This is a genomic window from Kriegella aquimaris (genome assembly GCF_900103215.1).
In the GTDB taxonomy this organism is placed as follows: domain Bacteria; phylum Bacteroidota; class Bacteroidia; order Flavobacteriales; family Flavobacteriaceae; genus Kriegella; species Kriegella aquimaris.
In genome coordinates this window covers 115,344-173,014 of the sequence record NZ_FNGV01000002.1, presented here as the reverse complement: position 1 = coordinate 173,014, position 57,671 = coordinate 115,344, and the positions used below count along the sequence as shown (strand labels likewise).

General features: G+C 40.4%; 46 protein-coding genes, 1 tRNA gene and 1 pseudogene (2 of these 48 cut by a window edge). 18 read left to right on the top strand and 30 right to left on the bottom strand.

All coding sequences use genetic code 11. The annotated features are described in order from the left end of the window. The 9 genes and pseudogenes from BLS33_RS05875 to BLS33_RS05835 form a co-directional block, all read right to left on the bottom strand. Positions 1 to 919 (bottom strand): annotated as a pseudogene (locus BLS33_RS05875) (efflux RND transporter periplasmic adaptor subunit); its annotated part reaches 362 nt to the left of the window's first position; the annotation flags it as partial. A 48-nt stretch (positions 920 to 967) separates the two neighbouring features. After that, a complete protein-coding gene (locus BLS33_RS05870) occupies positions 968 to 1,459 on the bottom strand; it encodes a DUF305 domain-containing protein (protein ID WP_089886505.1) in 492 nt (163 codons plus the stop codon). A gap of 114 nt (positions 1,460 to 1,573) precedes the next feature. After that, the gene (locus BLS33_RS05865) at positions 1,574 to 2,137 is read right to left on the bottom strand and encodes a DUF3347 domain-containing protein (RefSeq protein ID WP_089886503.1); all 564 of its coding nucleotides are present in this window, start codon (positions 2,135 to 2,137) and stop codon (positions 1,574 to 1,576) included. A gap of 43 nt (positions 2,138 to 2,180) precedes the next feature. Then, on the bottom strand, positions 2,181 to 3,407 hold the full coding sequence (locus BLS33_RS05860) for a TolC family protein (RefSeq protein ID WP_089886501.1): 1,227 nt from the start codon (positions 3,405 to 3,407) through the stop codon (positions 2,181 to 2,183). Then, the gene (locus BLS33_RS05855) at positions 3,404 to 7,171 is read right to left on the bottom strand and encodes an efflux RND transporter permease subunit (protein ID WP_089886499.1); all 3,768 of its coding nucleotides are present in this window, start codon (positions 7,169 to 7,171) and stop codon (positions 3,404 to 3,406) included. The genes BLS33_RS05860 and BLS33_RS05855 overlap by 4 nt, the downstream gene beginning before the upstream one ends. A 106-nt stretch (positions 7,172 to 7,277) precedes the next feature. Then, positions 7,278 to 7,700 (bottom strand): HYC_CC_PP family protein, encoded by a 423-nt coding sequence (locus tag BLS33_RS05850; RefSeq protein ID WP_089887091.1) that lies wholly within the window; start codon positions 7,698 to 7,700, stop codon positions 7,278 to 7,280. Positions 7,701 to 8,011: 311 nt separating this feature from the next. Then, positions 8,012 to 9,649, bottom strand: coding sequence for an alpha-glucan family phosphorylase (gene glgP / locus BLS33_RS05845; protein WP_089886497.1), 1,638 nt, complete (start codon positions 9,647 to 9,649; stop codon positions 8,012 to 8,014). A 50-nt stretch (positions 9,650 to 9,699) separates the two neighbouring features. Continuing rightward, entirely contained in the window at positions 9,700 to 11,538 is a 1,839-nt protein-coding gene (locus BLS33_RS05840; RefSeq protein WP_089886496.1) for an SLC13 family permease, read from the bottom strand. A gap of 23 nt (positions 11,539 to 11,561) precedes the next feature. Then, the gene (locus BLS33_RS05835) at positions 11,562 to 12,341 is read right to left on the bottom strand and encodes a universal stress protein (protein WP_089886493.1); all 780 of its coding nucleotides are present in this window, start codon (positions 12,339 to 12,341) and stop codon (positions 11,562 to 11,564) included. 497 nt (positions 12,342 to 12,838) lie between these two features. Between BLS33_RS05835 and BLS33_RS05830 the strand changes: the two genes are divergently transcribed. Both BLS33_RS05830 and BLS33_RS05825 read left to right on the top strand, forming a co-directional pair. After that, on the top strand, positions 12,839 to 14,209 hold the full coding sequence (locus BLS33_RS05830; RefSeq protein WP_143017579.1) for a porin: 1,371 nt from the start codon (positions 12,839 to 12,841) through the stop codon (positions 14,207 to 14,209). Beyond that, positions 14,206 to 15,543 carry a hypothetical protein gene (locus BLS33_RS05825; RefSeq protein WP_089886489.1) on the top strand — a complete coding sequence of 446 codons (1,338 nt, stop codon included), beginning with the start codon at positions 14,206 to 14,208 and terminating at the stop codon, positions 15,541 to 15,543. Before BLS33_RS05830 ends, BLS33_RS05825 begins: the two co-directional genes overlap by 4 nt. A 135-nt stretch (positions 15,544 to 15,678) precedes the next feature. Here BLS33_RS05825 and BLS33_RS05820 read toward each other — a convergent pair. Further along, positions 15,679 to 15,752: transfer RNA gene (locus BLS33_RS05820), tRNA-Ala, on the bottom strand. Between the two features lie 51 nt (positions 15,753 to 15,803). Then, entirely contained in the window at positions 15,804 to 16,604 is an 801-nt protein-coding gene (locus BLS33_RS05815; RefSeq protein WP_089886487.1) for a universal stress protein, read from the bottom strand. A 210-nt stretch (positions 16,605 to 16,814) separates the two neighbouring features. On the opposite strand from BLS33_RS05815, the gene BLS33_RS05810 reads away from it, so the two are divergent. The 4 genes from BLS33_RS05810 (at position 16,815) to BLS33_RS05795 (ending at position 20,879) form a co-directional block, all read left to right on the top strand. Then, complete coding sequence (locus tag BLS33_RS05810) at positions 16,815 to 18,149, top strand: MATE family efflux transporter (protein ID WP_089886486.1); 1,335 nt, start codon at positions 16,815 to 16,817, stop codon at positions 18,147 to 18,149. A 21-nt stretch (positions 18,150 to 18,170) separates the two neighbouring features. Further along, a complete protein-coding gene (locus tag BLS33_RS05805; RefSeq protein WP_089886483.1) occupies positions 18,171 to 18,938 on the top strand; it encodes an enoyl-CoA hydratase/isomerase family protein in 768 nt (255 codons plus the stop codon). Between the two features lie 227 nt (positions 18,939 to 19,165). After that, positions 19,166 to 19,528, top strand: coding sequence for a DUF3592 domain-containing protein (locus tag BLS33_RS05800; protein WP_089886481.1), 363 nt, complete (start codon positions 19,166 to 19,168; stop codon positions 19,526 to 19,528). A gap of 142 nt (positions 19,529 to 19,670) precedes the next feature. After that, complete coding sequence (locus tag BLS33_RS05795; protein ID WP_089886479.1) at positions 19,671 to 20,879, top strand: PHP domain-containing protein; 1,209 nt, start codon at positions 19,671 to 19,673, stop codon at positions 20,877 to 20,879. A 9-nt stretch (positions 20,880 to 20,888) separates the two neighbouring features. On the opposite strand, the gene BLS33_RS05790 is transcribed toward BLS33_RS05795, so the two are convergent. Next, positions 20,889 to 22,724 carry an ABC transporter ATP-binding protein gene (locus BLS33_RS05790; RefSeq protein ID WP_089886477.1) on the bottom strand — a complete coding sequence of 612 codons (1,836 nt, stop codon included), beginning with the start codon at positions 22,722 to 22,724 and terminating at the stop codon, positions 20,889 to 20,891. 120 nt (positions 22,725 to 22,844) lie between these two features. On the opposite strand from BLS33_RS05790, the gene BLS33_RS05785 reads away from it, so the two are divergent. The 3 genes from BLS33_RS05785 to BLS33_RS05775 all read left to right on the top strand — a co-directional run bounded on the left by BLS33_RS05785 (position 22,845) and on the right by BLS33_RS05775 (position 24,809). Further along, entirely contained in the window at positions 22,845 to 23,294 is a 450-nt protein-coding gene (locus BLS33_RS05785) for a 6-pyruvoyl trahydropterin synthase family protein (RefSeq protein ID WP_089886475.1), read from the top strand. A 130-nt stretch (positions 23,295 to 23,424) separates the two neighbouring features. Beyond that, positions 23,425 to 23,940 carry a DUF5004 domain-containing protein gene (locus BLS33_RS05780; RefSeq protein ID WP_089886473.1) on the top strand — a complete coding sequence of 172 codons (516 nt, stop codon included), beginning with the start codon at positions 23,425 to 23,427 and terminating at the stop codon, positions 23,938 to 23,940. A 98-nt stretch (positions 23,941 to 24,038) separates the two neighbouring features. Beyond that, positions 24,039 to 24,809 carry a UDP-2,3-diacylglucosamine diphosphatase gene (locus BLS33_RS05775; protein ID WP_394330895.1) on the top strand — a complete coding sequence of 257 codons (771 nt, stop codon included), beginning with the start codon at positions 24,039 to 24,041 and terminating at the stop codon, positions 24,807 to 24,809. Positions 24,810 to 24,853: 44 nt separating this feature from the next. On the opposite strand, the gene BLS33_RS05770 is transcribed toward BLS33_RS05775, so the two are convergent. The 5 genes from BLS33_RS05770 to BLS33_RS05750 form a co-directional block, all read right to left on the bottom strand. Then, positions 24,854 to 25,366 carry a DinB family protein gene (locus BLS33_RS05770; RefSeq protein WP_089886472.1) on the bottom strand — a complete coding sequence of 171 codons (513 nt, stop codon included), beginning with the start codon at positions 25,364 to 25,366 and terminating at the stop codon, positions 24,854 to 24,856. Between the two features lie 34 nt (positions 25,367 to 25,400). Further along, the gene (locus BLS33_RS05765; RefSeq protein ID WP_089886470.1) at positions 25,401 to 25,757 is read right to left on the bottom strand and encodes a hypothetical protein; all 357 of its coding nucleotides are present in this window, start codon (positions 25,755 to 25,757) and stop codon (positions 25,401 to 25,403) included. A gap of 142 nt (positions 25,758 to 25,899) precedes the next feature. Then, complete coding sequence (locus BLS33_RS05760; RefSeq protein WP_089887086.1) at positions 25,900 to 28,284, bottom strand: TonB-dependent receptor; 2,385 nt, start codon at positions 28,282 to 28,284, stop codon at positions 25,900 to 25,902. 59 nt (positions 28,285 to 28,343) lie between these two features. After that, entirely contained in the window at positions 28,344 to 30,038 is a 1,695-nt protein-coding gene (gene recJ / locus BLS33_RS05755; protein ID WP_089886468.1) for a single-stranded-DNA-specific exonuclease RecJ, read from the bottom strand. A 95-nt stretch (positions 30,039 to 30,133) separates the two neighbouring features. Further along, entirely contained in the window at positions 30,134 to 30,562 is a 429-nt protein-coding gene (locus BLS33_RS05750) for an OsmC family protein (RefSeq protein ID WP_089886466.1), read from the bottom strand. Between the two features lie 154 nt (positions 30,563 to 30,716). Here BLS33_RS05750 and BLS33_RS05745 point away from each other — a divergent pair, with 154 nt between their 5' ends. Further along, entirely contained in the window at positions 30,717 to 31,307 is a 591-nt protein-coding gene (locus BLS33_RS05745) for a carboxymuconolactone decarboxylase family protein (RefSeq protein ID WP_089886464.1), read from the top strand. Between the two features lie 49 nt (positions 31,308 to 31,356). Here BLS33_RS05745 and BLS33_RS05740 read toward each other — a convergent pair whose 3' ends face one another. The 4 genes from BLS33_RS05740 to BLS33_RS05725 form a co-directional block, all read right to left on the bottom strand. Further along, positions 31,357 to 31,932 (bottom strand): uracil-DNA glycosylase family protein, encoded by a 576-nt coding sequence (locus BLS33_RS05740; protein ID WP_089886462.1) that lies wholly within the window; start codon positions 31,930 to 31,932, stop codon positions 31,357 to 31,359. Positions 31,933 to 31,941: 9 nt separating this feature from the next. After that, positions 31,942 to 32,286: a HopJ type III effector protein gene (locus BLS33_RS05735; protein ID WP_089886460.1), complete on the bottom strand. Its 345-nt coding sequence runs from the start codon at positions 32,284 to 32,286 to the stop codon at positions 31,942 to 31,944. Positions 32,287 to 32,291: 5 nt separating this feature from the next. After that, positions 32,292 to 32,963, bottom strand: a complete 672-nt coding sequence (gene rsmI, locus BLS33_RS05730; RefSeq protein WP_089886458.1) for a 16S rRNA (cytidine(1402)-2'-O)-methyltransferase — start codon at positions 32,961 to 32,963, stop codon at positions 32,292 to 32,294. Between the two features lie 77 nt (positions 32,964 to 33,040). Further along, a complete protein-coding gene (locus BLS33_RS05725; protein WP_089886457.1) occupies positions 33,041 to 33,730 on the bottom strand; it encodes a hypothetical protein in 690 nt (229 codons plus the stop codon). A 100-nt stretch (positions 33,731 to 33,830) separates the two neighbouring features. Between BLS33_RS05725 and BLS33_RS05720 the strand changes: the two genes are divergently transcribed. From BLS33_RS05720 to arfB, 7 genes are all read left to right on the top strand, one after another. Then, on the top strand, positions 33,831 to 34,481 hold the full coding sequence (locus BLS33_RS05720; protein WP_089886455.1) for a thymidine kinase: 651 nt from the start codon (positions 33,831 to 33,833) through the stop codon (positions 34,479 to 34,481). Further along, the gene (gene alr, locus BLS33_RS05715; RefSeq protein ID WP_089886453.1) at positions 34,468 to 35,577 is read left to right on the top strand and encodes an alanine racemase; all 1,110 of its coding nucleotides are present in this window, start codon (positions 34,468 to 34,470) and stop codon (positions 35,575 to 35,577) included. Before BLS33_RS05720 ends, alr begins: the two co-directional genes overlap by 14 nt. A gap of 71 nt (positions 35,578 to 35,648) precedes the next feature. Beyond that, a complete protein-coding gene (gene mscL / locus BLS33_RS05710) occupies positions 35,649 to 36,059 on the top strand; it encodes a large conductance mechanosensitive channel protein MscL (RefSeq protein WP_089886451.1) in 411 nt (136 codons plus the stop codon). A 203-nt stretch (positions 36,060 to 36,262) separates the two neighbouring features. Next, a complete protein-coding gene (locus tag BLS33_RS05705) occupies positions 36,263 to 37,252 on the top strand; it encodes an aspartate-semialdehyde dehydrogenase (protein WP_089886449.1) in 990 nt (329 codons plus the stop codon). Between the two features lie 93 nt (positions 37,253 to 37,345). Then, on the top strand, positions 37,346 to 39,529 hold the full coding sequence (locus BLS33_RS05700; protein ID WP_089887084.1) for a prolyl oligopeptidase family serine peptidase: 2,184 nt from the start codon (positions 37,346 to 37,348) through the stop codon (positions 39,527 to 39,529). A 117-nt stretch (positions 39,530 to 39,646) separates the two neighbouring features. After that, complete coding sequence (locus tag BLS33_RS05695; protein ID WP_089886447.1) at positions 39,647 to 40,621, top strand: ABC transporter ATP-binding protein; 975 nt, start codon at positions 39,647 to 39,649, stop codon at positions 40,619 to 40,621. Between the two features lie 6 nt (positions 40,622 to 40,627). Continuing rightward, on the top strand, positions 40,628 to 41,032 hold the full coding sequence (arfB, locus tag BLS33_RS05690) for an alternative ribosome rescue aminoacyl-tRNA hydrolase ArfB (protein WP_089886445.1): 405 nt from the start codon (positions 40,628 to 40,630) through the stop codon (positions 41,030 to 41,032). Positions 41,033 to 41,102: 70 nt separating this feature from the next. Here the strand turns inward: arfB and BLS33_RS05685 are convergent, their stop codons facing one another. Continuing rightward, positions 41,103 to 41,774, bottom strand: coding sequence for an ABC transporter ATP-binding protein (locus tag BLS33_RS05685; protein WP_089886442.1), 672 nt, complete (start codon positions 41,772 to 41,774; stop codon positions 41,103 to 41,105). A 484-nt stretch (positions 41,775 to 42,258) separates the two neighbouring features. On the opposite strand from BLS33_RS05685, the gene BLS33_RS05680 reads away from it, so the two are divergent. After that, positions 42,259 to 43,848, top strand: a complete 1,590-nt coding sequence (locus BLS33_RS05680) for a sensor histidine kinase (RefSeq protein ID WP_089886440.1) — start codon at positions 42,259 to 42,261, stop codon at positions 43,846 to 43,848. Positions 43,849 to 43,872: 24 nt separating this feature from the next. Here BLS33_RS05680 and BLS33_RS05675 read toward each other — a convergent pair whose 3' ends face one another. From BLS33_RS05675 to BLS33_RS05640, 8 genes are all read right to left on the bottom strand, one after another. Continuing rightward, complete coding sequence (locus tag BLS33_RS05675; RefSeq protein WP_089886438.1) at positions 43,873 to 46,290, bottom strand: ABC transporter permease; 2,418 nt, start codon at positions 46,288 to 46,290, stop codon at positions 43,873 to 43,875. A 46-nt stretch (positions 46,291 to 46,336) separates the two neighbouring features. Beyond that, the gene (locus tag BLS33_RS05670) at positions 46,337 to 47,701 is read right to left on the bottom strand and encodes an ABC transporter permease (RefSeq protein ID WP_176801342.1); all 1,365 of its coding nucleotides are present in this window, start codon (positions 47,699 to 47,701) and stop codon (positions 46,337 to 46,339) included. Then, positions 47,673 to 48,401: an ABC transporter permease gene (locus BLS33_RS05665; RefSeq protein ID WP_089886435.1), complete on the bottom strand. Its 729-nt coding sequence runs from the start codon at positions 48,399 to 48,401 to the stop codon at positions 47,673 to 47,675. Before BLS33_RS05665 ends, BLS33_RS05670 begins: the two co-directional genes overlap by 29 nt. Positions 48,402 to 48,404: 3 nt before the next feature. Next, on the bottom strand, positions 48,405 to 48,704 hold the full coding sequence (locus BLS33_RS05660) for a hypothetical protein (protein ID WP_089886433.1): 300 nt from the start codon (positions 48,702 to 48,704) through the stop codon (positions 48,405 to 48,407). 78 nt (positions 48,705 to 48,782) lie between these two features. Then, a complete protein-coding gene (locus tag BLS33_RS05655; RefSeq protein WP_089886432.1) occupies positions 48,783 to 51,197 on the bottom strand; it encodes an ABC transporter permease in 2,415 nt (804 codons plus the stop codon). 327 nt (positions 51,198 to 51,524) lie between these two features. Further along, positions 51,525 to 53,942 carry an ABC transporter permease gene (locus BLS33_RS05650; protein WP_089886430.1) on the bottom strand — a complete coding sequence of 806 codons (2,418 nt, stop codon included), beginning with the start codon at positions 53,940 to 53,942 and terminating at the stop codon, positions 51,525 to 51,527. A gap of 24 nt (positions 53,943 to 53,966) precedes the next feature. Next, entirely contained in the window at positions 53,967 to 56,483 is a 2,517-nt protein-coding gene (locus tag BLS33_RS05645; protein ID WP_089886428.1) for an ABC transporter permease, read from the bottom strand. A 177-nt stretch (positions 56,484 to 56,660) separates the two neighbouring features. Then, on the bottom strand, positions 56,661 to 57,671 hold the 3' portion of the coding sequence (locus tag BLS33_RS05640) for an ABC transporter permease (RefSeq protein ID WP_089887082.1). Its footprint extends 1,389 nt past the window's final position; 1,011 of the gene's 2,400 nt are visible here — the last part of the coding sequence; its start codon lies beyond the right edge, outside the window; its stop codon occupies positions 56,661 to 56,663.

The following is a 57,671-nucleotide window of genomic DNA, read 5'->3' as shown; positions in this document are numbered from 1 at the left end:
GTAGTACGGCCCGAACTTCAACTGTTCTAGTCGCTGAATTTAAAACGGGGTTTATAAAAGAAATCTTGGCATCGAATTTCTTGTCGGGATACGACTTGGCCACAATCGTGACATGCTGATTCTCCTTTAAAAGTGAAACTTGATTTTCATACACATCAAAGATGGCCCAGACACTACTCAAATTAGCTATTTTAAACAATGGGGCACCCTTTTTTATATAATCGCCGGCTTCTACCATAATTTCGGTAACCGTGCCGGAAACATTTGCATACACCGGAAAATTCTCGCGAACCTCGCCTGACATCTCTATCTGATCTATCTGTTTATCGGAGAGTTTCCACAATTTCAACTTGTTACGCACCGCCTTATATAAAGCAGGTTGGGACCCTTTAAGACCTGCTGCCGTTATCAATTCTTGTTGTGCCGAAACTAGTTCTGGGGCATAAATAGTTGCCAGTTGCTGCCCACTCTTGACTTCCTCACCCTCGAAGTTGATAAACAGTTTTTCAATTCGCCCGCCAAAATAAGCAGCCTGGGTAGCCGCGGCTTTTTCATTTTGCACTATGGTTCCCGATAGTTTTAGAATGTTGTCCTCAGTTGTACCAGAACTTACTTTCGTAGTCCTAATATCAGCCAAAGCCAACGCATTTTTGGTCATTCTAAATTGTTCCATGGCCAAACCATCGGCTCCGGATTCTGCAGGAATCAAATCCATACCACAGATGGGACAATCACCAGGTTCGGACTGTAAAATCTGTGGATGCATTGAGCATGTCCACATTTGTCCCGATTCGATTTCCTGGTTATGGTCATGCGTTGCTGCGTCTTTATTATTTTCAGCGTTCCCCGATGCAATAAGCCAACCGGCCACCATACCGAAAATGATTGCCACACCGATATATAGGATGTTCTTTTTCATAACTTGTTTAGTTTAATTAAATAGACCTGATGCCCCTTGCTCAAACTTTTATTTGCCTTCAAGGCGCTTAATCATCATCTTCATTTCTTCGATTTCCTTTTTTTGCGCTTTGATGATATCGTTTGCTAATTTTTTTACCTCAGGGTCTTCGATCGCCGCTCGTTCACTCGTCAGAATTGCTATGGAGTGGTGTGGAATCATGGCCTTCATCCACAACACATCACCAATTATGGGCTTCTGCGCACGTACCAACGCCAATGCCCCTACAAAGAGCACCAAACTACCTACAAGAATGGCGATGTTCTTTTTCTTGTCTTTATACATTTTCAACATAAAAAGTAGCATAATAACGGCCATAGTCGAAATACCCAAACACGTCATATAAAATCGGGTAAGACTAAAGTATACATGATCGATTTGATAGGTGTTTAGATACATGGTAATGTACATCGCCACAAAAGACGCTCCCAACATCAGGAAAAATTTAGTGTAGCTACTACTTTTCATGTTTTTATGATTCATTTCCTTGTTATTTTCCATTGTTTTTGGTTTTAGGATTACTGATTCATTTTCTTCAATATTCAGGGTATTGACAATGCCTGTAAAGGGAAAGGACTAACCATTATTCCCTTTCCCAAAACAGGACTTATATCATCAGATTTCTTCTACGACCTTGCCACATTTCAGCATTTTTTTGCCGTAATATGGATTCTGGATTTCTTTTACATTTGAAATCCAATAACCGCCCTTTCCGGAAAAAGCCATTGGGCAGAATTGCTTATAAATCGTCCCCTCCGAAATGGATTCCTTGATTAGAGGCTCAACTATTGCGTTCATTTCGGAAAATAGTTCTCGTTGCTCCTCAAGATTATCGGTAGCTGCCATGGCAAGGGCCATTGACCTCAAGCCTTCCTGTTCTTCCGTAAAATTTTCCACTAGTTTCTTAGCCACAGCTTGCACCTCACCAGCGCCAGAATCGACCAATGCCGCTCGTATCTTTTGATAATCGCTGAAAACCTTTTCTGCCATTGAATCTGAAAAAGAGGCTTTTGAGGTAGCTTCCGAATTCCCCTTTGTTTGTTCAAATTGAGTTCCAGTATCGCCCTTCACTTCTGGTTTTTCTTTCTTTTCTACACATGATGCCATAGAAATAATTGCGGCCATCATTAAAGCTAAATTTTTGTTTCCGTTCATAAGGTTTGTTTTTTGGATTTTCATATTTATAAAAATTTAAATTATGTTTTGATTTTCAATACATTAATCATTTTGGCTGTTCATCAACCAGATAATTGATGGTCGCCATTTGCGAATAGTAATTTTTAACCGCATCTATTTGATTTATTTGAAACTTTAATTGCAATTCTTGAATGTCGAGCACATCGTTAAAGTCAATGGTGCCTGTTTCGTAATTCTTGATAAGTATTTCTTCTGCATCTCTGGCATGTTTCAAATTTTCGAGCTGGATTTTGTATTTGATGCGAGAAGCATCACGATTGTTGATTGCCCTATTCAAAATCGATTCCAGTAGATTGCGGCGATTGGCTTTTTGCGCATTGATTTCTGCTTGTCGCAGTTCGTTCTGAATTGAACGTGATTTATATTTATTGTTGAAAATGGGAATGGAAAGCGAAACCATAGGCATGAAAATATCCTTTCCATTATCGGTAAAAGTCATTTCTGGCCTTTCTGCAACCGCAATATAATCTAGCCCAAAACCTAAATTTGGATCAGCCTCCTTTTGGTTCAGAACCTCGGACTGTTCAATAGATTGATATAACCTATCGTATTTTTCCAATTCAGGATGTACTCCAATTTCCGTTACGGTCTGTACATAGTCATTATCGATAAAAAGACTATCGACTACCTCAACATCCAACGACTCATCACGGTTCAACAGATTATTAAAAACACTTCTTTCCGATAGCAGCACTTGTTGCAATACTTCCTTTTGCTCCTTCAATTCATTTTGACGAATTTGCAAGCGAAGTACGTCTACGGCGGAGGCATTGCCCACCTCCACAGCGGTCAGCGCCAATTGCTCATACGTCTTTAGAAGTTTGCTGTTTTCCTCTAGAACCTCGGTCTTTCTCTTAATAGCATAGTATTTATAATATGATTGCGACACCGACAACCTTAGTTTTCTTTTTGTGATGGCAATGTCTAAGTAATCGACTTCAGCCAAAGAACTGGCATAATTCTCCCTAGCGGTTATGGTGCCGAACCATGGCAGCATCTGTTTTATAGAAAATTTTGCTTTTTGTGCCCCGGTTCGTGTTTCTGGTTCACTGACAAAAAACCCGGCACTCATCTCTGAATCAGACAAACTGTTGGCCTCAGCTACTTTTTCTTTCGAGATATTGTATCTTATTTCAAAAGCCTGCACCTCCGGGTTGTTTGTCTCCGCTACGTCAATATACGATTGCAAGGTCTGCCCTTGTGCCAAGCTGACGCCTAACAAACCTATAACTGTGACTAGTACTTTTTTCATCGATTATCTCTTTTAAGTTGCCACTCACTTTTCCAACTGTATAGCACAGGAACCACTAACAGTGTTATCAGTGCAATCAGCATTCCACCAAACGATGGAATGGCCATCGGAATCATAATATCACTTCCCCGGCCCGTGGAAGTCAACACAGGTAATAGTGCCAATAGGGTAGTGGCTGTAGTCATTAAACAGGGTCGTATTCGTTTTTCACCAGCCTCTACGACCGACGCCCGAATAGTTTCCAGACTTTTCGGCTTGTTTCGTTCAAAAGTCTGCGTTAAATATGTGGCCATGACCACCCCATCATCGGTGGCAATACCGAAAAGGGCAATAAAACCGACCCATACGGCTACGCTCAGGTTAATGGGATGCATCTGGAATAGATCCCGCAGATTTTCCCCGAAGAAATTGAAATTTAAAAACCAACTTTGGCCATAGCCCCATATCATCAAAAATCCTCCTGCAAAGGCTACGGCAATTCCTGTAAATACCATTAAGGAAGTGCTCACTGAGCGGAATTGAAAATACAGGATTAGAAAAATAATGCCCAGAGCCAAGGGTACGACCACTGAAAGCGTTTTTTCCGCCCTTAGCTGATTCTCATAGGTTCCTGTGAATTGATAACTGATACCCTTCGGCACGACGAGTTGCCCGTTGTCGATTCTTTGTTGGATAACTGCCTGGGCGTTTTCCACAACGTTCACCTCCGCATAACCATCAAGCTTATCAAAAAGCACATAGCCCACTAAAAAGGTGTCTTCGCTTTTGATGACCTGCGGTCCTTTCTCATAGCGTATGCTAACCAATTCGCTCAATGGAATAGGACTACCACTTGCTACGGGCACATGGATTTTTTTAATGTCCGTCGGATTTTCGCGAAGTTCTCTAGGGTATCTCACACGAACCCCATAACGTTCCCTTCCCTCAACGGTCTGGGTCAAAGTCATACCACCTACCGCAACTTCTAGAACGCGTTGCACATCATCTATTAGCAGGCCGTACCTTGCCAAGGCTTCTCTATCGATATCGATTAAGAGATAAGGCTTGCCCACAATTCGGTCGGCAAATACGGCCTCCTCTTTGACGCCTTCGGCCTCTTTAAGAATATTTTCCAGCTGTATCCCAAAGGCTTCGATTTGCCTTAAATCTTGTCCCTTCACCTTAATACCCATTGGGGCCCGCATTCCCGTTTGTAACATAACCAATCGTGTTTCGATTGGCTGTAGTTTGGGGGCCGATGTTACTCCAGGTAGCCGGGTTACCTTAACAATTTCGTTCCAAATATCATCGGGCGATTGAATTTCGGGCCGCCAATTGCGGAAGTATTCACCGCTTTCATCAGGAATCAGATTATCCCGGGTCACCTGAAGTTCCGTTGAAATGTCTCCTCGGTTACTCTCAACTTCACCTTCATCGACACTAGAATTTGGGTTCAAAAAGAGGTTTCCATCCTTCAGCATAAACAACCCATCGTCATCCACTCGATAACGCTGGCGTTCACCCCCTTCATTTCGCATATACTCGGTTTTGTACTGAATGATATTTTCGTACATGGACAAAGGTGCCGGATCAAGGGCAGATTCAGTTCTTCCCGCCTTGCCGACGACCGTTTCGATTTCGGGAATACTCGCCACGGCCATATCTAGCTGTTGCAAAACCCGCTTATTTTCCTCAACCCCCGAATGGGGAAGCGAAGTGGGCATCAATAGAAAGGAACCTTCGTTCAAAGAGGGCATAAACTCTTTACCTGTATGCTGCATAATCAGCACGCCAAAGGCAACTATAACCGTTGGAATAGAGAGAAACAACAACTTATTACGCAAGGCCCATCGTAATATTTGTGTATAATACTTTCTAAAAAGTATAAATACCACCAATAGCGCAAAGCATATCAAGGCTACAAAAATGAGATTCATGAATATGCTTCGGTCAAAACCTAATGGTCGCCAATAATTCGCCAAAAGAAATACAATTGCAGCAGCAGAAATAATGACATTCAAGAGGTTTGCCTGTTTTTCGGAAAGGGAAAACCCATTAAACAAGCGTGATATCAATTCAGAATTTTTCAACGGTTTGATTGTTCCAAAAGCCACCAAGACCAACCCTAGCCAATAACCATAAACAACCGCAACAAGCCCTGTAACTATAAGTACTCCGCTAATGAAATACCCCACAACGCTTCTGTCGCTTTTCTTTCTAAACAAAAAGGCGGCAAATGGGGGTATAAGAAATAAGGCCACAATTATCGATGCGGTTAACGCAAAAGTTTTGGTAAATGCCAAAGGACGAAACAATTTCCCCTCGGCTCCTATCATCGTAAAAACGGGGATAAAACTGATGATCGTAGTCATTACTGCCGTCACAATAGCACCAGAAACCTCTGCCGAAGCGTTATACACGACAGTATTTACGGGTAGTTTTTCGTTGTTTTCGTCGAGATGCCGAATGATATTCTCCGAAAGAATGACACCCACATCAACCATAGTTCCAATGGCAATAGCTATTCCTGAAAGTGCCACGATGTTGGCATCTACCCCAAAAAACTTCATGGCGACAAAAACCATGAGTACGGCGACGGGCAACAATCCGGAAATAAGAACGGAAGCTCGAAGGTTGAACACCATGATAACAATAACCAAAATGGTAATCAATATTTCCAAGGTCAGCGCTTCGTTGAGCGTTCCTAAGGTTTCTTGAATTAATTCGCTACGGTCATAGAATGGTACAATGGTCAGTTGGGAGGTACGCCCATCATCCAATACCTTGGAGGGAAGTCCTGAACTGACTTCCTTTATTTTATTCTTAACGTTATTAATAACCTCTAGAGGATTCGCTCCGTATCTAGCGACCACTACTCCCCCAACGACCTCTGCCCCTTCCTTATCGAGAATACCTCTTCGAACCGCTGGCCCAAGTGATACATTGGCAATATCTTTCACGCGGATAGAGGCATAATCTTCAACAGCGACTACGGCATTTTTAATATCCTCCAAAGATTTTATATAGCCCAAGCCCCTTACTAGATATTCCGCCTTGTTGATTTCCAGCGTTTGGGCGCCAATATCACGGTTGCTCTGTTTTACTGCATTGACCACTTGCTGTAGACTAATTCTGTACTGCTTCATCAGCTCGGGGTCTACATCAATTTGATATTCTTGAACATACCCACCAATGGAGGCTATTTCAGAAACGCCACTCGCAGCAGATAATCCATATTTCACGTAGTAATCTTGAATGCTACGTAACCCTTGCAAATCCCAGCCGCCGGTAACATTTCCGTCTCCATCACGCCCTTCAAGGGTATACCAGAAAATTTGGCCCAAACCCGTTGCGTCAGGACCCAAAGCTGGATTTACTCCCTCAGGAAGGAGATTACTTGGAAGGGAATTTAACTTTTCAATAATGCGACTGCGACTCCAATAGAATTCGACATCCTCATCAAAAATGATGTAGATGCTTGAGAAACCGAACATGGAAGAGCTCCGTATCGTCCGTACCCCCGGTATACCCAACAACGAAGTGGTCAATGGATAGGAAATCTGGTCTTCAATATCTTGCGGAGACCGCCCGGGCCATTTTGTAAAAACAATTTGTTGGTTCTCACCAATATCTGGAATCGCATCGACAGCTACGGGATTGCTCGGAAGAAAACCCGTATCCCATTTAAAAGGTGCATTGACCGTACCCCACCCCACGAATAGGAGGAGCATTAACAATGCGACCAATTTATTATCGATTAGAAATTTAATGCCTTTGTTCAGCATATAAAAAGATTATTAAACCGTTAAAAATCATGTTGGACAAAATCGCACAACAATTTTAGCCCAAGAACAGCGATGGCTGTTGGGCCTCATTTTAAAAGTTTAAAAATCAAATGATAAAAGTCTGATTTAGGACTTGAACATCCCGTATCAGTGGAGGAGGTGAATAATCTTTAAAGGGGACGACGTTCGCATCGAGCCCTTCAAAAAGGTTAATATAACTGTAAACAAAAGAAGCAACGAATAGCTGCTGATCAAAACTGAGCTTGTCAAATGAAATTTTTAAATCATCTTGCCCCTCAATAGTAACCACGACATCTGAACAGCAGTCCATATCCATTTCCACCTCCGCACATTCGTTGGAAGATTTAGACATTTCAGCCTCCATTATGCAAGTATCCAAGGTTTCAAAAAAACTAAAATCTACCAAATGGTCGCCACAATAATGCATATCCACCGAAAACGACGAAGTGGAGAATAGCACAATAAATGCCATTGAAATAGACGATATTTTACGTAAGACTTCTTTCACTGCTTGCAAAATTACAAAAATTCGAACTTACAGCGGTTTGTTTAACAGAAGTTTAGAAATCAAAGAGCCAATTTAGTATAATCTAGAAGCCGCCAGGATTTATGGAAAAATAGAGTTCAAATTGAGGTAATTACCTTCAAATACTCTTTTTCAATATATCAGGGCAAGAAACCAGAGATGTTCTTACTACCCCAAGAACATCTCTTGAATCTTCTTTTTCTGTAAAAGTGCCCTTCAAAAGTTACTTTACGAACGTATTAAAAGGCGTGTAAATTGAAACTGATAACAGTTTAGTTAGCTTTCTAGACCTATTAATACAGTTCCTGATAATACTGCTTTGCCATTCTTTCACTTGTAAATTCAGGTATGACGCCGTCAATAGCATTAAACACAATTTTGTTCCAAGCATCGGGATGGTCGTAAAAAGTAGGCAGCACTTTTTGCTCTAATATTTCATATAAATTTTTACAATCCATTTCATCTTGCTCTGCTTCGGGGAGGCTACTATCCATTTCTGGGAGCAGAAAACAGTTTTTATCATTTTTTCCGAATTCGGGCATCCATCCGTCGTTTGTGGATAGATTGATAGATCCGTTCATAGCTGCCGTCATACCACTTGTACCCGAGGCCTCATGTGTTATTCTCGGAACGTTCAACCAAATATCAGACCCCGTCTTGAGTTTTTTTGAAAGTTCAATTTCATATCCCGTCAGTACCGCAAGATTAGGATGGTTTTTGGTATGTTTTACCAAACGGTTGAATACTTCGATACCGTAAAAATCCATAGGGTACGGTTTACCGGCCCAAATGATTTGTACAGGATATTTTGTGTTGGTAACCAAACTTTCAAAACGAGCAATATCATACAATAATAAATCTGCTCTTTTGTATCCTGCAAAACGTCTGGCCCAAACGATGGTTACGACATCTGGATTGAAAATCTTACCCGTTTGATGTAATACTTCGGAAAAAAGCGATTTTTTTAGCGCTATTTTTCTTTCGACCATCGCTTTACTATCTTTATTTTGCCATGCTTTACGGATTTCTTTATCCTGCCAAAAATTTTGATCTTGGCTATTGGTTATCGGTAGTATTTCTGTGGTATTTTCGAAACCTTTCCACATTTCAGCCGAAACTTTGGCATGGAGTTTTGAAACTGCATTTGCCTTCTTTGCCATTCGAAGTGCAGATACCGTATAATTGATACCATCGCCATTTACCATCTCTTTTTGAAGCTCTTCAAATGAAAGTGTTTTTCCAAAAAATCCAAATCGATTCAAATGATGACCGTTTCTTTCTTCATTGCCGCCTTTTTCCGGTGTATGGGTCGTAAACGCTTTTTGGGCCTTTGAACCATTGTTCTGCAAATAATAAAAAGCAGGCAAGGCATGGCCCTCGTTCAAATGATACACATCGGCGCCACCCAGTGCTTCTACTATTTTTGCGCCGCCAATACCCAAAATAATACTTTGGGAAATACGTGTGTCTTCATTGGAATCATACAAACGATCTGTTATCGTTCTTGAGAGAAAGTCATTACCGGCTACGTCAGTAGTCAAAAAGTAAATGGGGGCCGTGTCAAATGTTTCCGGCTTCAATACATAGGCACGGACTTTGACCGATTCGTTGTCATGTATTTTTACTTCAACTTCCAACCCGGAATCTTCTAAAAAATTATAATTCTTTTCTATAAAATTCACTTGCAACGTTTGGTCTCTATTTCTGCCTTGATCGTAATATCCGTATTTCCATAACATACCGACCCCAATAAGGTTCTGTTTAAGATTATAGGCAGATCGCATATGCGAACCGGCCAAAAACCCTAAACCTCCAGAATAAGTCTTTAAGCCTTGATGAATACCAAACTCCATACTAAAATAGGCCGTTTTTTTATTGAATTCCTTTTCCGCCTTATACGGATGGTACCAACTTTTGTATTTGCTAGTCATATTTTTTTGGTTTTAAGGTTAATAATTAATTATAGTTAAAGGTTCATTTTTTAAAAAGGCCATATAAGCGGCACCAGTATTAGTGTAACAATAAAAAATAGGAGCAACAAGGGCGCACCCACTCTCATATAGTCCATAAATTTATAGCCCCCCGCGACCATGACCATGGCATTGGTAGTCGTACCGATCGGAGTCAAAAAGGCCGTCGAGGCACTAACGGCAACAGCGATTAAAAAGGGTTTTGGAGACACTCCCAATGATACCGCCGCCATATAAGCGATAGGTGCCATAAGTACGGCAGTTGCCGAATTATTAATGGTCTGACTGATGGTTGTGGTCAGTAAAAAAATTCCACCAAGAAGTGCAATTGGATGGATTTCTCCCAAATAGTCAACGAGACCATTGGAAACCATGGCCGCCGTACCTGTTTTCTGCAGTGCCACCCCCATGGGAATCATAGCGGCAATCATCACGACACTAGTCCAACTAATTCCTTTATATGCCTTTGATATTGGAACGCAGCCCGATAACATCATTATACCCGCACATACCAAAGCAGCAATAGCTCCTGGCCATATTTCGAATACCAACAAAAGAATCATTAGTAGCAGCGTACCTAGGGCAATATATGATTTCGTTGTAATCTCGTCCACATTTTTGGCCATCGCCTCCGGACTACCGGAAATAACCAAGTTTTCATAGACTGTTTGCAGAGATTCGATATTGCTCCACCTACCGCGTATAACAAACGCATCACCTGCCTGAACGGTAATTTCTTTTTGGGACAATGGCCTATTGTTTCGTGATGCACCCAATAGCTGAATGCCCGATTTTTCCAAATATTGCCCCATGGCTATGGTCTTTCCTACGAAAAAAGATTTTGGGGTTATCAGCATTTCGACCATACCTACTTCTTGGTTGATCAGTTCATTTTTTAGGTTGTTCTCTTCAGGTTTTGAGGAAATTATGCCCAAACTGAATTCCAATACTAACTTATCGACATCTTGGGATGTTCCCTTAACGGTGATGATATCGTGATAGCGCATTTCGGTATTGCGTTTGGGGAATTCAACGTATGGCGGGGTTCCCTTCAGTACTTTTGGGTGTCGGCGCCGTAAACGCACGATAGATACGTTATAGTTCTTTTCAAAATCCCAATCTTCAATCCGAGTATTAATGAGTTTTGACATTGAGCGAATGCGCAAACGGTACATATTGTCACCGATGCTATAATCCTCAATCCATTTATGCATTTCCGAATCGATGCTAATCGTGCGGTTATCGGTTTTATGGCTCGGTAGCAGTCGATACCCTATATACCTGAAATATAAAATTGCAATAATCAGAAGCGGAAGACCGATCAATCCAAATTCGAAAAATGAAAAACCATCCATACCCTTCTCGATCAAGGCATTGCTTACAATAATATTAGGAGGTGTTCCTGTCAAGGTCAACAATCCACCGGTATTCGAACCGAAGGCGACCGGCATTAATAGTTTGGAGGGTAAGGTGCCAGCATTCCAAGCCGCAGAAACAGTAACCGGCAGTAATGCGGCAACGGTACCGGTATTGCTTACGAATCCTGATAGAACACTGGATCCCAAGGTAACGATAACCAAGAGTTTAGGAATACTTTTCCCCGCCCAAGCGACAAATTTCTGCCCCGCCAAAGCTGTCCAACCTGTTCGTGAAAGCCCCTCTCCAATGATAAAAAGCGCAGCGATCATAATTACAGTAGGATTACTAAAGCCACTCAAGGTTTCCGTAAGATCTAAAATACCAAAAAGATATAGCGCCAACATCGAAATTAATGCGACCACATCGGGTGGAAACTTGCCCCAAATAAACAGGACAATAGTAATAGTTAGAATAATCGATACTTCTAGCATAGTTTGGTTGAAATTATTTCGGGTTAGTCAATGGCCAGTATGGGTATTTTTGAATGTAATGTCAATAACTGGGTAAGCTTCCCTTTTGATGGCTCACTTTTCTTACTGTGGTTACGGGGAAGAATCGCAATCATATCAATTGCCTTTTCCGAAGCATAACTTAGGATTCCCAGCAAAACATCGGGATTTTCGATAAATGTGTGGTCCGAATAAAAGTCCTCCAAATAATAGGCCAACGTATTTTCATTGCGTACTTCGATGTTTGAATAGCCATATAATTCAGGTTGGTTTTCAATGGTAACAACATGTACTTTGGCATTGAATTTACGCCCAATATCCAATAGAATACCCAACGTTTTCCGATTCTCGATTTCCTCTTTACCTAAGACCAATGCGATGTTTTTAATTCTGAAATCTTCACTACCATATGGCACTACCAATACGGGACAGTCTACGTGAAGAACGAGTTTGGAGGTATTTGTCACCCCTGATCCGTCATCGGCTATTGTGCCGAAAGTGCCCATAATGATCAAATCAATTTTTTCTTCCTTTTGTATTTTCACCAATGCATCTGTCAACGAGCCGGATGTCGCGAGCCATTCTATTTCGACTTTAATTTTATATTTCTCAATAACGGTGCTGAAGGCTTCTTGTAACATATCGACATTATGGTCATCAGTGATATAGCCTAGAATAATTTTCATGCTCTTGTTCTGCCCTATGAATTGTACGGCATACTCTAATGCTTTTTTCGAAGTTCTTGAAAAGTTAAATGGAACTAGAATCGTGGAAATTTTATCCATTATATAATCTTTAAATGATTTACAAGACAAAATTATAACCAAGAGCTACTTATCAATATGACAGTTGTCATATTTTGACAAAAAACGTAAAACTACTTTTGAAAACTAATAAATTAGATACCCCATAATAATTTTAAACATTTGATTATCAGTACTTTAATTGTAAGGTTAAGTTTTTGTTCCCAATAGGTTAAATCATTTAAGAACTTTCCACCTGCCTTTAAGGCTGAGGAATTTAACTCAGAAAGATATTACATGAAAGAATTTGAAAATCGCTATAAATAAATAATATATGAACGCAATATTCGATATCGCTATCGACACTACAAAGACAATCATAAGATCAATGAACAAGGTTAACGGGCCCTTCGAACAATTATACTTAAGGCCCCATGAATTCCCACATTGGGAAAAAATCAGGCACGGTAGATAAAAACCCCTATATCTATGGCGCTGATACCCATAGCGGTTAAAATCAGCGATAATTGCTTTAAAAAATGAAGAGAAACTCCAGATTCAACAGATTATTTATCAAAGTCACCAACTCCATTTTGTTTTGGATGCTCTTGTTACAACTATCAGTTTTGTGCGCGCAAGACCCGGCAGCCAATCAATGGGGTAACAAACCACTAAAATGGGATTTAAATGAAAATGGCTCCCATTGGTTGGCGTTGCATACTTATGCGCAATTCTGGATGCGCAACACGGAAAACAACCCTGGAAGCCTAATTTCCGATCAGCCCCAAAATACCACTTTTGATATTTCCATCCGTCGTTTTAGACTAGGTGTTCAAGCACAATTGACCGAAAAGTTATTTGTCTATTCCCAGTTGGGCATAAACAACCTGAATTATTTATCCTCCCGAGGAACATCCACGGACCTTTTAGATGCTTATGCGGAATATTCCTTTTCTGAAAAATTGGCAATAGGTGCAGGTAAGACCGCCTGGACAGGACTTTCACGTTATTCGGCCCCAAATACATCAAAATTACTTTCTTATGATATATTGTTGCTCGCCTTGCCAACCACAGACGAGACCAACGATCTTATTCGAAAATTGAGCATTTATACAAAGGGAAAGCTAGCGGGGCTAGATTATCGCATGGTATTTTCAAAACCCTTTTCACCAAGAAACAGCCCCAACTTTGATTCAGAGTTGATTGATGACAAAGCAAGGTTTACCGACAAAAGTAATGGAAATATATATTCAGGATACTTTAAATGGGAATTTCTAGATGCAGAGACCAATGCTATTCCATTTTCCGACGGAACGCATTTAGGTAAGAAAAAAGTTTTTAATCTAGGTATCGGCACTGAATTTCAAAAAGACGCACTCGCTTCCCTTCAAAATGGAGAAACGCGATTTCACGATATGATGCTTTGGGCCGCCGATTTGTTCTTGGACCTTCCCGTAAATCAACAAAGCAATAGTACATTGACCGCCTACCTCGGATATTTCAATTATGATTTCGGGCCGAACTACATTCGCAACACAGGGGTGAACAATCCAATATCAGCTGTAGATTTGATTCAAGGTTCGTTCAACGGTCCTGGTAATGCTTATCCCGTGGTCGGCACAGGAAATTCTGTGTACACTCAAATAGGATACTTATTTCCATATTTGGGCAAGACCCAAAAACACGGTCGACTGCAGCCCTATTTTTCGCTACAATATTCCGATTTCGAACTTCTCAAAGAGCCAATGACGACATTTGACTTCGGGGTCAATTGGTATTTAAAAGAACATCTTTCAAAGTTTTCTTTGAATTTGCAATCACGGCCCGTTTATCAAGAAACCTCCGAAGGTGTGCAATTCGACAACCGAAAATGGATGGCAGTTTTACAATATATCATACGATTGGAATGAAGCGATATGTACAGCATTTTTTAATTTCTTCCATCGTACTGTTCCATTTGGCAATAGAAAAAGGATATGCCCAAAACGAACTGGGCAATTCTAAACTACGCATATACCTTGATGAAGAAAAAGAACATTGGTTGCAATTCAGTTCGTTCGTGCAACTCTGGGGCAGGGTAACAGAAAACAATCCGGGTACGACCATAAACGATCGGCCGGAAGCCGTTACTACCGATATTTCCATACGTCGTTTTAGACTGGGTCTAGGGGCTCGACCTGCAGACGACTTGTACGTGTTTTTCCAATTGGGGGTAAATAACTTGAATTATCTCTCCCCGCGTGGCACTTCAATTGACCTGTTGGATGCTTACGTGCAATACGAATTCTCGCCGTTCATTGCAATTGGCGGCGGTAAATCTTTTTGGAACGGATTATCACGGTTTACTTCCCCCAGTACTTCGAAACTGATGGGTTACGACCTTAATTTTGTGGCAAGCCCCACACTCGATAGTACCGATGACTTGATACGAAGGCTTAGTGTCTATGCCAAAGGGAAAATTGGCCCGATTGATTATCGGCTTGTTCTTGCCAAACCATTATCCGTTCAGAATAGTAGTTCGTTCAACTCCGAACCTATTGAGTCTATCGCAAGATTTACCGACACTAGGCCTACTCTTCAATATTCGGGCTACGCAAAATATGAGTTCTGGGAACCGGAAAGCAATTTGTCCCCTGCTCAGGTCGGCACTTACTTAGGTGCCAAAAAAGTACTCAGCCTAGGTCTCGGTTTTACCAGACAAAATAATGCGCTATGGTCTTTAGAACAAGGTATGATACGGTATCATAATATGTCGCTTATTGGCCTTGATGTCTTTATGGATTTGCCGTTGGGTCAGGATAAAAAAACTGCCCTAACAGCCTATTTAGGGTATTTTAATTTTGATTTTGGCCCCAATTACATCCGATTATTAGGCGCGAACAATCCTGCGAATGGGTTCATCCCAGATGAAGGTTCCTTTAATGGTCGTGGAAATACATTTCCGATTTCGGGTACGGGAACATCAACTTTTGCGCAGTTGGGTTTTCTTTTTAAACCCATGGGAAAAGACAGAGATAAAGGTCGGTTACAACCTTATTCGGCCGCACAATATTCGAATTTCGATCGATTTGAAAATGCAATGTTCTACTATGATCTTGGTATAAATTGGTATATGAACGGGCATTTATCAAAATTTACCCTTAATGCCGAAAATCGCCCTATTTTTATGGAAACCAACGATGGAATACGCTCCGATGTGCGAAAATGGATGGTGGTTCTACAATATCAATTTCGGATAGATTGACATGCCTTAAAAAGTATCCCTAAAAGGAAAAGAAATTTATAGTCCTTTGATTTTAGATTATTCAAACCAAACTCGCCAAGAAATTTTAAAAGTCTGTAAAACAAAAAACCACCAACTTTTCAGTTGATGGTTTTGTGGAGAATACCGGAGTCGAACCGGTGACCTCTTGCCTGCCAGGCAAGCGCTCTAGCCAGCTGAGCTAATCCCCCAAATTTCAGCCCTCAAAGGAAATACTTTTTGGCAAAGTATCAAAATACAAATCAATCTTTCTTGACACTTAGCACCAAAACTGGTATACGAGACGAGAATTCAGATTTCGGAATCGTATTCTTTTCCCATAAATTCTTGAAAAAGCCCCTTTTTCTTCGAAATACACATAATAAATCTGGGTGCTGTGATTGAAAATGCTCTAAAACGCCCAAATAGGTTGTAGGAGCTTCAGCCAATGTCAGCTGAGAGCTTATATCCATTAACGCAGTATTTACTTTAAGGTCGTCATCACTATAACCCGGCGTTTTTACCATTAATAAATTCACCTTGGCATTAAACTTCGCTTTGATTTGTATTAAAGGGTCAAGAATGCGTTTTCTCTTTAACACGCCTGATTTAAAAGCGGTTAAAATGTTACGCATCGGCTTAAATTCAGTTCCTCGGGGAACAATCAAAGTCGGAATATCGGTTCGTTTGATAATTCTTCCCGAAGTATGCCCTAAATAAAGTTCTTCCGTAACATCATTACTTCTAGGCGCTATGATAATCAGATCAATGCCCAGTTCCTTATCAATTTCCTTTAATCCATCGATCAAATCACCATTGTATGTGGCAACTTTCACCTCAACTCCTTTCGAATCGATTTTATCGATTATCTCCTTTACATGTTCTTTACTACTTTCGGCAACCTTCTCTTCTACGTTCTTTAAACTTCTCCCCGCTCCAATAGATACATTGAAAACTTCCATCACATATATCTTCGAGGAAAACTCTGTAGCAAAATTAATGGCGTATTGTAACGTTTCGTGTGCATCAGGCGAAGTGCCTATAGGTACCAATATATTCTTCATGACGCTTATTTTATAGTAAATACCAACTTTACGAATAAAAAATGTACATTATTCGACGTGCAAAGATATTGGAAATTACTGACATTCTTAACTTTACTAAAACGTACATCACAAATTGACACAAAATCGAATTAACTAAGGAAACAATGAACACCTAGCCCTAGGTGTTTCTTTTGTTATGGCTATCGAATGCGCTAACTTGCGCGCCCATTGAAAACGAAAATCACCTTTAAGAGTATTAACAATTTGGCCATTCCGGCTACGGTTGCCGGTATTGCCGAACCTATTCTATCGATAACCGATACGGCCATTGTAGGCAACATTCCGGTAGACGGACTAGAATCATTGGCGGCCGCAGGTATCGTGGGATCCTTTTTATCTATGTTGATTTGGGTCTTGGGCCAGACACGAAGTGCCATTTCCGCCATTATTTCGCAATACTTGGGCGCCGGAAAACTGCAAGAAGTGAAAGATTTACCCGCACAGGCAATATTTTTCAATATCGGACTCAGTATCGTGGTGCTACTATCCACCGTTTTTGTGATAGAAGATATTTTTAAATTGTTCGAAGCTTCGGGTAAAATATTGGATTATTGTGTCTCATATTATGCCATACGTGTTTGGGGTTTTCCTCTGACTCTTTTTACTTTCGCGGTATTTGGTATTTTCCGTGGTCTTCAGAATACCTATTGGCCTATGTTTATTGCCCTTATCGGCGCCCTATTGAATATCGTACTCGATTTTATCTTCGTATATGGATGGGAAGGGGTAATCCCAGCAATGCATTTAGAAGGCGCAGCTTGGGCCAGTCTTATAGCTCAGGGGGTTATGGCAATTATAGCTTTTGCCCTTTTGATTATAAAAACCGATATCAGTCTAAAACTTCGTTTTCCCCTGAACAAAGAACTACCTCGATTGATAGCGATGAGCTTAAATCTTTTCGTTCGTGCCATCGCCTTGAACACCGCTTTAGTCTTGGCCGTGCGTGAGGCCACCATCTTGGGTGACAGCATTATAGGCGCCCATACCATCGCAATTAATATTTGGTTGTTCTCGGCCTTTTTTATCGACGGATACGGCGCTGCCGGTAATATAATGGGAGGAAAACTGCTTGGGGAAAAAGACTATAACGGACTCTGGGAGTTGGCAAAAAAAATCATGCAGTACGGTATGCTGGTAAGCCTCATATTAATGCTATTAGGCTTCGCTTTTTATCGGCCTATTGGCCAGCTGTTCTCCAATGAATCAGTTGTACTTGAAGCCTTTTATGCCATCTTTTTTATCATCATATTAGGGCTTCCCATAAACACCTTGGCCTTCGTTTTTGATGGATTGTTCAAAGGTTTGGGGGAAATGAAATACCTCCGCAATGTACTTCTTTCAGCCACTTTCTTAGGTTTTATTCCGGCATTATACTTTGGCAAATTCATGCATTGGGGGCTATACGGTATTTGGATTGCCTTTACCATTTGGATGATGATACGGGGCGGGGCATTGGTTTGGAAGTTCCGCCGAAAGTTTCGTCCGTTATTGCAAAAGGTTTAATTTTGATTTAAAACAACACCTATGGGAACCTCAAGAGAAAGCGGAAGTTTATATACCGCCATTGAAAATCGTATTGCTACGGTTGAATTCGGCCATCCGGCCAGTAATTCTTTTGTTCTCGAACTTTTGAATAGGTTGTCCGAAGAGCTTCATAAACTTTCGGAAAACCCCGAAATTGCTGTAATTTTATTAAAGTCAGAAGGTAATCGTGCCTTTTGTGCAGGTGCCTCTTTTGAAGAATTGACTGCCGTAGCGACTTTAGAAGAAGGTAAAGTTTTCTTCAGTGGCTTTGCCAACGTCATAAATGCCATGCGCCTTTGTAAAAAACCCATTATTGGACGTGTACAGGGAAAGGCCGTCGGTGGTGGGGTCGGGCTCATCTCCGCCTGTGATTATGTTTTTGCTACCGTAGATGCCGCCATCCGACTTTCTGAATTAAGTATTGGCGTAGCTCCCTTGGTCATTGCCCCTGCCGTAGAGCGAAAGCTGGGCAAAAGTGGTTTGGCGGAACTTTCATTGGCTCCAACCGAGTGGAAAAATGCCTATTGGGCTCAGGAGAAAGGCCTGTACGCCAAAGTTTTTGACCACAGTAAGGAAATGGACAAAGAAATTGATTTTTTTGTGGAAAAATTAGCTTCCTATAATCCCGAAGCAAGTGAAGAATGGAAAAAAGTGCTCTGGGAGGGCACCGATCATTGGGATACCTTGCTTGTCGAACGTGCCGCCATAACCGGAAAACTAGTGCTTTCTGAGTTTACAAGAAACGCGCTTTCAAAATTTAAGAAATAATAAAAATATCGTGGGAACGTTCTATTCTCAAAATCAATAAAATGAAATTTCTGAATTTTTTGAACGGCGACCTAATATTGCCGCTTCTAGCACTTTTTGTAGTTGTTATTTATTTTGTGAACCGCATTCGTATAAGAAGAAAGTTCAAACGATAATGAATCGTGTCTAGCAATAAAAATATGGGTTGGGCAATTTTCTACGGGTAATTATTTCTTCTAGGGACTTTTATTGCTTATAGTGCATATGTTCAATACCAGAAAACACAGCGTCTCTTAGACTATGGAATAAGAACTACCGCCAAGGTAATCGATTTGTTGGCTTCTCAAAGCGACGACGGAACTACGTATAGGCCCGTTTTTGAATATACTGACAGGACCCATACCATAAAAACATTTGAAAACCCGATAAGTTCCAGTCCTGCGCCATATGCCATTGGCGATACCATAAAAATAATCTATAACCCTAAGGAGAAAGAAGCTGTAAAAACCGTTTCCTTTTGGGGACTTTTTCGATGGAGCGTTATACTTTCTATGATAGCCGCACCACTCTTGATTATTGGGGGTAGCTACTTACTTTATCTTAGCAAATAACCAATCCCCTACGAGTAAAATTCTAATTACAATCTGCCATATTTTTTGTTGACAAGTAAGACTTCATTTCCATTTCATCAAAATGCAACAGTGGCTATAAACTTTTTTCTTAACTTTCGCTGAGAATTACAGCCATACATCCATGAGATTTTTAAAAATTATTCCCGTTCTACTTGTTGTTTCCGTTATTATCAATTGCCAGCCGAAGAAAAAAGATACCGCACAAAAGAATACCAAATGGTACAAAGGCAATCTTCATACCCATTCATACTGGAGCGATGGTGATGAATTCCCTGAAGTTATCTTAGACTGGTACAAAACACGAGGATACGAGTTTATGGCCTTATCCGATCATAATACCGTGGCGAGGGAAGAAAAATGGAAAACCATTTCTGAAGATTCCATTTATCAAACTGCTTTTCAAAACTATTTGAATACCTACGGTGAGGAATGGGTCACCCATAAAATTGATTCGGGCAAGACGCTGGTTAAGCTCAAAACCTTTGCAGAATATCGAGATCTTACCGAAGAGCCGGGCAAATTTTTAGTAATACCTTCTGAGGAGATTACCGATCGTTTTGAGGGCAAGCATATCCATATGAACGCAACCAACATTCAAGAAAAAATTGAACCACAAGGTGGATCCAGTGTTGCAGAAGTCATGCAAAACAACATAAATCAGGTACTCGATCAACGCGAGCGAACAGGTGTTCCTATCATGCCTCATATCAATCACCCCAACTTTTACTACAGTATCAGTCTTGAAGATATGATTTCATTAAAAGGCGAGCGTTTTTTCGAGGTTTACAATGGCCACCCGGTTGTACACAACATGGGCGATTCAACTCATATTTCTACAGAAAATATGTGGGACCTTATCAATATCTCTTACCTAGCCAGCAATAAGCCCTTGATGTATGGTCTCGCAACCGATGATTCGCATAGCTACCATAAAAAAGGGAAGAAATGGAGCAATGCCGGCAGGGGCTGGGTAATGGTACAATCCGACACCCTTTCTGCCAAGGCACTTATAGAATCTATGGAGGCCGGACAATTTTACGGCAGCACGGGGGTTACGCTGAAAGAAGTGAATTATCAAGATAATAAACTGTCAGTAGCCGTTGATGCAGAACAGGGAGTCACCTATACCATAGTTTTTATAGGATGCAAAAAAGGAGAATCGGAAACCAGTATATTTAAATCAATCGTTGGGAACGAGGCCAGTGTCGACTTGACCGATGACATTTTATTCATGAGATGCAAGATTACCTCTTCGAAATTGCAAGACAACCCCATTGAAGATATATTGTACGAAACTGCGTGGACACAGCCCGTGCTTCCCGCAAATTAATCGTTCGTTTTATTGGTAGCCGGCCGCCTGCAATTTAAAAAGTTCGGCATAAAGTTTAGGCTGGGCCATGAGCTCATCGTGCGTACCTATTTCCAATACTTTTCCGTCTTCGAGCACCAATACCCTGTCGGCCATACGCACCGTACTAAACCGGTGCGAGATGATAATACTTGTCTTTCCTTTGGTCAAGCCTATAAAACGTTCGAAAACTTCATATTCGGCACGGGCATCCAAAGCGGCAGTAGGTTCATCCAATATCATGATGGCCGCATCTTTCATATAAGCCCGCGCCAATGCGACTTTTTGCCACTGTCCGCCACTAAGTTCCTGCCCATTCTTAAAACGCCTACCCAGTTGCTGATCAAACCCATTTTTCATTTCGTCGATAACTTGATTTGCCAGACTCTTGTAGGCCGCATCCTGAATTTTTTCATGGTTCTGCAAAGCATCGATATTACCAACGGCAATGTTCTCCCTCAACGTAAACTCATACCTAAAGAAATCTTGAAATATTACCCCGAACAGTTTTCGATATTCGGCTTTGTCAAATTTTGAAATATTGATTCCGTCCATTAAAATCTCCCCTTGTGTAGGTTCATAAAACCGTAAGATCAATTTTATTAAAGTGGTCTTTCCTGCACCGTTCTGACCGACAAACGCCATTTTCTCCCCGGCACCCATTGTAAAAGAAACTCCCTTCAATATTGCCATTTCACTATCAGGGTACGAAAAAAACACGTTCCGAAATTCTAGGCCTTTTATCATCACTTTCGGAATGGGTACACTTTTATCGGCAATATCTTCAACTTCGAGGTCGATAAAATCAAAATAGTCTTGAAGATAAAGAGCGCTTTCCGAAATTCTTGTAAAGCGTGAAAAGAAGGTCTGCAAATTGCTCTGTAACCGATTAAAAGAGCCCGAAAGAAAAGTGAGCTCACCCAAAGTTATCAACCCATTCATCGTTCTATAAATAATGAGTACATAGGCGCCGTAGTACGAAACAATACCGATAAGATTGAATACTCCCCCAAACACACTTTGACGAATGGCCAGCTTTTTATTGAGCTTATAATAACTATCTGAGAGTCTTCTGAACCGCTTTGCAATAAAATCGGTCAACCCGAAAAGCTTTATCTCTTTAGCCGTTTGGCTATTCGCTCCGATGTAGCGCAGGTAATCGAGTTCTCGACGTTCACTGGTCCAACTACGGGCCAATGAATATCGGTCTGAACTAAATTTTATTTCATTGATAAAGGCAGGTATTACACTCAAAACCAACAAAATGATAAGGTAGGGCTCGAAATAAATGAGGCCGGCAATCAGCGAGGCTATTGAAATAACACTTTCCGCTTGGCTCAGCGCATTACTCATCAAGTTCACCCTACTGTTCGTTTGGGTACGTGCACGCTCCAATTTATCATAGAATTCAGGGTTTTCCAATTGCGCCAACGTCAGCTCATTCGTCTTTCGTATAATTTTTTCTGAGGATGCGTTAGAGTACAGGTCTCCCAATAGACCATCGGTCAAGTTTACCAAACGGCCCAATAGATCAGAAGTAATAGCGACGGCCAATTCCATGGCAACATATTGCCAGAGCAAATCAAAACTTTTTTCAGACTGACCGAGTTGCAGCACAATCTCGTCGATTATCAACTTTCCAATCCACAACAACGCTACCGGGGCAAAAGCCTTAATAATACGGGCGAATAGATTTACAATGAATAAGGTTCGGCCAGAACGATAAATTTCTCCAAAAAAACGGGGAATGGATTGCCATGCCTTAAAGGAATCCTTCAGTCCTACCTTATTTTTATCTTTAATCGATTTGAGCTGTTTTCTCGCCACGTTATTTTTTTTTGCAATATATTATAAAAAGCGGCAGATAGGCATTTTGTTTACCTCAGGCTTACGTCTAAATCAATTATAGAAATCATTCTTTTTAGCTTAAAACGCTATCTTTGCACTATGTCGAAAATAAGAATTACGAAACAATTCACCTTTGAAACGGGTCATGCTTTATACGGTTATGATGGCAAATGCAAGAACGTTCACGGCCATAGCTATAAATTGTCGGTAACCGTAATCGGAAAGCCCATAACCGACCCTGAAGCGGTCAAGCTTGGCATGGTCATCGATTTTGGAGATTTAAAGACCATAGTAAAGGAAGAAGTCATAAATCCGTTCGATCACGCCACCGTATTCAATAAAAATACACCGCATAAGGAGTTGGCCCAAGAGTTAATCGATCGCGGGCATAAAGTTATCTTGGCCGATTACCAACCCACAAGTGAAAACATGGTCATCGATTTCGCCGCAAAAATAAGGGCAAGAATACCAGCAGGCCTAAAACTACATTCGCTACGACTTCGAGAAACCGAAACCGCATATGCCGAATGGTTTGCTGAAGACAATTAAATTCATCCAAATATTGAAATGATTTCTTGTCTTGTGTGAATTTACATTACCTCTAAATGTGAGTCTAGAATTTATTTGCTTTTTGACGCAACCTTTCAGGCTTTTATGCATTATATAGATAAATCTAAAAATGAAAAAATTTCAGACGATTCTATTTTCTTTACTAATGGCCGTAACTCTTTTTGGATGTAATTCCGATAATGGCGACACTGATTGTGTCGAAGACTTTACAGGTGCTTTAAGCGCCGATGAGGAAGCGTTCGCCGGAACTTGGACATTGACCGCGATTACTGCCGACCAAGCGGTAGACATCACCGATGACAATGAAGATAATGCCTCCGAAGACATCTTTGGGCAATATGGGGCCTGTGAAAAAGACGCCGCATACAGTTTCGAATCTGACCGAGCCTACAATTTTGGTCAAGGACAAAATGCGTCAGGCTGTTCCAATAAAGTTGTTATATCGGGAAGCTGGAAGCTTTCAGGGCAGACATTGAGTCTTACCGGTTCGTGTACCGTTCAAAATTTAGCGCTGCAATTTGATTCTGAATTTTCTGAGTTTTCATCGACCAGTACGCTTAACATTATCGATATTACCGGCAATACGATACAGACCAACGTCACTTTTACCTACTCAAAAAACTAATGGCAAATTCACTTCAAAGATAATTAGTATCTAAAGAAGGAACTTGGTTTTCATTCCCTCTTTGGAGGCTACGAGGCTTTGCCTATCTTTGCCGCTAAATGAAAACCATTACACTTCAAGAAGGAAAGAAAGTATACTTTTCAAGCGACAATCACTTGGGAGCCCCGACGATGGAACAAAGTCGGCCGCGTGAAAAGAAGTTTGTAGCTTGGTTGGATGAAATAAAGCAAGATGCGGGTGCCATTTTTTTGTTGGGTGATCTATTTGACTTTTGGATGGAGTACAAATCGGTCATTCCAAAAGGATTTACTCGAACTTTTGGGAAACTGGCCGAACTTTCGGATGCCGGAATCCCCATCTACTATTTTGTAGGCAATCACGATCTATGGATGAATGGTTACTTCGAAGAAGAGCTCAACATTCCCGTTTTTCACGAACCCCAACAATTCACTTTTAATAAAACCTCTTTCTTTATTGGCCATGGCGATGGTCTCGGCCCTGGTGATAAAGGGTATAAACGCATGAAAAAGGTGTTTACCAACCCTGTTGCAAAGTGGTTTTATCGATGGGTACACCCCGATTGGGGTGTTCGGTTGGCCCAATACTTTTCGGTAAAAAATAAAATGATCTCGGGAGATGAGGACGTGAAATTTTTGGGTGAAGATAAAGAGTGGTTGGTACAATACGCCAAACGCAAACTCGAACAACAACATTACGATTACTTCGTATTCGGTCATCGTCACCTTCCTTTAGAAATAGACCTCGATGCAAATTCTACTTATGTCAACCTAGGCGACTGGATTTCGTATTATACCTATGGAGTTTTTGACGGTGAAAAATTACAGTTGAAACATTACGATAGCAATTAATTGTATGCCATTGGAGTATATGCCCTTTTAACCGTTAAAAAGCATTATTCCCACCACCCATTTTGCTTCCGTATATAAATAATTTGCCCAGTATGATAGGCGTTGTGGGTGCAAATGTTAGCAATAGACATGTGCCATTTCATCAATTGGTCATCTGTTGCTTTTTCTACCAGCTCTTCCCATTCATTTTGAATGCTATCCAATTTTTCTTTTTCGGCTATCCAACCGATTCCTTCGCATATTTCAAAAGTTGTGTCATTGTCATCATTAAATTCGGGTACGTTCTCTTCTTTAAAAGCGGTCAGAACCCTTTCGTTCCAAAATATTAAATGCGATACCAATTCTCCAATAGAATGATTGTTAGCCTCTTCTTTCCACTTTGATTGTTCAAGCGTAACACCTGCAATAGCCTTTTTTACGGGCACGAACCAATCTTGATCTGTATGTGTGTTTTTAAGTTGTTCTAGAAGCAACGATTTCACAGTCGGGATCTTTCTTTTTGCGGAACACCCCGAAATCAAAAAGAGAAACACCAGTACTGTTAGATTTACTTTCATTTATTTACGTTGAAATGGCACAATTACCGGAACTTTATAAAATTCCATCTAGAAAATTATCCAAATTCAATTGAAATAATGTTCCTTCAACCAAATCTTGAACGGCATAAAGTTCATTTTGACTCATCGACAAGGTAACCTGGGGGGCCGGAGTGTCTAACAGTAATGAGCGGCAAGAATCGTTGTGCTGGCAATCGCTACAGAGGTTTTGATGCCCATCTTTAAGGCTGCATTTTATATTTTGAGAGAACCGAGCCAGCTCCTCCATTGAAAGCAATAAGCCGGTATCGCGAAATACAATTTGAACTTTATTCTTAGCCTTTGAGGAATTTCTTTTCCATTGAAAGGCTACACCGAATTGATTGTGATAAATGGGGTTGATATCTTGCATAATAAATTATTAGTCTGTCACAAATGTAATTATTTTTATTTAGATTAAATATAAATAATATTTTACATTTATCAAATTATGCTCATAATCAACACCCCTAATAGCATCTATGTAGAGTTGTTTGGTAACCTATTGAAGTTTATTAAAATTGTTTTTGTCCTGAAAATTCCATGGCTTCTCCCTTACCGAATCCGAAACTAATTCCGAAGGTTACAAAACGGCCCTGTTGCCGACTATTACGCAAATAGAATTCAGATTGTTGTGTGATACTTTCAAGCTTCCTTGAGGCAAAGACATCACGAACGCTCAGGTTAAGAATGGCTTTACCCTTAAACACTTTTTTCCGCATACCAAAATCTGCAAAAAGGTTGTCACTAACTTCTTGTTGAAAAGTTTCATATCGAGATCGATAATCTCCAGAAATCTCAACGTCGATATCCGCCGGTAGTTTGAATTTTCCGGTCAGGCGAGTGGCCCAACGTTCCCCGTTAAAATCAAATGTGGTGGTTTCAAACGTACCTTCCCTTTTGAAATGACTGTAATTGAAATCACTGTTCAGGGTGAACCATTGCACGGGAATGTATTTTGCGTTGAACTCTATACCAAGGGAATTGTTCGTACCCACATTCTCAGGTCTAGAAGTACTAACATTGTCTTCAAAAACAATTACGCGATCAACAACATCTTGGGTATACCTATGAAATACAGCAAAATTTAATGATGCTTTCCCAATTTGATGAATACTGGTAATTTCATACGAGTCAGTATATTCTGGTTGAAGATTTGGATTTCCAGTACGTACGTTAAAACTGTTACGAATATTAAAGAAAGGGTTGAGGTCCCATAGACTGGGTCTAAATATTCTTTTTGAATACCCTGCCTGCAGGGAAAAATTATCAGATACTTTATAGGATGTATGCCCACTTGGAAAAAAGTTGGTATAGTTCTGATCGTGCTTTTCATTGGTATTTTTCAAGACCGTATTTAAATCAGTGTTCTCTAAACGTAGTCCAAGTTTAAGTCCCCATTTATCGCCTTCATAGGCCGCCGTACCATATAGACCCAAGACATTTTGTAAATACTCGAAAACATTGGTCAAATCATCATTCTCCATCCAACTTCCACCTATAAAGTCACTGACAGCATAATCATTGGCCACATCGTTAATTTCATACTGTGCCCCCGTTTCAATGGTATATTTTTCCAGAAAGGGATGTGTGTAATCTAGTTTAATGGTATAATCGGCTCGCTTGTAATCTGTTCGGGTCTGTTGCTGGCTATCTGAACCTGTACCTAAAGTAATAATATTATCGAACGCCGACGATTGGTCCTTACCAAAAAAATTGCCTAAAGCACTAAAAAGTAAGGTATGGTTTTCATCATCTTCAAAATCTTTTTTATACTGCAGTTCATATTGCCATTTGGGATTGGTCGCAGTTGTCAGTTCTTTTCGTCGAAATCCATCCGTTTGATTATTTGAGGCGTCTAAGCTCTCAAAATTGGAATTTGAATGTTCCGTTTCCCATTCATATGCAAAATGCCCTGAAAGGGTCAACACATTTAAATCATTAATGTGATAGTCGGTGCCAAGGATAATATTAAAGAAGGTCTCGTTTTTATCACTTTCCCCCGAACTTTTAATGATTGTATTGTTCAACAAATCTCGATTCTCGGTTTCATCTTTGCTTGGAAATGTTCTACGCCCAATACCTAATTGACTGAACAAATTGAATTTTTCAGTGCGTTTGTTCAGGCTTAGCCCCAAACTATGGTTATTGGGTGTGCCGGTATTTAATGTTACCGATCCGTTTAACCCCTCTTTTTCTTCTTTCTTCAAAACAATATTTATGATTCCCGAGGTACCTTGGGCATCATACTTAGCTGACGGATTGGTAATCACTTCAATCTTTTCAATCATATCAGCAGTAAGGGTACCCAACGCATTACCCTGTTCACTGGCAAGAACAGATGGTTTTCCATTTATAAGCATCTGTACCCCTTGGCTTCCTCGTAAACTTACCTGCCCTTCAATATTCACATTGACCGATGGTACGTTGTTCAATACTTCTAATGCGCTTGCCCCCGTACTACTCAAGTCTTTGCCGACATTGAACACACGCTTATCCAATTTGAATTCGGTCTGCGATACTTCTCCGGCCACAACCACCTCATCTAGCTGCTGCGAACTCTCGGAAAGCACAATGGAGCCTAAGTCTATGACTCCGTTTGTGGCAGTCCTGTCATCAAAAGTTTTGGTCGTAAAACCTATAAAGCTTACTTCGATATAAAAATTGGTAGCATCGGTCGCAAGTTCAAAGCTGCCGTCTGTTATCGTAGTAGTTCCCGATAGAGGTTTTTTAGTTGTCTTATCGCCAATAAGCACGGTAGCAAACTCAATAGGCTTTCCGCCCGCTTCTTCAACTACCACTCCCTTTATAAGTACCGGATTACCCTCCTGTGAAAATATAACAACTGGTATAAATAAAATAAGGACAATTAAATAACTATATGCAACTTTCAATTTCATGTTTGTTTGGTTTATTAAGAAGGTAGCTAATGGGTGGTACTGCGATAGGTTTACTTTCATTACGTATTTCGAATATCGCGCAATTTTAATTGAAGGCTTACATGGCCTTGCCACTCATTTTCATCCAAAGAAAACGCAGCGCTAAAGCGATTTCCATTTTTTACAAGGGATAATTTTTCACCAAGATTAAAGCCAATGCACCCTATGGGGCCAATACCGTTTTGATTCACGGAAAGTTTCAAGTGCTTTCCATCTTCCCCAACACCTTTGGCATAACCCGAGTCATTTAAATTTTCCGACATAAAAATAGGCGTCATGTTGCCCGGACCAAAAGGGGCGAGTTGCTTAATAATTCGCAATAATTTAGGGCTAATTTCACTCAGCTTTATTGGTGCATCGATCAGTATTTCAGGAATTAGGAGTTTCGGATCGATAGTTTCACCAACTACTTTTTCAAACTGTGCTTTAAAAGCCTCATATTGATTCTCCACTAATGTGAGTCCCGCCGCATATTTATGCCCCCCGAACTGTTCAATGCATTCAGAACATCCTTCTAGAGCATTATAGACATCAAAGCCCTTAACCGAACGAGCCGATGCAGCCAACTTATCACCACTTTTCGTAAAAACCAATGTGGGTCTATAATAAGTCTCGGTCAATCGTGAAGCCACAATACCAATAACCCCTTTATGCCAGGTTTCTTTGAATACCACTGAGGTATACCGTTCTTCTTCCTTATTCTCGACTATCTGAGACAGCGCCTCTTTTGTGATTTCTTGATCGAGATCACGTCTATCGCTATTGTATTTTTCAATGCCCGAAGCAAATTGTTCAGCTTGGATTAAATTGGTTTCGGTAAGCAAATCCACCGCATGTTGGCCATGCTTCATACGGCCAGCTGCATTAATTCGCGGCGCGATGATGAAAACTACATCGGTAATAGTCAGTTCGGTCTTTTTAATTTGATTTATGATAGCCCTAAAACCAACACGTGGATTTTCATTTATTACCCGCAGACCATAATACGCCAACACCCTGTTTTCCCCGGTGATAGGAACAATATCTGCGCCAATGGCCGTAGCGACCAAATCTAAATATGGAATCAAGTCGTCAATGGTCTCGTCACGTCGGGAGGCCAACGCCTGAACCAATTTAAACCCTACACCGCAACCACAAAGTTCATCATAAGGGTAATGGCAATCGTCGCGCTTAGGGTCAAGAACAGCAATTGCTTCGGGAAGCTCTTTACCAGGTCTGTGGTGGTCACAAATGATAAATTCAATATTTTTCGCTTTGGCGTAAGCCACTTTATCAATGGCCTTGACCCCACAATCTAAAGCAATTATCAATGAGAAACCATTGTCTTCCGCAAAATCGATTCCCTGAAAAGAAACTCCATACCCTTCGGTGTATCTGTCAGGAATATAAGTCGCCACATTCGGATAAAAGGTCAGCAAATAGGAAGATACCAATGCTACAGCTGTGGTTCCATCTACATCGTAATCACCGAACACCAGAATATTTTCATTGTTAACAATTGCCTTTTCAATCCGCTCGACCGCAATATTCATATCCTTCATTTGAAAGGGATCATGCAGTTGCGCCAGTTCAGGTCTAAAGAACTTCTTTGCTTCGTCGTAATTGGTAATATCTCTTTGAATTAATAGATGTGCCACCAAAGGATCTACGTTCAATGCCTTTGACAAGGCATCGATTTCATGTTGTTCCGGTTTTGGTTTTAAGGTCCAGCGCATTCAATTAATATATACATTTTTCACTAGATGCAAGGCTATCAATTGCTCATAGTTCTTAGCTACAAATTACTCTTTCTTCATCTGCGAAAACCTAATTATTTCTTGTGAAAGAAGGTCTTGATTTCCATTTTAGCGAAACGACGAAACATCTCCATCACCCCACAATATTTTTCTACGGAGAGGTCTACCGCCCGTTGCAATTTTTTCTCGTTGAGGTTATTGCCATGAAAATGGTATTCGACGACAACAGCATCATAATATTTTGGATGCTCATCTGTTAGATTGGCTATTGTTTCAATATGAAAATCGTCCACTTCCAACTTCATCTTTTTTATTAGCCCTGCGACATCTAGCCCCGAGCAACCGGCCAAAGCTGACAACATTAAAGCCTTTGGGCGTAAACCACTACCCTCGCCGCCATCATCAGGACTTGCATCGATTTTAAAGTTTAACCCTGAAGGGTTATTGCTTTCAAATGCCTTTTTTCCCAACCATTTGGTCGTTATATGATTTGTGGTACCCATAATTATATTTTTAATATTCAAAAATAAACAAAAGAAACAGCATCACATTCCCTAGCCCTATTAATTCAGAATGTTAACTGAATTAATTATCTTTAATTATAATTTGAAATGATCCCCTACTAAATGTTTAGTTTAAGAACGTAATAGAATCGATATGCCCCTAGTAAACCCTCTTGATTCGAAACACGATTCCGAAACCAAGGAACTGGCCGAGTTCTTTGATGAAACCTTGGGGTTTTGTCCTAATTCAGTCTTGACCATGCAGCATCGCCCTGCGATTTCAAAAGCCTTTATCAACCTCAACAAGGCCGTTATGGCCAATGAAGGTGGCGTAACTTCCGCCTTGAAACGAATGATTGCCTGGGTAAGCAGCAACGCCACTGGTTGTCGCTACTGCCAAGCCCATGCTATTCGAGCCGCAGAACGGTATGGGGCAAGCCAAGAGCAATTAGATAATATCTGGGAATACCGTACCCATCCGGCCTTTTCCGATGCAGAGCGCGTCGCTCTTGAATTTGCGCTCGCCGCTTCCCAAGTGCCCAATACCGTCACCGCTAAAATCAAAAACAACCTGTGTAAATATTGGAACGATGGAGAGATTGTGGAAATGCTCGGGGTTATTTCTCTGTTCGGGTTTCTCAACCGCTGGAACGATTCTATGGCCACTCCACTCGAAGATGGAGCCATGGAAAGCGGAAATCAATATTTAAAAAAATACGGATGGGAAAAAGGGAAACATGTTTAATGTTGGTTTGGGAAACGGCTTTGATGCTAAATCACCACAAACAAATTTGTTAATTACTTAGAATATTCAAAACTCTTTTCTGCAACTCCGGCACAACCTCTTCCTCAAACCATGGATTTTTACTTTGCCAAAATCGATTTCTTGGAGAGGGGTGTGGTAACGGGAAATAGCGGGGCAAATAGTTTTTATACATTTTAACGGTCCCCGTCAAATTCTTCTCCCGCTTTTCTTTCAAATAGTAGCCTTGGGCATAGCTCCCGATTACCACGATCAATTCTATACTTGGGATTTTACTGAACAAGGGCTCGTGCCAAAGTGGGGCACATTCGGGGCGGGGCGGCAAATCACCACTTTTGCCTTTTCCAGGATAACAAAACCCCATAGGGATAAGGGCGATTTTGGTTTCATCGTAAAATACCTCATCGGTAACGCCCAACCATTTTCTCAGTTGTCGCCCACTAGGATCGTCCCACGGAACACCCGTTTGGTGTACTTTCGTACCGGGTGCCTGACCGACAATGACAATCTTAGCTTCCTCGTGTGCCGCGACAATAGGTCTCGGCCCTAAAGGCAAATGAGCCTTACAAACTTCACAACTTCGTATTTCAGATAGTAGTTCTTGCATGCCTATAAGCTACCTTTCTTTCAACGGATTCTTCTCAAAAGTAAGTCCCTCAAAACCTGTTCTCATAAAATTTCTAATATTTTGATGGTCGGTACCAGTGCTGTTATTCAATACATCATCAAAATAATAGCCCCCAAAGCACACCAATGTTTCCTCTTTTGTAAATGCTTGTCTTTTCGCAAACGCTAATAATTTGCAGGAACCCGAGTTTTGTCCACTTTCATTTTGTAAGTTCCCATTCGTAAAGGCAGTAGGCTCAAATATGTAGTTTTCGTCAATAACGGCCATGGTTTCTGAGAATGTTACCAAAGCGGGCGTTTCCTTTATTTTTTTCTCAAATGTTTCCAGTTTCATTTAGATTATTTTTTTCCTGCGACTACAATTACAATTTCTCCTTTGGGCGGCTTTTCGGTGTAATACTCCAAAACTTCCTTTGCCGTGCCGCGAACAGTTTCCTCATATAATTTGGTCAGCTCCCTTGAAACGGATACCAATCTATCTTCCCCGAAGTATTCAATGAAATGACCTAATGTTTTAAGCAATTTGTGGGGCGATTCATAAAATACCATCGTTCGGACTTCTTCGGCCAAAGCCAATAATCTGGTTTGGCGCCCTTTTTTTGGCGGAAGAAAACCCTCGAAAATAAATCGGTCATTGGGTAGGCCACTGTTGACCAAAGCCGGAACAAAAGCGGTTGCTCCCGGGAGGCATTCAACGGCGACACCTTTTTCTACGCAAAGGCGTGTCAATAAAAATCCGGGGTCTGATATCGCCGGGGTACCTGCATCTGAAATAAGAGCCATTTCCTCACCAGCCTCCAGTCGTCTTACGAGACCCTCGACAGTCTTATGCTCGTTATGCATGTGATGCGATTGCATAGGTGTGCCAATATCATAATGTTGTAGCAGTTTACCGCTTGTTCGTGTATCCTCTGCCAAAATCACATCAACGGTTTTCAAAACCTTTATCGCCCGTAGGGTAATATCTTCTAAATTACCTATTGGGGTAGGTACTATAAACAATTTTCCCATTTGCTAAAAATAAGAAGTCGAAAGCTGATTTACCAACTTTCGACTTGTATGATTTAAGTGTATTGACTACTAATTGATTACGCGAACCTTCGTTCGATCAGTGCCATAAATCGATTTACATATTCTTCTTTGCCTACCCAATTATTATATTCTGGTCGCACTAAATTATTTATAAAGGCCACTGACCGCTCTTCCGATTCGATAGTGTTCAATTGCGAAAGCACACGATTATAGTCTTCCATGCTACCGTCGAATAGATGTTTTACAAACGCCAGTCTATTGTTAAGGTCTACTTTAATGTCTTTATTGGTCATGGCATCATTTACTGATTTTTGACCGGCTTCTTTCTTTTTACCGCTATCATTTGGCGGCATAAAAAGTTCCTTATCATTTTTCATATACTGTGGCTTGGCCAAAAATTCTGCCAATACCTCATCGACCGGTGTATCACTGGGCATTTCAGAAACAATATGCTTGATCGTATCCATTCCTGGCGTCATAATGTCTTCTTCATGCGGATTGGTTTCCGGAACGGATGAATTCGCATTGAGCACGGCATTTGCCATAACCTCAAATTTCGAGGCGATTACATTTTTTGAGACATCTACCTCCATCTCATTCAATTCTTCATCGATAAACTTTAGTACCGCCAATTTTTCATAAAGGTTTTTGGCACCCTCATATAACTCGGCCACATTGTTCATATCCCGGGAGGTGATAATGTCAGTGGACATCTTTATCAACTCTTCTTTCAACTTTCTTTTCATCGCTTGAATTTTATTCTCCTAAAACGGCTTTCTTTTAGTTAATTTTATGTTCGCTATAATAAGAACGAAAAAACACCTTATTTTCGTCTAAAATTACAAAATGTTTCTTGAAAATACCGTTAATAATCAGGAACAATTCGGTTGGATAGAGGTTATCTGCGGGTCTATGTTCTCCGGAAAGACCGAGGAACTCATACGTAGATTAAAGCGTGCACAGTTCGCCAAGCAAAAGGTGGAAATCTTTAAGCCTATCGTCGATACTCGATATCACGAAGATATGGTGGTTTCGCATGATGCCAATGAAATCAGATCGACTCCAGTTCCTGCGGCGGCCAATATTCGTATTTTGGGCGATACTTGTGATGTTATCGGAATCGACGAAGCGCAATTTTTTGATGATGAAATTGTTACGGTTTGCAATGATTTGGCCAACAAAGGTGTTCGTGTTATCGTTGCTGGCCTCGATATGGATTTTAAAGGAAATCCTTTTGGGCCTATGCCCGCTTTGATGGCCACTGCGGAATATGTAACCAAAGTACATGCCATATGCACCCGAACCGGAAACCTAGCCAATTACAGTTACAGAAAATCAAGCAATGATAATCTGGTGTTGTTAGGTGAAACAGGAGAATATGAGCCTTTGAGTAGGTCTGCCTATTACAAAGCCATGTTAAAAGAAAAAGTAAAACATATGAATGTTGCCGACGAAGAGGTTTTGGAAAACAAAAAGAATACCGATGCCCAAAGCTAACCAAACGATATTAGAGCTCAACTTAAACGCTCTAGAACACAATTACAACCATTTACGCTCAAGATTAGAACCGACCACAAAGTTTCTAGGGGTTGTAAAAGCTTTCGCGTATGGCAGTGATGCCGTAAAAATTTCATTAAAGTTACAGAGCATAGGGGTAGATTATTTTGCAGTTGCTTATGCCAGCGAAGGAGTTGTTCTTAGGGATGCAGGAATTAAATTGCCCATATTGGTACTGCATCCACAGGCGGCTAATTTTGATGTATTGCTCAAACACCGTCTTGAGCCAAGCTTGTATTCTACCAAGATTTTGAACGAATTTTTAAAACTTGTCCAAAACGAAGGTCTAAAAGACTATCCCGTGCATATCAAATTCAATACTGGCCTTAACAGATTGGGTTTTGGGGAAAACGAGGTGGATACTGTCCTAGAAGTACTGGAGAACAGTCGGGAAATAAAAATGGTCTCTATCTTTTCGCATTTGGCTGCTTCGGAAGATTTGAATGAAAAAGTCTTCACTTTGCAACAAATCGACACTTTTAAAAGGATTGCGACGGCAATGGAAAATAAATTGGGCCGTGTTGTATTTAAACATATTTTGAATACATCGGGCATTATTAACTATCCTAAAGCACAATTCGACATGGTCAGAAGCGGAATCGGCCTATACGGATTCGGCAACGACACCGAGATCGATAAACAGTTAAAGCCTGTAGCCACTTTAAAGACCGCCATTTCACAAATTCATAGAATTTTGCCTGAAGAAAGCGTAGGCTACAATCGGGCCTATATTTCTTCCAACGAAAGATTTACGGCAACCCTTCCCTTGGGACACGCTGATGGCATTGGCAGGCAATATGGAAATGGAAAAGCATTTGTTTCCGTTAATGGGAAGAAAGCCCCTATTATTGGTAACGTTTGTATGGATATGATTATGATCGACATCACCGGATTGAATTGCGAAGAAGGCGATGAAGTGGTGATTTTCGGGGAAGACCCTACCGCCGACGAGATGGCTACAGGAGCAAAAACGATTTCCTATGAACTGTTAACCGGAATTTCGCAACGCGTAAAGAGAGTGTGTATCGATCATTAAATAAATGTATCTCTTTGAACCAAAGACCTTTTTAACTACATTGCAGAGAATAACCATTAAAAATTTAAAACATGCTAAAAGAGTTTAAAGATTTTATTATGACCGGCAACGTCATCGAATTTGCCGTTGCAGTTATCATGGCAGGCGCAGTGGGCTTGGTCGTGAACGGATTTGTCGGTGACATCATTATGCCAATTGTTGGGCATTTTGCAGGTGGAGTCGATTTCGCCAATTTAAAGGTAATATTGACACCGGCTACAGGTGTAGCAGGAGAAGCTGGCTTTGTGGCCGAGAACGCCATCCGATGGGGTGCGTGGGTCAACACCATTGTTAACTTAATAATAGTTGGTTTTGTGATGTTTCTCATAATCAAAGCTTACAACAAGATGAAAAAACCTGCTGAAGTTGTCGAAGAAACTCCAGCTGGACCAACACAGGAGGATTTGTTGATAGAAATACGTGATTTATTGAAGAAAAAATAAATCCATTATTGGATTGAATATATCCGCTGCACCGCAGCTTTAATTTCAAAAGCCGCAGACCTAGTTTCGCTACTAGATCTGCGGTTATTTTTTGCAATAATGTTATTTATATAACATTTTGTTATATTTTTAATAAATCTTAATTATCGTGCTTGCAAGACAATACCTGTTGCAGTACATTTGTCGCTCATAAATAAAGTGATATGAAAGTAGCTGTTGTAGGCGCCACCGGAATGGTAGGTGAAGTAATGTTGAAAGTACTGGCCGAGCGCAATTTTCCGATAACGGAATTATTATTGGTCGCTTCGGAAAGGTCCGTAGGAAAAAAATTGCCTTTTAAGGGAAAAGAATACGCCATTATTGGTTTGGAAGATGCCGTTGCGGCTAAACCTGACATCGCCATTTTCTCAGCAGGCGGGGACACTTCATTGGAATGGGCCCCCAAATTCGCCGAGGTGGGAACTACAGTGGTAGACAATTCCTCAGCTTGGCGTATGGATCCCACAAAAAAATTGGTGGTTCCAGAAATTAATGCCAATGAATTGACCAAAGCCGACAAAATCATTGCCAACCCCAATTGCTCTACCATCCAAATGGTAATGGCATTGGCCCCATTACACAAGAAATATAAAATGAAACGCGTAGTAGTCTCCACATACCAATCGGTATCTGGTACGGGAGTCAAGGCGGTCCGCCAATTGGAGAATGAGATAGCAGGTATTTCAGGCGAAATGGCCTACCCTTACCCCATCGGAAGAAACGCATTGCCCCATTGCGATGTTTTTATGGAAAATGGTTATACCAAAGAAGAAATGAAACTGGCGCAAGAGCCGCAGAAGATATTTAATGATCGCAGTTTCTCTGTGACTGCTACAGCTGTTCGAATTCCTACAGCTGGCGGCCATTCAGAATCGGTCAACGTAGAATTTGAAAATGATTTTGACTTGAACGAGGTGAGGCGTCTGCTTAACGAAAGTTCTGGAGTAACGGTCCAAGACAATCCTGATACCAATACTTACCCCATGCCGATTTATGCGCATGATAAAGACGAAGTATTCGTCGGTCGTATTCGTCGTGATGAAACACAACGAAATACCTTGAATATGTGGATTGTTGCCGATAACCTAAGAAAAGGAGCCGCTACTAATGCCGTGCAGATTGCCGAGTACTTAGTGGCAAATGATCTGGTGTAAACCAATTTTCGATTTAAGAAAGTTAAAACCTTTGTAACGTAGATGTTCCAAAGGTTTTTTTGTGCTATTTTCGATGTTGTCAATTCTGAAATAATGAAGAATGTAATCTCTCTTTTTATTCTAATATTGCTTGCCGCTTGCGGTTCTTCGAAAAAGACCAAAGACCATCTCAATAATGTCAAAACGCAAAATACTTTAATCGTGCATTATCCCCCAACTAAAAAAGTTGATTCCATCGACACCTATTTCGGAACTGTTGTCAAAGACCCCTACCGTTGGCTAGAGGATGACCGAAGCGAAGAAACCGAAGCTTGGGTCAAAGAGCAGAATATTGTTACTTCGGAATACTTAAACCAAATTCCGTTTCGTGATGATCTAAAAAATAGACTTGAAAAACTCTGGAACTACGAAAAACTGGGAGCTCCCTTTAAAGAAGGTGAATACATTTACTTTTATAAGAACGATGGTTTGCAAAACCAGTATGTAATTTATCGCAAAAAGGAAAATGAAGAACCTACCGTTTTTTTAGACCCCAATACCTTTTCTAAAGAGGGAACCACGTCTTTGGCGAGTCTGAGCTTTACAAAAGATGGTTCTTTGGCGGCCTATTTGATTTCAGAAGGGGGCAGTGATTGGCGTAAGGGCATTGTAATCGATACCGAAACAATGCAAATTGTTGAAGACACATTAGTCGACATCAAATTTAGTGGCCTATCGTGGCTTGGTAATAAGGGATTTTATTATTCAAGTTATGACAAACCCAAGGGCAGCGAACTTTCTGCCAAGACAGACCAGCACAAGGTCTACTTTCATAAACTAGGCACTCCGCAAAAGGATGATGCGCTTATTTTTGGTGGCAAACCAGCAGAAAATCATCGATATATCGGCGCTAACGTCACTGAGGACCAAAAATACTTAACGATTTCAGCGGCTACCTCTACGTCTGGAAACAAACTTTTTATTCAAGACCTGAATAACCCAAGTGCCCATTTGACAACTATAGTCGATGATACCGAATCAGACAACTACCTCATCGAGAACGTAGGTTCGAAGCTCTTTATCGTAACCAATAGAAATGCCCCGAACAAAAAAATAGTGATGGTAGATGCTGCTGACCCAGCCCCAGATAATTGGGTCGATTTTATACCAGAAACCGAAAACGTACTCAGCCCAAATACGGGTGGCGGTTATTTTTTCGCGGAGTATCTGGTCGATGCGATCTCTAAAGTACTTCAATACGATTATGATGGAGAATTGATTCGCCAAGTAAAGCTTCCAGGTGTGGGAAGTGCTGCCGGATTTGGTGGAAAAAAGGAGGATACGGAATTCTATTTTTCCTTTACCAACTATATTATGCCGGGATCTTCTTACAAATTCAATGTAGAAACTGGGGAATATGAAACGTATTGGAAACCCGAAATAGATTTTAATCCTGAAGATTATGAGTCTTACCAAATATTCTATACTTCTAAGGACGGTACAAAGGTACCCATGATTATAACCCATAAAAAAGGGTTGGCCTTAAACGGAAAAAATCCGACTTTGCTTTACGGTTATGGTGGATTCAACATAAGCCTTACCCCTGCTTTTAATATTGTCAATGCAGTTTGGTTTGAACAAGGTGGTGTTTATGCCGTTCCCAACCTTCGTGGTGGTGGCGAATATGGAAAAGTATGGCATGATGCGGGGACAAAACTTAAAAAGCAAAATGTCTTCGACGACTTTATCGCTGCGGCGGAGTATCTAATTGACAAGAAGTATACCTCATCAGATTATTTAGCCATTCGCGGAGGTTCTAACGGTGGTCTGCTCGTCGGTGCTACGATGACACAGCGACCAGACCTAATGAAAGTAGCCCTTCCTGCCGTCGGCGTTTTAGACATGCTTCGATACCATACGTTTACCGCTGGTGCCGGGTGGGCCTATGATTATGGCACGGCAGAAGAAAGCCAAGCAATGTTCAATTATTTAAAAGGCTATTCTCCCGTTCACAATGTAAAAAAAGGCACTTCATACCCTGCCACATTGGTAACGACGGGTGATCATGACGACCGTGTGGTACCCGCACATAGTTTTAAGTTTGCCGCAGAGCTGCAAGAAAATCAGTCGGGAACCAACCCTACCCTTATTAGGATCGAAACCAATGCGGGTCATGGTGCGGGAACGCCTATAAGTAAAACTATTGAACAATATGCTGATATCTTTGCCTTTACCTTTTACAATATGGGGTTCAGAGAACTACCAAATAAAGTTTTACTGAGGGAAACCAAGAAGTAGTGCTTCGTATGAGAAAGCATTCAATATTTTAGATGAAAATACGTTTCTATTAATAGCCTGTTTTGAAATGTATCACCAAATATTTTACAGGCAAGTTTTGATGTAAAATAATACGATATGCTACAAGTAGACCACGTTTCCTTTTCCTATGATGATACTCCTGTTTTGGAGAACATCAATTTTAGGGTAAAAAAGGGAGAACACGTATCTATAATAGGAGAAAGCGGTTGTGGCAAAAGCACCCTGTTAAAAATCATCTACGGGCTTTTGGATATTGAGGTTGGTGAAGTCTACTGGGATGAAACCCAGATTTTAGGTCCGCTTTATAATTTGGTTCCCGGGGAATCATATATCAAATACCTGTCACAAGATTTCGATTTGATGCCCTACACTACGGTATTTGAAAATGTCAGCCAATATTTGTCAGTTTTTGAGCCAGAGGAATTGAACCGGCGGACCCAAGAACTTCTGCAACTTATTGGAATGACCGAAAAGGCACATGCCAAGGTCAAACATCTCAGCGGTGGACAACAACAGCGTGTTGCCCTTGCTAGAGTTCTAGCGCAACAACCAGAAATATTATTATTGGATGAGCCTTTCAGCAATATTGATAATTTCAAGAAAAATACTTTAAGATGCGATCTTTTTACCTTTCTAAAAAAAGAAGGGATTACCGTATTGACCGTAACACATGACCATAACGATATATTGCCCTTTGCCGACCGTGTATTTGTCTTAAAAGACCAGCAGATTATTGCAAAAGAAACCCCAAAGAATCTGTATGAACACCCTAAAGATCTTTATATAGCCTCATTGTTCGGTGAGGCCAACAAAATTCCTATCAATGTGGTAAAATCATATGCCGATACCAAACGGCGTATTATTGTTTATGCCCATGAATTTAGGGTTTCAGGAAAATCAGGCTTAGAAGTCACTGTAAATGCATCATATTATATGGGCGGTCATTATATGATAAGGGGCACTTATGAAGACCAGAATATTACTTTCCATCATCATAGAGCCCTAGAAATAGGGAAGACTGTTTTTCTAAATGTTTCTATCGAAACTATCAACCAACGGCTAAACCTCTAAGAAAATTTGGACAAACAACGCATCATAGAAGAGCTTCAATTTAAAGCGGTACGAAGCAGCGGTGCGGGCGGCCAACATGTGAATAAAGTTGCTACAAAAATCGAACTGTCTTTTGATGTCGCCAATTCTGAGGCACTCTCTGCCCTAGAAAAGAGTCGGATCCTCATAAAATTGAATAATAGAATAAACAAAGAACAGCTGTTATTGCTACAATGCGCAGAAACCCGTAGTCAACACAAAAACAAGGCCCTCGCCATACAACGTTTTTTGGAAACTATTGAGGGCGTTTTAAAGAGACCGAAAAAAAGGCGTAAAACAAAGCCCTCGAAATCATCAATCGAGAAACGATTAAAGCATAAAAAAATAGCTGCCCTTAAAAAAAGAAATCGCAGCAAACCCAATTTGGACTAAATGGTCGCCCTCTCAAGGCCTCTAACACAAAACAACACCATTGGTCATCACATTTGTTTTTTGGGCTATTTCATTCACTTGCTATTTTTCGCCCGTCGAGTAAATGAATCACTTTTGAGCCATAGGCAGCATTTTTTTCAGAATGAGTTACCTGAATAATAGTCACTCCTTCTTCGTTCAATTTTTTAAAGAGCTGCATAATTTCCTCACTTTGTTGCGAGTTCAGGTTGCCTGTAGGTTCATCGGCCAATATTAACTTAGGGTTAGTGATTAAAGCACGGGCTACGCCGACCAATTGTTGTTGCCCACCACTGAGTTGGGTCGGGAACAAGTCTTTTTTCCCTACAATATTAAAACGGTCTAACATATCGGCAACCATCGCCTTACGTTCCGACCCCTTTACTTTTTTATAAAGTAAGGGCATCTCTAAATTTTCATAGACCGTAAGTTCATCGAGCAAATGATACGATTGAAATACAAATCCAATATATTCCTTGTAAAGGTTGGCGCGATGTTTTTCTTTAAGTTGGTGTACCGATTCGTGTAAAAATTGATATTCCCCTTCATCAAAACCATCAAGCATACCAATAACATTAAGCAGTGTGGACTTTCCCGAACCTGAAGGGCCCATTACCGAGATGAATTCTCCCTCCTCGACACTAAGGTTGATGTCTTTTAAAAGAAATATTCGTTGCCCTCCTGAATTGACCCACTTAAAAATGTTTCCTAGTTCTAAAAGCATATAGTTATTCTTCAAGTTGATGGTACATTCCGTTCATGTTCTTAACAAAACATGTCAAACAAATGATGAGGTCTTCTGAAAACTGTTACAGCTCATACTCCCTAATAGTGGTCTACTTTCGTGCCAAAAAGATAATCATTTTATAATCAATAAGTTACTCAGGATTACCTTTTTAATTAGGCAATTTTTGTTAAATAGTTTTACAAATAGTGTCAAAATGTTTTACACTATTATATGATGTCATACCCGTCAGATTAAACAGAGATATATAGATTTCTCAGAACTACGATGACTTAAGGAAAATAACGGCAATACATAAATTAATCTTTTTCCTACAATTTTTGTAATTGACAACCGTTATAGAACCCCGTGACCTACGTATGACTTTAATTTTATACCTCTTTGCCACTTACCAAGGAAAGGATAGCTTCATTGTTGAAATCCTTTCAAATACAAAACTGTTAGTACCCCTTAGCCAAAAATAATGTATCAGAATAAAAATGCCCGAAAACTCTATTGGATAGCCGTCTTTACTATAATTTTAGGATTAGCGGTATCATTAGGCTGGGCATTCGATATCGCATTACTCAAGACAATAGTACCCCATTATGTTTCAATGAAACTAAACACTGCCCTGGGCTTTATTTTGACCGGCATTGTTTTATTACTTGTTATCAAAGAAAAGTGGCTTCAATTTGCGGCCATAACCTCGGTAGTTCTTGCGGTTTTAGGCTTCACATCTCTATTTCAAGACGTGTTTGGGTACAATCTGGGCATTGATCAGCTTTTGATAGACGATTTAGATGCCATTCGCATGGGTCAACCATCGCCAGGGCGTCCTTCACCCACTACTTCCCTATGTTTCGGTCTATTCGGATTGATTTTTCTTGCAATTCGTAGTACGAACAATCATATTAAAAATATACGGCAATATGCACTCCACCTAATAACCCTTATTTCTTTCATAGCCATAGTAGGATACTTGTTTCGCGTTCCAGCCTCATATAAACTATCATTTTTTACTTCAATGGCCATCCATACCTCGATTACGCTTTTTATACTATCTATAGCGGTATCTTATCTATATTCTGGGCTAGGTATTATTGGGTTGTTCACTGGAGGTCGTATCGGCAATATAATGGCGCGTAATCTTTTTAAAAGAAGCCTAATCGCCGTTCTAATACTTGGTTATGTTCAACTATCACTAGTAAGATTAGATTTGGTTTCAATAGAGTTCGGCATAGCCTTATTCGCTACTTCCTACCTGCTCATATCACTTCATTCTCTATGGTCAACTGCCCAATTATTAAATGGAACTGATATGAGTAGGAAAAAAGCGGAAAATGAACTTATAGCCACCAATAAAAACCTTGAAAAAATTGTACAAGAGCGCACTGGTTATTTAACCAAACAGAACAAACAATTAGAAGACTTTGCCCATATAGTCTCACACAATCTTCGGGGGCCTACCAGCAATCTGAAAGCACTTCTTTATTTTTACGAAAAGGAAAAATCAATTGAAGAGCGAGACATTATAATTGGAAAGTTTGAAAAAACCGTTGTAAATCTGGGTACGACCCTTGATGACCTTTTGGAGGTGGTGACCATACGTCACGAGTCAAAAAAGGAAAGAGGAAAGCTGAATTTCGAAGTTTTATTTTCAAAGCTGATAGACACATACCAAGGAAAAATAATGGAATCGAGCGCCAAGATTACAAGTGATTTCTCGGCAGCTCCGACTGTTGAATATTCTTCCGTTTATCTTGAAAGCATTCTGCACAACCTACTGAGCAATGCCATAAAATATCGTTCATCTGATCGAGAACCTTCCATTCATTTTGAGACCTATACACAAGGGGATAAAATCGGACTTATAGCTCGGGACAATGGTCTGGGTATCGACTTAGCCTTAAACGGAAGTCGCCTGTTCGGATTGCACAATACATTTCATCGTCACCCTGAGGCAAAGGGCGTCGGTCTTTTTATCACAAAAGCCCAAGTAGAGGGCATGGGTGGTGAAATCAAAGTTAAGAGTGAAGTGAATATAGGCACTACCTTTGAAGTTGTATTCTAAAAGACGACTTTTTTTCTCAGTTTTTCACTCATCCCTTAAAGCATCCACCGGGTTCGCTATGGCGGCCCTAAAGCTCTGCCAACTGACCGTTGCCATGGCAATAATAAGGGCAGCTATTCCCGCAAGAGCAAATACCCACCAGCTTATCGTGGTTTTATAGGCAAACCCTTCCAGCCATTTGCTCATAGCATACCATGCTATAGGTACGGCGATAATAAAAGCGAAACCTACCCATTTCACAAAGTCTATATTCAATAGCGAAAGAATCTGCGTAATCGTCGCACCATTTACCTTACGCACTCCAATTTCCTTTTTCCGTTTGATGCAGGTGTAGGACGTTAGACCAAAAAGCCCCATGGAAGCAATCAATATGGCCAACAATGTAAATATTTGAAAAGCTTTGGCAAATTTTCTATCCTCAATATATTGCCGTTGGAAATTTTGGTCTAAAAAAGTATAGCTATAAGTACTCTCTGGAAAAACTTTATGCCAGGTTTTATTTAATTGATTCATGGCAACTGCAGTGCCAGCCATTGTAGCGGTACTTTCATCTAACTTTACCAAAATGTTTCCAATGCTCTTATTATGTGTTATGATGAGCGGCTCAATCGATGATTTCAGTCCAAAATGATGATAATCTTTGACCACCCCTTTAATGGCCCAATCTTGATCCCAAAATTTTATGGTTTCATCGATTAGACCTTGCATATCTGAAATACCCATCAAACGGGCCATTTTTTCATTGATTACAATGTTATTACTTCTTTCCATTGTCGTTTGCGAAAAGGCTTTCCCTGCCACGAATTGCATACCCATCAGATCAAAGTAATTCGGCTGAACGGTATAGTTATACCATACTCGTTTTTCATCCGTCGTTCCATCGGGAAACATTACCCCAATATTTGAATTCATATTCGAAAAATCATCCCCAGGAAAAGTTTGCGCCAAAGCCACGTCTTTCACATAAGGGCTTTTTTTGAGCTCAGCTAACAATGTACTGAAATCTTGTTTCAAAAGTGAATCCGTTTTCCTGTTCAATACTTGTCCGTTTAGTGCAACCAGGTTACTAAGTTCGGCACCAATAGGCCGGTTTTGGAGAAAACGAATTTGCTTGTTGGTCAAAAACGCGCCTGTCAAAAGAACGATAGTTACTAAAAATTGGCCAATAATAAGTCCTCTCCGAAGATTGAGTCCTTTGGTGGAAGTTCGTAACGTTCCTTTTAGCACGGTCACCGACTTGTACTTGCTTAATATAAAAGCAGGATAGGAAGCAGACAGGATAATACCCGACAGTATAAAACTAAAATACGGCAGCAGCCCTTTTGTTTGCACATTATTTAAATTTAAGTCCAATCCCACAAACCGATTAAAGGCAGGAAGTAAAGCATATGCCGTAGCGATTGCCAAGACAATTGCCATAAAATTCAGGAGACCGGATTCTACCAGAAACTGTAAGATTAATTGTGACCTTCTTGCCCCGACCACCTTACGAATCCCTATTTCCTTGGCACGTTCCATTGATTTGCTAGTAGAGAGATTAATATAATTCATCCAGGAAAGCAGAATGGTTATGAATGCTATGATTGTCAAGAGTCGAATGTTATTAGCACTGCCATTGGTCTCTGCCTCATACGGCTTATTTGAATTCAGGTGAATATCTTCTATGGGTTCGAGATGATGCCTTTCGTTTTTAAGCCCTTCTGGTTCAAACGCCATTATTTTCTTATTTAACGAAGCAGGATCGGCATTTTGGTCTAATTTTAAATAGGTATAGTACTCATTTTGATTCCATGTATATTTCCAATCACGCTCAAATACCGGCCAAGTATAGAAGGTTTTGAAGGACACCAGAAAATCGTTATTGATATGCGAATTTTTAACTTCGCCGCTCATGACCCCGGTTACCTTAAAATTTGTGTTACCTCCAGCAGCTATCTTTACGGTTTCACCGATAGGATTTGCAGCACCAAAAATCTTTTCTGCCAACAAGGCCGAGAGCACTATGGAATACGGTTCGTTCAATGCAGTATGTGCGTCACCCTTTTCCAGGGTGCGGTCGAAGATTTCAAAGTAACTGGGATCTGCCAAGGCACCAGCGTTTTTATCAAAAACATTATTGTCATGTAACAACACCAATCCGGTCATACGGCGAAGCCGAACAAAGTCTATAATTTCGGGGAATTTTTCTTGTAAAGTTGGACCGCTTACAATGTAGGCATTGGCGTCGCCAGCAACATATTCGCCGCCCTCCAGATAGTCCATGTAGACCCGATGCACATATTCGGAACCTTCAAATTTATCATAGCTTCGCTCATGGTTTACATAGAGCATAATCAAAATAAACGAAGCCACACCAATTGCCAAACCAAAGATGTTAATAAACGAATACAGTTTGTTCTTTAACAAATAGCGCGTTGCGATTTTCAGAAATAGGTTGTTCATAATGTTCTATTTTTTATCATCCCTTGGCCTCCTCAAAGAAGAGGAGTTACTCATCCCGTAAAGCATCCACCGGGTTCGCTATGGCGGCCCTAAAGCTCTGCCAACTGACCGTTGCCATGGCAATAACAAGTGCTGCTATTCCTGCAAGGGCAAATATCCACCAGCTTATCGTGGTTTTATAGGCAAAACCTTCCAGCCATTTTGTAAATCCGTAATACGCCAACGGAACGGCAATCACAAAGGCCACAATAACCCATTTTAAAAAATCTTTATTGAGTAGGGCCAATATTTCGGAAACCTTGGCCCCATTGACTTTTCGAATACCAATTTCTTTTACCCGACGTGCCATTGTAAACTTTGACAGGGCAAAAAGACCCACACAGGAAAGCAGTATGGCCAAGATCGAAAACCATGCGATAAGTGTATTTACCTTAATATATTCTTTGTATTGTTCGTTAAGTTTTTCATTGGCAAAAAAATGAGTAAGAGGAAACCCTGGTAACCCCTCTTGCCATTTTTCCTTCAGCAAATCAATTACCTGAAAGCTAGCACCTGCTTTGGCCTTTACCAACAAATAATCCCAATCGGCAAAGTTTTCCTGTTCTGAAAAAAAGTGAGCCAAAGGCTGTATTTCCCTTTGTACGCCCTGATAGCTAAAATTATCGATTACACCAACTATACGGTATGGATTTCCTGTTCGAGAGCCTTCATGAAGAATCTGTCCTGTGGCTTCCGTGAAACCCAACTCTTCCATGGCCTTTTTATTTAAAACGACGCTATTTTTAACAGCTGTGATGGCTTGGTCAAAACCAGAGCCGTTTAAAAAATCTATTCCCATCGTTTTAAAATAGTTCTGGCCAACATACGCCTTTCTAAGAAACATACGCTCAGCCGTGCTTGAACCTTCTGGGTAAAAACCATTGTAATTCTCGTCGTAGTCCCCAGGAATGCTTCCAGAGAAACTAACCGATTCTACAAAAGGATTTGCCTCTAATTCTTCGGAGATTCTTTTTAAATTTCGGGAGGCCTCTTCAAGATTCTCATACTGCCAGCTATCCGTTTGCACAGCAATCACATTCTCATCATCAAATTTAGGATCCTTTTGAAGCATAAAATCAATCTGTTTCCGAATCATAAAAGTCCCGGAAATAAGTACAATCGCTATCACAAATTGTATAACAATCAACGAATGCCTGGAGACTGATTTTTTATTTACCGGAAATAAGTTGCCATGAAGACTTTGGATCAACTTACTTCGAGACCAGAATAAAGCGGGAATCAAACCGGAAAGTAGGCCGACAATACCCCAAATTATAACCAAAACCCACAATAACAAAGTATTCTGAATAGGGTTAAACTGTAAATCGGTCTCAAACAGGCGATTAAAAGTTGGAAGAAGTAAAACAACCATTACAATCCCAAAAATTAAGGCTATAAAACTTACCATTAGAGATTCGGTCATTTATTTGCTGGAATAAATTTTGCCGAGTAGCCCCATGCACTCTTTTAATGCCAATTTCCTTAATTCGCACCAAAGAATTGGTTATAGTGAGATTTATAAAATTGACAATTGCAATGCCAATAATCCCTAGAGCGATGATGGCTAAAATAATAATCAGAGTCTGGTTCGATTCTTCCGCCGCGTGGTATTCACTAAAAGGCAGTAGATTCAAATCGGTTTTATTCTCACCCACGGGAAGGAAATTTTCAATTACAATACGTTGTAGTTTATCTTTAACATCCTCAGCATTGGCGCCATCCTTCAACTGCACGTAGGTTATAGAAAAGGTATTGTACCAATCGTGAACATCTTTGATCCACGGAGAAATTTCTTCTCCCATTTCATAAGACGCAACAATGTCAAATTTTACGGAAGAGTTCTCAGGTATATCAACCACCCCTTTAACAGTGAGGAATATATCATCATATTTAATTCGAAGCTGTTTGTCAATGGCGGAATCGCTTCCAAAATATTTTTTCGCAAATGTCTTACTTATGACAACACCGTATTTGTCTTCTATCGCATTTTGGGCAGAGCCCTCTGTAAACGGAAAAGTAAATACCGAGAAAAATCCATCGTCTACGTAGTAGATGTTTTCAAGGAATGCCACGTCTTAATAGCTTATGCGAAACCCTTCCCAATCGAAAATGCGCGTTCCATTTTCTATTTCCGGAATTTCTTTTATCATTTGGGGCAGCAAAAGACCTTTGGTCATAGAACTTTCCCCTTCACGAACCCTATAGATATTGGAAATATTCTCATGAAAATGATTATAGGTGAGGTCGTTGTAAACATACAGTGCCAATACCAAGAAAGAAGCAATACCCACCCCCAGACCCATGGTATTAATCAGAAAAGTACTTTTGTTTTTTTTTATGTTCCTTAGAAAAAGGAAAATATTATGCTTTAACATGGCTCCCTGTTTTAATCATTTGTAATTCAACCTCCCTTAGCGAGAAAGTGGTTTGTATTCCTCCTTTTATACTCGTACTTAATCATCCTTTAAAGCATTAACGGGATTCATCGTAGCCGCCCTGAAACTTTTCCAGCCGATGGTTAAAAAGGCGATCATAATTGTAATCAATCCCGTTAAGAGAAAAAGCCACCATTGCATCTCGATCCGATAAGCAAAACCTTGTAGCCATTTCTCCATAAGATAATACCCTAAGGGGAAGGCCACTATAAAAGAGATACCTACTAATTTCAAGAAATCGGAAGAAAGCATGGCCACAATCTGTGGCACCGATGAGCCAAGCACTTTACGGATACCTATTTCCTTAAATCGCTGCTGGGTGGTAAAAGTTACTAGCCCGAAAAGCCCTAAGCAGGCCACGAAAATGGTCAAAAGTGCAAAAACGTAAAGCACGGTACCCATCTTTTGTTCCGACAAGTAGGTTTTTCTATATGATTCATCGAGCAAACTGTAATTAAAGGTTTCGTTGGTGTTAAAATCATTCCAAAGTGTTTCGGTATCGGCAATCAAACCAGCCATGTCTCCCGTATTTGCCCGTACAATTAATCCGCCGTAAGAACCATAAACCATAATCAAAGGCTCAATAGCCCGATGCAACGATTCGTGGTGAAAGTCTTTGACCACCCCGATTACGGTAAGTTTTTGATTCTCTGGGTCTCCCGCCCTTTCAAAAGTCTTTCCTATAGGATTGTCACCCAAACCAAAGGCCTTTGCAGCACTTTGATTGATGATGGTCTTCCCCTCCTCAGAACCAAATTCTTTCGAAAAATTACGACCCTCCAAGAGCTCTATGCCCATTACAGAAAGATAGCTTTCGTCTATATTGTAGAGTGAACTCCTTCGTTTGAACTTGCCGTCTTTATAAATTCCATATACACTGCGATCCGAGGGGCCTGCAGGCACAAAAGAAGACTGGCTAATACCTGCTACTTTCGGGTCTTTCAACAACTCATTTTTCAGAACCTCATTGTTGTTACCCAATAGATAGGAATCACGCAAAACAAGAATTTGATCTTTATCGTAGCCTAAGTTTTTATCCTGGATGTATGACATTTGTTGATTGACCACCAAAACGGCCAATATTAACCCAGCGGATATCACAAACTGGAATATGACCAGTCCGCTTCGAATACCTTTACTTTTACCGAAACCTGAAAATTTGCCTTTCAGGGCTGAAATGGGTTTAAAGGAAGAAAGGAAAAATGCCGGATACCCTCCTGCTAGAAGGCTAATAATTATAGCGCCAAAAAGAAATATTACCAAAAAAGAAGGTTTTAGAAGCTGCTGCGACTGTAACTCTTTCCCTGAAAGAGCGTTAAAGAAGGGTATGGAAACAATCACTATTAGAAAAGAAATTAGTACAGCTATAACAGTATCTATGGCCGATTCCATTAAAAATTGTTTGATCAACTGCTTTTTATTCGACCCCAATACTTTACGTATACCGACCTCTTTTGCCCTTTTAGCCGCAGCGGCCGTAGAAAGATTCATAAAATTGATACAGGCGATGAGTAGCATGAAAAGTGCTACGGCACTAAAGATATAAACGTATTTGATATCACCCCCTTGTTCTAAAGTAGAGGCCTTTGAAAACTCGGGATTCAGGTGAATGTCGGTCAAGGGCTGTAGGTAAAGCCCCAACGAATTCTCTTGGTTAAATTCGTCGTAGCTGATCCCTAATTCTTCCTGCAGTTGTGGTCCCATATGTTGTTTTAACACCTCTGGAAGTTTTGCCTGTAATAGCTCGTAGGGATATCCTTTGCGTAATACTAAAAAGGTAAAGAAATCAGAATTCATCCAAGTACCACTCTGTGCAAGTTCATGACCATTCATAGAGACAAACGCATCGAAGTGAAAGTGCGAATTTGTTGGAACTTCGTCTATAATGGCGGTAATCTTATAGTGTTGGTCGTATCCTTCTAATTCCAAATTTTTGCCAATTGCATTTTTTGAACTACCGAAATATCGCTGCGCTTCCTTTTGGGTAAGTACGACACTAAAAGGTTCGTCTAGGGGCGAAACTGCTTTTCCTTCAATAACCGGAAGCGTGAACACCTCAAGAAAATTAGGATCTACCCACGCATATTTACTGTTTTTAAAAGTCGTGTTATTGTATACTACAATGGGTTCGCCCATTCTTCTTAGGCGCGTAGCATCGTTCACTTCGGGAAATTCACGTTTGAGGGTTTCTGCTACCGGTGGCATGACAACTGCTTCCCGCACATCTTCACCTTCAATTTTTGCTTTGAACACCACACGCATGATTTCATCAGCTTTTTCATTGAACCTATCATAACTCAGTTCGTCGATTACAAAAAGCATAATAACCAAACAAGATGCAATGCCTAAGGACAGCCCTATTATATTCAGAAAGAATAATCCTTTGTTTCTTAAAATATTTCGCAATGCTATTTTAAAATTGTTCTTTAACATGATTTTATTTCTTGTGCCGAAATCAATTCAGCATTCTTTATTCTTTTGCGCGCCCTCTTTCTTTTAAAAGAGGGAAATGAATTCCGATTTGTGCCAAGCTTACACGGCATAATCGGAAGAAAGAGGGGAGTTTCATTATTCATATTTCCTAAAAAACCAAACCCCTTGATGCTATGTTTTATCTTTATTTCTTATTCAACCCATCCGTCTTCCCGCAGAAAAGTGCGGGAATCTACCTTTATTAAATTTTTATTTTCAAAACCTCCGATTTGATCTTCGATCGAACCACCTCCCTTTAAAAAAAAGTAGTAGCCTTAACTATTTCTATTATTCAGTACGTAAACTTTTTAGCGGTTTGATCAGTGCTGCACCGATAGACTGATAACTTATCGTCAGTAGTGCAATGGCCAATGCAATGCATCCTGCGCTCAGAAATACTTCCCAACCAATATTAACGCGATATGCAAAATCTTCGAGCCAACGCTGCATCATAAACCAACCAATGGGGACGGCCAAGACAATTGAGATCAAGACCAACCTCATAAAATCAAGTGTCAATAAGCTGTAGATACTTTTAAATGGTGCGCCAAGCACCAAGCGTATACTGATTTCCTTTTGTCGTTGTTCCACCATAAAAGCGGAGAGCGCAAATAGACCTAAACAGGCCACAAGAATAGCAAATAGGGCAAAACTGTTAAAGATTTTCCCCATGCGTTGGACGTCTTCGTGCATTTGGGCAAATTTCTGATCCAGAAAACTATAACTTAAAGATTGGTTCGGCACATTGCGGTTCCAAATTGCTGTGATGGCCGCCAAAGATTCCTTGATGTTCCCAGAACCGATTTTTACCGCAATCGTTCCTATATCGTTACCCAAACGTAAGGCAACAGGAGTGATATCTTCTTTCAAAGATTTGAAATGAAAATCATCGACAACACCCACGATCGTCCACTGTTTGTTGTTGTTATCAATTTGTTTTCCCACGGGGTTTTTAAGCCCAAGGTCATAAGCCATTTTTTGATTGATAATAATGGAATTGATAGAATCGGAAGCAAACTCCCTTGAAAAATCGCGGCCTTTTACAATTTGCATACCCAAGGTTTTTATGTAATCATAGTCTATCTGCCAAGTTTGGCTCAAGATGCCACCATTTTGGCTTCCTTCGCCTACAATAGTGAACGTAGTCTGATTGCGTTTGGAACCGTCCACGGGTAGATAATCGCTTTGGGATACCTGTTGTACCTGGGGCAATTGTAAGAGTTGTTGTTTGAAATTCTCAGACTTGCTTCCCAAGACATTGGCACCGTCCAAAATCATGACTTGTTCTTTGTCGTAACCCAGTTCCTTTTTTAGTATAAAGTCCATCTGTTTGTAGATAATCAGCGTTCCAATAATCAAGACAACGGAAGTTGCAAACTGAAAAATGACCAATCCACTTCGTAATTTTCCACTTTTACCGCCTCTACTCAAACTTCCTTTTAAAACATTTACGGGTCGGAAGGCGGAGAGATAAAAGGCAGGATATAAACCCGCAATAATTCCAATAATCAGGGCCGAGATAAATAAAACAGGCATAAAAGACCATGCCGTCCAAGGTATTTCTATCGTCTTTTCGGCAATGGAATTGAATGTGGGAAGTAAAAGCCATGCCATTACCACTCCGATTATAAACGATATAAAGCTAAATAAAACCGACTCTGTAAGGAACTGAGCCACAAGGTTACTCTTGAAAGCACCGACCGTTTTTCGCAAACCAACTTCTTTTGCCCTGTTCGCAGATTTTGCCGTTGATAAGTTGATGAAATTAATGCAGGCTAAAATTAAAATAAACCCAGCAATAGCTGCGAAGAGCCAAACGAAACGGAGGTCTCCATGCCTTAATCCATCGGCCATTTCAATATCCGATTTTAGGTGAATGTCGCCAATAGGCTGCAATTTGTATTCTATACTTTTTAAAATTTCTATAAAAGATGCATCCCTACCTCTTTTGATTTGGGCTGGAATCACATAGTTCTCTATTATAGAACGCATTTTATGCTGCAGTTCCCCGACGTTACTTTTTTCATCCAAAAGGACATAGGTAAAGTAGTTTTGTGATGTCCAACTTAGATTGGTATCATCAATGGGCAATAGAAAATCGAAATCGAGATGTGAATTACTCGGAAAATCAGGCATCACACCTGTTATGGTATACGGCTTTGAAGCATTATCGTCTAAAATCAACGTTTGCCCCAGAGCGCTTCCATTGGGGAAATATTTTGCCGCTTTCGACTTTGAGATAACAATGTTATCTGGCCCTGTCAACGCTTCCTTAGAGTTGCCTTGTACCAGTGGTATTTCAAGTATCTCGAATATGTTCTGGTCACCATACAGGAATCCCCCCTCAAAAATGTTCTGGGTCTCTCCACCCGAACGGAATGCTCTTTTTCCGCCGGAAGAAAGTGCAGAACCGAATATTTTACCCGCCTTTTTAATTTCAGGAAAATCTGCTTCGATTGTCTGTGCCATGGGCAATGGGAAATGGGTGCTTTTTTTCATTTCCCCATCTATTTCTGCCTGCAGTACTACCCTATAAATTTGATCCGAATTGGCATAATGTCGATCATAGTTCAATTCATCCGATATGAACAATGCAATTAACAAGCAAGCAGCAATGCCCACTGCAAAGCCCCCTATTTTTATAAAGGTGAACAGTTTTTCGCTTTTGATGCTTCGCCAAGCGATTTTTAAATAATTTTTAAACATGTTTGTCGATTTTCTGATTGATGATTATTCGTTTCTTAACGATTCTGCCGGATTGACCATTGCCGTTTTAAAGGATTGTGATAATATCGACAGTGCGGCGACCACTAAAACCAACAACAAGGGAATTAAGAACATCGAAACACTAAGGTCAATTTTAAAAGCATATTTTTCCAACCACTTTTTGGTGACAAAGTAAATGATGGGCAAGGCTATCGCTCCCGATAATAGTACCAGGCTTAACAACTTTCTTGGAATTATCGCCAAAGCCTGTGCCACTGTGGCACCCATAACTTTTCGTATACTTATCTCTTTGGTCTTTTGCATGGCCATATGTGACCCTAAACCGAAAAGACCCAATGCCGCTATAAAAATCGCCAACATAGAGAATACCAAACAAATAGTTCCGAACTTCGATTCGGCCCGGTATTGGCGATTAAAGTAGTCATCAATAAAAAAGGAGTTGAATAAGTCGTTCGGGAAAAACTCTTTGAACTTGGCCTCGATTTGGCCCATTGTCCCACGAATATTGTCGCCCGTAATATTTACGGTTACAAACGAGGCACCATAGCTCTCGAAATGCATGAAGACAATAGGGTCATAACCTTTTTGTAATGATTGTTGATGATGGTCTTCTACCACTCCTATTATTTGTGCTGTTCTATCTATGGGGCCAAACTTGAATATCATCTTTTGGTCTATAGCGGCCTCAGGGTCGGAAAATCCTAAATTTTTTGCAGCCGAACGATTGATTACGACGCGATGACCTGATGGAACTGCCCCCTCACGGGTATACAATGAGCTTGCGTCTTCTTTTACAAAATCTCGTCCTGCTAAGCGTTTGATGCCGTAGGTTTTTATAAAATCTTGATCGATAATTACGAAATTGGCATTGACCCCCAATTCTCTTCGTTCGTGCACCTGACGTATCGTATTCCCTTGTATGATGGGTTTGCCGGGGATTTCATCGGACAAGGCAACATTATTGATTTTTGGGTTTTGAATTAGTTCACGTTTAAAAGATTCTATTTTTTGTTGTGTGGTAGAATCGGCATATGTTGGTGCAGAAAAAACGAGATTTTGCTCCGCATTGAAACCAAGATCTTGATTCTGCATGTAGGAGAATTGATTATAAACAATATACGTGCCCGCTATTAGGGCAATTGAAATAACAAATTGAGCAACTACCAAAGTCTTCTGAAGTATATTGCCTTTTGTTGTTTTATGAAACTTACCTCGAAGGACTTCAATGGGTACAAAACTGGACAATACAAAGGCAGGGTAGAGGCCTGCTAAAATTCCTCCTATAAGAAATATGCCCAGCATGGCCAACCATACTTGCCATTTACCCCACATTCCAAAGTTTAGAACGTCTATGCCAACCAATGAATTAAAGGAAGGAATCAACAAATTAATTAAGACAAATGATATGATAACTGCAAAGAAATTAATGATAAGCGATTCAAATAGAAATTGATGTATGAGTACAGACCGAGGAGCACCGACTACCTTTTTAAGCCCTACCTCTTTGGCACGCTCCATTGATTTGGCCGTGGATAGATTGATGAAATTAATCATGGCAATGGCTATAATAAAACCGGCTACGATTAATAAAAAATACAGCGTACCTTCACTGTTATTGGGAGAGATTTCTTTTAATAAATGAGATTTTAAATGAATGTCTTTAACCGGTTGTAAAGCAAATTTTGCCTCAAATCCATGCTCATTCATGATATTTCCCAAATATTTTTTTACGAATGCCGGAAACTTAGCCTCGACTACCTTCGGATCTGTACCTGGTTTAAGTTTCACATAATTGTAAAACTCTGGCCATACCCAACTATTCGCGTGATCACCATCTTGTCCGAAGATATTATATGAAACAATCATACCCATAGGTAAGTGCGTATTCTCTGGTCGATCTTTAAAAACACCGGTTACTTTGAGTTTGAAATTGTCATTGATTTCAATCATTTTGTTAATAGGGTCTTCGTTTCCGAAAAATCGATGTGCTATTTTCTCGGTCAGAATTACCGTAATAGGCTCGTCGAGGGCAGTTGCTGCATCGCCTTGAATAAATTGTATATCAAACATGTCGATAATGGCATTATCAGCAAAATAGATATAATCATCAATTGCATCTGATTTTATTTCGTCACCAAGCGTATTGGTGTATGAAATATTCATAGTGCCAGAAAATGCCATTGGTTTATCAGCGATTCGGGTATAACTTTCAACTTCCGGAAAATCTGATAGCATTGCAGGCCCGGCCATTGGGTGATTGGTTGCAGATGTAGCAAAACCATTACCCCCAAGATTTGTGGTCAATGTTACCCTATATAGATTATCGACATTGGGAATAAAGCTATCATAGCTCTTTTCGAACCCAATGTAACTTATCAACAGAATAAATGCCGTTATCCCAATTGAAAGTCCTAAGACATTAATGCCTGTAAACAGTTTGTTCCTCAAAAAGAAGCGTAAGGCGATTTTCAGATGGTTTTTTAGCATAATCCTCATGTTTTGGCCGAATACTTTCGGCATTTATAGATTTTTTGTCTTCCTTCTGAAAGTGTAGAAATCCACTACTTTTTATATTATTTCAAATCCTTCGTCCTGACTGAAACGTCAGGACACCTTCCTTTGAGTTGTTTATAAACCCTCCGATTCGATCTTCAATCGAACCAACTCCCTTTGAAAAAAAGGGAGGAGCCTAAACTCTTATTCGGTCCGTAAGCTTTTTACAGGGTTTGCATTGGCCGCTTTAATGGCCTGAAAACTCACGGTTAGAATAGTGATCGCTAATGCTCCAATAACCGCCAGGGCAAAGATCCACCACTCTAAGATCACATGGTATGGATAGTCTTGCAACCACCCGTTCATGACATAATACGATATGGGAATAGCAATAAAACAGGAAATGACCACTAGCTTTAAAAAATCTTTGGAAAGCATATTCCAGACATTGAATACGGTAGCTCCCAGCACTTTACGAACACCTATTTCCTTGGTACGCTGTTCCGCCACAAATGATGTAAGTCCGAACAGCCCAAGACAGCTTATCAAAATGGCCAAGGCCGTAAAAACCCCCGATAAGGTTCCGATGCGTTCTTCGGCAGCGAATTTTTCGCCGTATTTATCATCGACAAAATCGTATTGGAACGGAAGGTTGGGGAAATGTTCTTTGAACACACTTTCAATAATCGCCATGTTCTGACTTGCACTCTGATTTGGATTCAAACGCATATTGTAAAAACTGGAATTGCCGTGTTTGTCAAAAACATAGACGCCCTGCTTTACAGGTTCATAAGGTGATTGCGTAATCATATCTTCGACCACCCCAATAATTTTTAATGGAGGTTCAGGGTCTTCTTCATCATCATCTTTTAAAAATTTACCAATGGGATCAACTAACCCCATATACTTTAAGGCCGTTTGGTTGATGAGAATAGCATTGGAATCTGAAGCGAATTCACGGGAAAAGTCCCTGCCCTCTACTATTTTTAGGTTCAGCGATTTGGCATACTCGGGAGTGACCTCCGTCCAAGCCAGATCTTCTTGAAAGCCTTCGGGTTTACCCTCCCACTCAAAACCCCCTCGATTGGACCATATTTGAGTAGTGGGACTACTAGAAGCCGACATTTCAATCACCGCACCTGAATTCAAAAATTCGCTACGCATCAGATCATACTTACCAGCAAAGTCTTCACTAAAAGTAGGTATTTGTACCAA

Coding starts and splice junctions, on each gene's coding strand:
- BLS33_RS05870 (WP_089886505.1), bottom strand. CDS start 1,459: ATGGAAAATAACAAGGAAATGAATCATAAAAACATGAAAAGTAGTAGC.
- BLS33_RS05865 (WP_089886503.1), bottom strand. CDS start 2,137: ATGAAAATCCAAAAAACAAACCTTATGAACGGAAACAAAAATTTAGCT.
- BLS33_RS05860 (WP_089886501.1), bottom strand. CDS start 3,407: ATGAAAAAAGTACTAGTCACAGTTATAGGTTTGTTAGGCGTCAGCTTG.
- BLS33_RS05855 (WP_089886499.1), bottom strand. CDS start 7,171: ATGCTGAACAAAGGCATTAAATTTCTAATCGATAATAAATTGGTCGCA.
- glgP (WP_089886497.1), bottom strand. CDS start 9,649: ATGACTAGCAAATACAAAAGTTGGTACCATCCGTATAAGGCGGAAAAG.
- BLS33_RS05840 (WP_089886496.1), bottom strand. CDS start 11,538: ATGCTAGAAGTATCGATTATTCTAACTATTACTATTGTCCTGTTTATT.
- BLS33_RS05835 (WP_089886493.1), bottom strand. CDS start 12,341: ATGGATAAAATTTCCACGATTCTAGTTCCATTTAACTTTTCAAGAACT.
- BLS33_RS05830 (WP_143017579.1), top strand. CDS start 12,839: ATGAAGAGAAACTCCAGATTCAACAGATTATTTATCAAAGTCACCAAC.
- BLS33_RS05825 (WP_089886489.1), top strand. CDS start 14,206: ATGAAGCGATATGTACAGCATTTTTTAATTTCTTCCATCGTACTGTTC.
- BLS33_RS05815 (WP_089886487.1), bottom strand. CDS start 16,604: ATGAAGAATATATTGGTACCTATAGGCACTTCGCCTGATGCACACGAA.
- BLS33_RS05805 (WP_089886483.1), top strand. CDS start 18,171: ATGGGAACCTCAAGAGAAAGCGGAAGTTTATATACCGCCATTGAAAAT.
- BLS33_RS05795 (WP_089886479.1), top strand. CDS start 19,671: ATGAGATTTTTAAAAATTATTCCCGTTCTACTTGTTGTTTCCGTTATT.
- BLS33_RS05785 (WP_089886475.1), top strand. CDS start 22,845: ATGTCGAAAATAAGAATTACGAAACAATTCACCTTTGAAACGGGTCAT.
- BLS33_RS05780 (WP_089886473.1), top strand. CDS start 23,425: ATGAAAAAATTTCAGACGATTCTATTTTCTTTACTAATGGCCGTAACT.
- BLS33_RS05775 (WP_394330895.1), top strand. CDS start 24,039: ATGAAAACCATTACACTTCAAGAAGGAAAGAAAGTATACTTTTCAAGC.
- BLS33_RS05770 (WP_089886472.1), bottom strand. CDS start 25,366: ATGAAAGTAAATCTAACAGTACTGGTGTTTCTCTTTTTGATTTCGGGG.
- BLS33_RS05765 (WP_089886470.1), bottom strand. CDS start 25,757: ATGCAAGATATCAACCCCATTTATCACAATCAATTCGGTGTAGCCTTT.
- BLS33_RS05760 (WP_089887086.1), bottom strand. CDS start 28,284: ATGAAATTGAAAGTTGCATATAGTTATTTAATTGTCCTTATTTTATTT.
- recJ (WP_089886468.1), bottom strand. CDS start 30,038: ATGCGCTGGACCTTAAAACCAAAACCGGAACAACATGAAATCGATGCC.
- BLS33_RS05750 (WP_089886466.1), bottom strand. CDS start 30,562: ATGGGTACCACAAATCATATAACGACCAAATGGTTGGGAAAAAAGGCA.
- BLS33_RS05745 (WP_089886464.1), top strand. CDS start 30,717: ATGCCCCTAGTAAACCCTCTTGATTCGAAACACGATTCCGAAACCAAG.
- BLS33_RS05740 (WP_089886462.1), bottom strand. CDS start 31,932: ATGCAAGAACTACTATCTGAAATACGAAGTTGTGAAGTTTGTAAGGCT.
- BLS33_RS05735 (WP_089886460.1), bottom strand. CDS start 32,286: ATGAAACTGGAAACATTTGAGAAAAAAATAAAGGAAACGCCCGCTTTG.
- rsmI (WP_089886458.1), bottom strand. CDS start 32,963: ATGGGAAAATTGTTTATAGTACCTACCCCAATAGGTAATTTAGAAGAT.
- BLS33_RS05725 (WP_089886457.1), bottom strand. CDS start 33,730: ATGAAAAGAAAGTTGAAAGAAGAGTTGATAAAGATGTCCACTGACATT.
- BLS33_RS05720 (WP_089886455.1), top strand. CDS start 33,831: ATGTTTCTTGAAAATACCGTTAATAATCAGGAACAATTCGGTTGGATA.
- alr (WP_089886453.1), top strand. CDS start 34,468: ATGCCCAAAGCTAACCAAACGATATTAGAGCTCAACTTAAACGCTCTA.
- mscL (WP_089886451.1), top strand. CDS start 35,649: ATGCTAAAAGAGTTTAAAGATTTTATTATGACCGGCAACGTCATCGAA.
- BLS33_RS05705 (WP_089886449.1), top strand. CDS start 36,263: ATGAAAGTAGCTGTTGTAGGCGCCACCGGAATGGTAGGTGAAGTAATG.
- BLS33_RS05700 (WP_089887084.1), top strand. CDS start 37,346: ATGAAGAATGTAATCTCTCTTTTTATTCTAATATTGCTTGCCGCTTGC.
- BLS33_RS05695 (WP_089886447.1), top strand. CDS start 39,647: ATGCTACAAGTAGACCACGTTTCCTTTTCCTATGATGATACTCCTGTT.
- BLS33_RS05685 (WP_089886442.1), bottom strand. CDS start 41,774: ATGCTTTTAGAACTAGGAAACATTTTTAAGTGGGTCAATTCAGGAGGG.
- BLS33_RS05680 (WP_089886440.1), top strand. CDS start 42,259: ATGTATCAGAATAAAAATGCCCGAAAACTCTATTGGATAGCCGTCTTT.
- BLS33_RS05675 (WP_089886438.1), bottom strand. CDS start 46,290: ATGAACAACCTATTTCTGAAAATCGCAACGCGCTATTTGTTAAAGAAC.
- BLS33_RS05670 (WP_176801342.1), bottom strand. CDS start 47,701: ATGGTTGTTTTACTTCTTCCAACTTTTAATCGCCTGTTTGAGACCGAT.
- BLS33_RS05660 (WP_089886433.1), bottom strand. CDS start 48,704: ATGTTAAAGCATAATATTTTCCTTTTTCTAAGGAACATAAAAAAAAAC.
- BLS33_RS05655 (WP_089886432.1), bottom strand. CDS start 51,197: ATGTTAAAGAACAATTTTAAAATAGCATTGCGAAATATTTTAAGAAAC.
- BLS33_RS05650 (WP_089886430.1), bottom strand. CDS start 53,942: ATGTTTAAAAATTATTTAAAAATCGCTTGGCGAAGCATCAAAAGCGAA.
- BLS33_RS05645 (WP_089886428.1), bottom strand. CDS start 56,483: ATGCCGAAAGTATTCGGCCAAAACATGAGGATTATGCTAAAAAACCAT.